At 38.0% G+C, this 57,671-nt stretch carries 53 protein-coding genes, 1 pseudogene and 1 riboswitch (1 of these 55 only partly in view); of the genes and pseudogenes, 22 read left to right on the top strand and 32 right to left on the bottom strand.

The window, feature by feature from the left end; genetic code table 11:
- Nucleotides 1–100: the 5' end (the start) of an FAD:protein FMN transferase gene (locus RG565_RS02205; RefSeq protein WP_247936717.1), read on the bottom strand. It extends 830 nt beyond the left edge of the window; 100 of the gene's 930 nt are visible here — the first part of the coding sequence; its start codon is at nucleotides 98–100; its stop codon lies off the left edge, out of view.
- A 285-nt stretch (nucleotides 101–385) separates the two neighbouring features.
- On the opposite strand from RG565_RS02205, the gene nox reads away from it, so the two are divergent.
- Complete coding sequence (gene nox, locus RG565_RS02200) at nucleotides 386–1,759, top strand: H2O-forming NADH oxidase (RefSeq protein ID WP_247936608.1); 1,374 nt, start codon at nucleotides 386–388, stop codon at nucleotides 1,757–1,759.
- Between the two features lie 296 nt (nucleotides 1,760–2,055).
- On the opposite strand, the gene RG565_RS02195 is transcribed toward nox, so the two are convergent.
- Both RG565_RS02195 and RG565_RS02190 read right to left on the bottom strand, forming a co-directional pair.
- A complete protein-coding gene (locus RG565_RS02195) occupies nucleotides 2,056–3,366 on the bottom strand; it encodes a sensor histidine kinase KdpD (protein WP_021001669.1) in 1,311 nt (436 codons plus the stop codon).
- A complete protein-coding gene (locus RG565_RS02190) occupies nucleotides 3,367–4,056 on the bottom strand; it encodes a response regulator transcription factor (protein WP_003024592.1) in 690 nt (229 codons plus the stop codon). It lies immediately after the preceding gene.
- A 171-nt stretch (nucleotides 4,057–4,227) separates the two neighbouring features.
- Between RG565_RS02190 and RG565_RS02185 the strand changes: the two genes are divergently transcribed.
- The 8 genes from RG565_RS02185 to RG565_RS02150 all read left to right on the top strand — a co-directional run bounded on the left by RG565_RS02185 (nucleotide 4,228) and on the right by RG565_RS02150 (nucleotide 13,080).
- Nucleotides 4,228–5,136: an ABC transporter ATP-binding protein gene (locus RG565_RS02185; protein ID WP_247936607.1), complete on the top strand. Its 909-nt coding sequence runs from the start codon at nucleotides 4,228–4,230 to the stop codon at nucleotides 5,134–5,136.
- Nucleotides 5,136–5,876 carry an ABC transporter permease gene (locus RG565_RS02180; RefSeq protein ID WP_003024586.1) on the top strand — a complete coding sequence of 247 codons (741 nt, stop codon included), beginning with the start codon at nucleotides 5,136–5,138 and terminating at the stop codon, nucleotides 5,874–5,876. Before RG565_RS02185 ends, RG565_RS02180 begins: the two co-directional genes overlap by 1 nt.
- Nucleotides 5,873–6,601 (top strand): ABC transporter permease, encoded by a 729-nt coding sequence (locus RG565_RS02175; protein WP_003024584.1) that lies wholly within the window; start codon nucleotides 5,873–5,875, stop codon nucleotides 6,599–6,601. The genes RG565_RS02180 and RG565_RS02175 overlap by 4 nt, the downstream gene beginning before the upstream one ends.
- Before the next feature lie 227 nt (nucleotides 6,602–6,828).
- A complete protein-coding gene (locus tag RG565_RS02170; protein ID WP_247936716.1) occupies nucleotides 6,829–8,385 on the top strand; it encodes a ClC family H(+)/Cl(-) exchange transporter in 1,557 nt (518 codons plus the stop codon).
- Nucleotides 8,386–8,579: 194 nt separating this feature from the next.
- The gene (gene guaC, locus RG565_RS02165; RefSeq protein WP_003029743.1) at nucleotides 8,580–9,563 is read left to right on the top strand and encodes a GMP reductase; all 984 of its coding nucleotides are present in this window, start codon (nucleotides 8,580–8,582) and stop codon (nucleotides 9,561–9,563) included.
- Nucleotides 9,559–9,654, top strand: a riboswitch (purine riboswitch). Its footprint overlaps the gene before it by 5 nt.
- Before the next feature lie 100 nt (nucleotides 9,655–9,754).
- The gene (locus RG565_RS02160; RefSeq protein WP_247936606.1) at nucleotides 9,755–10,336 is read left to right on the top strand and encodes a xanthine phosphoribosyltransferase; all 582 of its coding nucleotides are present in this window, start codon (nucleotides 9,755–9,757) and stop codon (nucleotides 10,334–10,336) included.
- The gene (locus RG565_RS02155; RefSeq protein ID WP_003042613.1) at nucleotides 10,336–11,601 is read left to right on the top strand and encodes a nucleobase:cation symporter-2 family protein; all 1,266 of its coding nucleotides are present in this window, start codon (nucleotides 10,336–10,338) and stop codon (nucleotides 11,599–11,601) included. The genes RG565_RS02160 and RG565_RS02155 overlap by 1 nt, the downstream gene beginning before the upstream one ends.
- 99 nt (nucleotides 11,602–11,700) lie before the next feature.
- Nucleotides 11,701–13,080 (top strand): MATE family efflux transporter, encoded by a 1,380-nt coding sequence (locus tag RG565_RS02150; RefSeq protein WP_247936605.1) that lies wholly within the window; start codon nucleotides 11,701–11,703, stop codon nucleotides 13,078–13,080.
- 38 nt (nucleotides 13,081–13,118) lie between these two features.
- Here RG565_RS02150 and RG565_RS02145 read toward each other — a convergent pair whose 3' ends face one another.
- Nucleotides 13,119–13,319 (bottom strand): 4-oxalocrotonate tautomerase, encoded by a 201-nt coding sequence (locus RG565_RS02145; protein ID WP_224785091.1) that lies wholly within the window; start codon nucleotides 13,317–13,319, stop codon nucleotides 13,119–13,121.
- A 103-nt stretch (nucleotides 13,320–13,422) separates the two neighbouring features.
- Here RG565_RS02145 and RG565_RS02140 point away from each other — a divergent pair, with 103 nt between their 5' ends.
- The 8 genes from RG565_RS02140 to RG565_RS02105 all read left to right on the top strand — a co-directional run bounded on the left by RG565_RS02140 (nucleotide 13,423) and on the right by RG565_RS02105 (nucleotide 20,361).
- Complete coding sequence (locus RG565_RS02140; protein WP_003029730.1) at nucleotides 13,423–14,007, top strand: thymidine kinase; 585 nt, start codon at nucleotides 13,423–13,425, stop codon at nucleotides 14,005–14,007.
- 18 nt (nucleotides 14,008–14,025) lie between these two features.
- Nucleotides 14,026–15,105 (top strand): peptide chain release factor 1, encoded by a 1,080-nt coding sequence (gene prfA, locus RG565_RS02135; protein WP_126407063.1) that lies wholly within the window; start codon nucleotides 14,026–14,028, stop codon nucleotides 15,103–15,105.
- A complete protein-coding gene (gene prmC / locus RG565_RS02130) occupies nucleotides 15,105–15,935 on the top strand; it encodes a peptide chain release factor N(5)-glutamine methyltransferase (protein ID WP_247936604.1) in 831 nt (276 codons plus the stop codon). Before prfA ends, prmC begins: the two co-directional genes overlap by 1 nt.
- On the top strand, nucleotides 15,928–16,518 hold the full coding sequence (locus RG565_RS02125) for an L-threonylcarbamoyladenylate synthase (RefSeq protein WP_247936603.1): 591 nt from the start codon (nucleotides 15,928–15,930) through the stop codon (nucleotides 16,516–16,518). The genes prmC and RG565_RS02125 overlap by 8 nt, the downstream gene beginning before the upstream one ends.
- Before the next feature lie 49 nt (nucleotides 16,519–16,567).
- Entirely contained in the window at nucleotides 16,568–17,824 is a 1,257-nt protein-coding gene (gene glyA / locus RG565_RS02120; protein ID WP_247936602.1) for a serine hydroxymethyltransferase, read from the top strand.
- A gap of 1 nt (nucleotide 17,825) precedes the next feature.
- Complete coding sequence (locus RG565_RS02115) at nucleotides 17,826–18,800, top strand: nucleoid-associated protein (RefSeq protein WP_247936601.1); 975 nt, start codon at nucleotides 17,826–17,828, stop codon at nucleotides 18,798–18,800.
- A complete protein-coding gene (locus RG565_RS02110; RefSeq protein WP_247936600.1) occupies nucleotides 18,800–19,402 on the top strand; it encodes a lysozyme family protein in 603 nt (200 codons plus the stop codon). Before RG565_RS02115 ends, RG565_RS02110 begins: the two co-directional genes overlap by 1 nt.
- A 113-nt stretch (nucleotides 19,403–19,515) precedes the next feature.
- A complete protein-coding gene (locus RG565_RS02105; protein ID WP_247936599.1) occupies nucleotides 19,516–20,361 on the top strand; it encodes an alpha/beta hydrolase in 846 nt (281 codons plus the stop codon).
- Nucleotides 20,362–20,416: 55 nt separating this feature from the next.
- Here RG565_RS02105 and guaA read toward each other — a convergent pair whose 3' ends face one another.
- Nucleotides 20,417–21,976, bottom strand: coding sequence for a glutamine-hydrolyzing GMP synthase (guaA, locus tag RG565_RS02100; RefSeq protein ID WP_247936598.1), 1,560 nt, complete (start codon nucleotides 21,974–21,976; stop codon nucleotides 20,417–20,419).
- 141 nt (nucleotides 21,977–22,117) lie between these two features.
- Here guaA and RG565_RS02095 point away from each other — a divergent pair, with 141 nt between their 5' ends.
- The 4 genes from RG565_RS02095 (at nucleotide 22,118) to xerS (ending at nucleotide 26,143) form a co-directional block, all read left to right on the top strand.
- Nucleotides 22,118–22,816: a GntR family transcriptional regulator gene (locus RG565_RS02095; RefSeq protein WP_003043005.1), complete on the top strand. Its 699-nt coding sequence runs from the start codon at nucleotides 22,118–22,120 to the stop codon at nucleotides 22,814–22,816.
- Between the two features lie 115 nt (nucleotides 22,817–22,931).
- The gene (locus RG565_RS02090) at nucleotides 22,932–23,264 is read left to right on the top strand and encodes a putative DNA-binding protein (protein WP_003024506.1); all 333 of its coding nucleotides are present in this window, start codon (nucleotides 22,932–22,934) and stop codon (nucleotides 23,262–23,264) included.
- A gap of 71 nt (nucleotides 23,265–23,335) precedes the next feature.
- Entirely contained in the window at nucleotides 23,336–24,886 is a 1,551-nt protein-coding gene (ffh, locus tag RG565_RS02085; protein ID WP_247936597.1) for a signal recognition particle protein, read from the top strand.
- Between the two features lie 186 nt (nucleotides 24,887–25,072).
- Entirely contained in the window at nucleotides 25,073–26,143 is a 1,071-nt protein-coding gene (gene xerS / locus RG565_RS02080) for a tyrosine recombinase XerS (protein ID WP_247936596.1), read from the top strand.
- Nucleotides 26,144–26,238: 95 nt separating this feature from the next.
- Here xerS and RG565_RS02075 read toward each other — a convergent pair whose 3' ends face one another.
- The 25 genes and pseudogenes from RG565_RS02075 to RG565_RS01955 all read right to left on the bottom strand — a co-directional run bounded on the left by RG565_RS02075 (nucleotide 26,239) and on the right by RG565_RS01955 (nucleotide 52,444).
- A complete protein-coding gene (locus tag RG565_RS02075; RefSeq protein WP_247936595.1) occupies nucleotides 26,239–27,228 on the bottom strand; it encodes a lipoate--protein ligase in 990 nt (329 codons plus the stop codon).
- 14 nt (nucleotides 27,229–27,242) lie between these two features.
- Complete coding sequence (lpdA, locus tag RG565_RS02070; protein WP_247936594.1) at nucleotides 27,243–28,946, bottom strand: dihydrolipoyl dehydrogenase; 1,704 nt, start codon at nucleotides 28,944–28,946, stop codon at nucleotides 27,243–27,245.
- A gap of 31 nt (nucleotides 28,947–28,977) precedes the next feature.
- Nucleotides 28,978–30,021 carry a dihydrolipoamide acetyltransferase gene (locus RG565_RS02065; RefSeq protein WP_195673759.1) on the bottom strand — a complete coding sequence of 348 codons (1,044 nt, stop codon included), beginning with the start codon at nucleotides 30,019–30,021 and terminating at the stop codon, nucleotides 28,978–28,980.
- Between the two features lie 108 nt (nucleotides 30,022–30,129).
- The gene (locus RG565_RS02060; protein WP_247936593.1) at nucleotides 30,130–31,122 is read right to left on the bottom strand and encodes an alpha-ketoacid dehydrogenase subunit beta; all 993 of its coding nucleotides are present in this window, start codon (nucleotides 31,120–31,122) and stop codon (nucleotides 30,130–30,132) included.
- A gap of 19 nt (nucleotides 31,123–31,141) precedes the next feature.
- Complete coding sequence (locus RG565_RS02055) at nucleotides 31,142–32,110, bottom strand: thiamine pyrophosphate-dependent dehydrogenase E1 component subunit alpha (protein ID WP_247936592.1); 969 nt, start codon at nucleotides 32,108–32,110, stop codon at nucleotides 31,142–31,144.
- Between the two features lie 161 nt (nucleotides 32,111–32,271).
- Entirely contained in the window at nucleotides 32,272–33,432 is a 1,161-nt protein-coding gene (locus RG565_RS02050; protein WP_247936591.1) for an acetyl-CoA carboxylase biotin carboxylase subunit family protein, read from the bottom strand.
- 19 nt (nucleotides 33,433–33,451) lie between these two features.
- Nucleotides 33,452–34,192, bottom strand: coding sequence for an esterase family protein (locus RG565_RS02045; RefSeq protein WP_195673762.1), 741 nt, complete (start codon nucleotides 34,190–34,192; stop codon nucleotides 33,452–33,454).
- 34 nt (nucleotides 34,193–34,226) lie between these two features.
- Nucleotides 34,227–35,051 carry an alpha/beta hydrolase gene (locus RG565_RS02040; protein WP_003029685.1) on the bottom strand — a complete coding sequence of 275 codons (825 nt, stop codon included), beginning with the start codon at nucleotides 35,049–35,051 and terminating at the stop codon, nucleotides 34,227–34,229.
- Nucleotides 35,052–35,183: 132 nt separating this feature from the next.
- Nucleotides 35,184–36,518, bottom strand: a complete 1,335-nt coding sequence (trmFO, locus tag RG565_RS02035) for a methylenetetrahydrofolate--tRNA-(uracil(54)-C(5))-methyltransferase (FADH(2)-oxidizing) TrmFO (RefSeq protein ID WP_247936589.1) — start codon at nucleotides 36,516–36,518, stop codon at nucleotides 35,184–35,186.
- Between the two features lie 174 nt (nucleotides 36,519–36,692).
- On the bottom strand, nucleotides 36,693–37,190 hold the full coding sequence (locus RG565_RS02030) for a hypothetical protein (protein ID WP_003042903.1): 498 nt from the start codon (nucleotides 37,188–37,190) through the stop codon (nucleotides 36,693–36,695).
- 63 nt (nucleotides 37,191–37,253) lie between these two features.
- On the bottom strand, nucleotides 37,254–39,347 hold the full coding sequence (topA, locus tag RG565_RS02025) for a type I DNA topoisomerase (protein ID WP_247936588.1): 2,094 nt from the start codon (nucleotides 39,345–39,347) through the stop codon (nucleotides 37,254–37,256).
- A gap of 85 nt (nucleotides 39,348–39,432) precedes the next feature.
- Nucleotides 39,433–40,275 carry a DNA-processing protein DprA gene (gene dprA / locus RG565_RS02020; RefSeq protein ID WP_247936587.1) on the bottom strand — a complete coding sequence of 281 codons (843 nt, stop codon included), beginning with the start codon at nucleotides 40,273–40,275 and terminating at the stop codon, nucleotides 39,433–39,435.
- Nucleotides 40,276–40,357: 82 nt separating this feature from the next.
- On the bottom strand, nucleotides 40,358–40,915 hold the full coding sequence (locus RG565_RS02015; protein ID WP_247936586.1) for a sugar O-acetyltransferase: 558 nt from the start codon (nucleotides 40,913–40,915) through the stop codon (nucleotides 40,358–40,360).
- Nucleotides 40,905–41,733, bottom strand: a pseudogene (locus RG565_RS02010) (PRD domain-containing protein). Before RG565_RS02010 ends, RG565_RS02015 begins: the two are co-directional and overlap by 11 nt.
- A complete protein-coding gene (locus RG565_RS02005) occupies nucleotides 41,730–42,512 on the bottom strand; it encodes a ribonuclease HII (RefSeq protein ID WP_247936585.1) in 783 nt (260 codons plus the stop codon). The pseudogene RG565_RS02010 and the gene RG565_RS02005 overlap by 4 nt, the downstream one beginning before the upstream one ends.
- Nucleotides 42,499–43,350, bottom strand: a complete 852-nt coding sequence (ylqF, locus tag RG565_RS02000; protein ID WP_049534055.1) for a ribosome biogenesis GTPase YlqF — start codon at nucleotides 43,348–43,350, stop codon at nucleotides 42,499–42,501. Before ylqF ends, RG565_RS02005 begins: the two co-directional genes overlap by 14 nt.
- Before the next feature lie 119 nt (nucleotides 43,351–43,469).
- Nucleotides 43,470–44,387 carry an MBL fold metallo-hydrolase gene (locus tag RG565_RS01995; RefSeq protein WP_247936584.1) on the bottom strand — a complete coding sequence of 306 codons (918 nt, stop codon included), beginning with the start codon at nucleotides 44,385–44,387 and terminating at the stop codon, nucleotides 43,470–43,472.
- Between the two features lie 3 nt (nucleotides 44,388–44,390).
- Complete coding sequence (locus RG565_RS01990; RefSeq protein ID WP_003024452.1) at nucleotides 44,391–45,503, bottom strand: acyl-CoA dehydrogenase family protein; 1,113 nt, start codon at nucleotides 45,501–45,503, stop codon at nucleotides 44,391–44,393.
- A gap of 15 nt (nucleotides 45,504–45,518) precedes the next feature.
- On the bottom strand, nucleotides 45,519–46,433 hold the full coding sequence (locus RG565_RS01985) for a LysR family transcriptional regulator (protein ID WP_247936583.1): 915 nt from the start codon (nucleotides 46,431–46,433) through the stop codon (nucleotides 45,519–45,521).
- A gap of 188 nt (nucleotides 46,434–46,621) precedes the next feature.
- Nucleotides 46,622–47,275, bottom strand: a complete 654-nt coding sequence (locus RG565_RS01980; RefSeq protein ID WP_021001701.1) for a 3-oxoacid CoA-transferase subunit B — start codon at nucleotides 47,273–47,275, stop codon at nucleotides 46,622–46,624.
- A 1-nt stretch (nucleotide 47,276) separates the two neighbouring features.
- The gene (locus RG565_RS01975) at nucleotides 47,277–47,999 is read right to left on the bottom strand and encodes a CoA transferase subunit A (protein ID WP_106083547.1); all 723 of its coding nucleotides are present in this window, start codon (nucleotides 47,997–47,999) and stop codon (nucleotides 47,277–47,279) included.
- 17 nt (nucleotides 48,000–48,016) lie between these two features.
- Nucleotides 48,017–48,796, bottom strand: coding sequence for an enoyl-CoA hydratase/isomerase family protein (locus tag RG565_RS01970; protein ID WP_003042664.1), 780 nt, complete (start codon nucleotides 48,794–48,796; stop codon nucleotides 48,017–48,019).
- Nucleotides 48,797–49,096: 300 nt separating this feature from the next.
- Complete coding sequence (locus RG565_RS01965) at nucleotides 49,097–50,275, bottom strand: acetyl-CoA C-acetyltransferase (RefSeq protein WP_247936582.1); 1,179 nt, start codon at nucleotides 50,273–50,275, stop codon at nucleotides 49,097–49,099.
- 15 nt (nucleotides 50,276–50,290) lie between these two features.
- Complete coding sequence (locus tag RG565_RS01960) at nucleotides 50,291–51,139, bottom strand: 3-hydroxybutyryl-CoA dehydrogenase (RefSeq protein ID WP_106083544.1); 849 nt, start codon at nucleotides 51,137–51,139, stop codon at nucleotides 50,291–50,293.
- Nucleotides 51,140–51,235: 96 nt separating this feature from the next.
- Nucleotides 51,236–52,444, bottom strand: a complete 1,209-nt coding sequence (locus RG565_RS01955) for an acyl-CoA dehydrogenase family protein (RefSeq protein ID WP_003029666.1) — start codon at nucleotides 52,442–52,444, stop codon at nucleotides 51,236–51,238.
- A 350-nt stretch (nucleotides 52,445–52,794) separates the two neighbouring features.
- Between RG565_RS01955 and RG565_RS01950 the strand changes: the two genes are divergently transcribed.
- Nucleotides 52,795–54,111, top strand: coding sequence for an FAD-containing oxidoreductase (locus RG565_RS01950; protein ID WP_247936581.1), 1,317 nt, complete (start codon nucleotides 52,795–52,797; stop codon nucleotides 54,109–54,111).
- Nucleotides 54,112–54,314: 203 nt separating this feature from the next.
- Here the strand turns inward: RG565_RS01950 and RG565_RS01945 are convergent, their stop codons facing one another.
- On the bottom strand, nucleotides 54,315–55,058 hold the full coding sequence (locus RG565_RS01945; RefSeq protein WP_247936580.1) for a class A sortase: 744 nt from the start codon (nucleotides 55,056–55,058) through the stop codon (nucleotides 54,315–54,317).
- Nucleotides 55,059–55,078: 20 nt separating this feature from the next.
- Nucleotides 55,079–57,526, bottom strand: a complete 2,448-nt coding sequence (gene gyrA / locus RG565_RS01940) for a DNA gyrase subunit A (protein WP_247936579.1) — start codon at nucleotides 57,524–57,526, stop codon at nucleotides 55,079–55,081.
- Between the last annotated feature and the right edge of the window lie 145 nt (nucleotides 57,527–57,671).

The following is a 57,671-nucleotide window of genomic DNA, read 5'->3' as shown; positions in this document are numbered from 1 at the left end:
GCTGAATAACTTCGTCAAGTAGCAGATCTGCTTGCGGATGCAGAATTGAAATCGTAATCGTCGTTCCCATTAAGTGAATGGAACGAGAGCTGAAGTCCACCATATCACATCCTTTCTACAAATAAAAAATACATACCTATTATAACAGATAGATAACGTTTTCACAATTTTTTTCTATAATTTTCTGACAATTTCAACAAAGCTGTCTGTCTACAAGATGAGATAAAAACTACATTGAGATTAGAAATGAAAGCATTCATGAAAAGTTCTCTTAAATTGATAGAAAATGTAATATTTTTCAGTTTTATGAGCAAATATATTGTAAACGCTAACACGTAATGTTATAATGTTTTAGTAAATTAAAAATTAAGGTAGGAATTGCTCTATGAGTAAAATTGTTGTTATTGGTGCCAACCATGCTGGTACAGCTTGTATCAATACGATGTTAGACAACTTAGGAAATGAAAATGAAGTTGTGGTGTTTGACCAAAATTCAAACATTTCTTTTTTAGGATGTGGAATGGCGCTTTGGATTGGTAAGCAAATTGACGGTCCAGAAGGATTGTTCTATTCAGATAAGGAAAAACTTGAAGCAAAAGGTGCTAAAGTTTACATGGAAAGTCCTGTTTTGTCAGTTGATTATGACAAAAAAGAAGTGACCGCACTTGTAAATGGTCAAGAACACCTTGAATCTTATGACAAATTGATTTTTGCGACTGGTTCACAACCAATCATTCCGCCGATTAAAGGTGTTGAAATTGTTGAAGGAAATCGTGAATTTAAAGCGACTCTGGAAAACGTTCAGTTTGTAAAATTGTATCAAAATTCCGCAGAAGTCATTGAAAAGCTGAAAAACAATAAAGGAATCAATCGCGTTGCTGTTGTTGGAGCCGGCTACATTGGTGTTGAACTCGCAGAAGCTTTTGAACGCCTTGGAAAAGAAGTAATCTTGATTGACATTGCAGATACTTGCCTTGCTGGTTACTACGACCGTGAATTGTCTGACTTGATGAGTAAAAACTTGGCAGATCATGGTATTAAACTTGCCTACGGTCAAACTGTGCAAGCAGTTGAAGGCGAAGGTAAAGTTGAACGTATTGTAACAGATAAAGAAACGTTTGACGTAGATATGGTCATTATGGCTGTTGGCTTCCGACCAAACACTGCCCTTGGCGCTGGCAAGATTGAACTTTTCCGTAATGGCGCCTTCCTTGTTGATAAAAAACAAGAAACAAGCATTCCAGGAGTTTACGCAGTTGGTGACTGTGCAACGATTTATGACAATTCCCTTGGTAAAATGAGCTACATTGCACTTGCTTCAAACGCTGTCCGTTCAGGTATCGTTGGAGCTTACAATGCAACCGGTCATGAATTAGAAGGTATTGGTGTGCAAGGCTCAAACGGTATCAACATCTACGACCTTAAAATGGTTTCAACTGGCTTGACCTTGGAAAAAGCAAAATCTGCTGGCTACAATGCGGTTGAAACTGGCTTTAACGACCTTCAAAAGCCAGAATTTATCAAACACGATAACCATGAAGTAGCCATTCGTATCGTATTTGATAAAGATACACGTGTCATCCTTGGAGCACAAATGGCTTCACACGAAGATATTTCAATGGGCATTCATCTCTTCTCACTTGCAATCCAAGAAAAAGTGACCATTGATAAACTAGCTTTGACAGATATTTTCTTCCTGCCACACTTTAATAAACCTTATAACTACATTACAATGGCAGCATTGACGGCTGAAAAATAAAGATAAGATATTGAGTTTATAAAGCGTTTTTAGTGTAATTCGTATATAGTTGTTGACAAAACATTTTAACAGTAAAAGAGTGCAACTTTATTTGTTCACTCTTTTTTTGCGTATAACAGAAAAATTTTTGATAAATAGAATAGTATTGCTACTTATTTATCAAAAATTTACGATGATTAGACGAAAGAATACTTTGCCCCAAAAATAGCATTTAGAAATATTTAGAAGATAAATAATGTGTTGCGATGCTCCAAATGGTTAGTTTTCTGAGTGTAAGCTTGTTCTTAGGTAGGTCATCAGTCCTTTACTAAAGGTAAAGAAATGATGACTTTTAAGCCTGGCTGATTGTCTAAAAAAACAATTTCACCTTGATGTAATTTAATAATTTGTTTAGTGATAACCGTTCCCATACCATGTGATTCATAATTAGTCGATTTTTGATTTAGCTCAGTAATTTTTTGAGCTGTAATATCTCCTTGATCCGCAATGATGATGAGCACTTTATTATCAGATAATTGATAAGTCAGATCAATCTGGTTAGAACCGCTGTGTATGATACTATTAAGCAAGAGATTTCTAAAAGCTCTTTCTAGTAAAGTTACCTCTCCTTTTACCAACACTGCCTCGGTAGGCAAATCAAAATGAAGTGTAATTGTTTCATAATTATTCAATATATCGGCAATTACTGTTCGTAGGACTGCAACCAAATCAAGACTCGAAAATTCGGAGTGATGCTTTTGATTATCCAATAAGTAGCTCATATTGAGATTAGAAATCATTTCTTTCATAGTTTGAATCTGATTTTCAATTTCCTCCGTCTGCTTTCCTTTACCATATTGCTGCTCTAGCTGACTGTTATAACCTGATATGAGCATAAGAGGATTGCGTAAATCATGACTGACCCCTCTAATCCATTGCTCTTTCATCGTGTTGCTTTCTTCCAAAATATGAGATGTTTCATTAAGGGCTGTCTTAATTTCTGAGAAATTTCCCTTTTCATTAAGAGCAATATTTTGACCCTGAGACAAAGAAGTGACAGCAGTAATAATCGGATCCATTTCCTTTTTAATGCGTAGCTTTGATCGGCTCAAAAGAATAAAAATAAGTAAAAGAATAATACCCAAGAAAACAAGTCCCAAACTGAGAAAATTCCTAATAAATTGTGTATTAGCATAGAAATTAAATTTTGCTAAGGAATGCTTTTTAGGATAGCCCAAAACTAAAATTTGCTGACCTCGTACATAGGAGAAAACAGGGTAATCTTCTAAATACCAACGTGAAAATTTAACCATATCAGCATTGGTATAATGTCTTTTGAGCTGTTGAGGTAAATGATAAGATTGGACAATATTGCCATCTTGATTCAGTACCATAGCCCAAGTATTTTGTTTATCCATTTCAATTTTGCTGCTTTTATCAAAATTAAAATTATTCTGTTGACTCGATTGAGCGATTTTAGTGTAAAGTAGTTCCGGTTTTTCCTTTCCATAGAAACTAAAATAGGATGAGAAAACCAAACCATAAACAAAAACAAGTCCTATGATTAAAGCCAAGAGTAATAGAACATACCTGGTTAATAACTTAGTAAAAAATTTAACGGTATCCATTTAATTCACCTTTAGTTTGTAACCCAAACCTTTAACCGTTATTAAGCTTTCTGGTTTAGATGGATTGGCTTCGATCTTTTGTCGAATCTTACGAATATGAGCCATTAGGGTATTATCATAGCCTTGGTATTGTAAGCCCCAGACTTTTTCTAAGAGTTGGTCAAAAGTAACAATGCGATTCTTATTATCATATAAGACCTTAAGAATACTGTATTCCTTAGCTGTCAGCTGAATCTCTAGTTTTCCTTTGGTAATCAAGGCTTGGCTAAAATGCACCTGGCAAGCAGGCAAAACAAGGGTATCTTCCTTTTCGGGATAGGCTCTTTTTAAGATGGAAAGAATACGCAACTCCAAATCTCTTGGGCGGAAAGGCTTGATAATATAGTCATCTGCCCCTAACTCAAAGCCCTGATATTGTTTTTCTATATCGGAGATTGCCGACAAAAACAAAACAGGAACCGTTGAAGTCTTACGGATACCTTTTAAAACTTCAAATCCTGATCCTTCAGGCAGCATAATGTCTAAAATAACTAAATCAAAAGATTTTTCTTCAAATTGCTCCAAAGCTTCTTTTTGTGATTGTACACTTGTTAGATTGCTAAAACCAGCAATGTTCAATGATTCTTGCACCATTTCTAAAATTTCTGGGTTATCGTCTAAAATTAAGATCTTCTTTTCTTTATAATTCATACTATTACCTCAATAAGACTAGTATAACACATTGCTTCCTTGGTCAAGGACTTTAAAGTAAAAATTAAGGAAGAATTAAGGTAATGAATAGGTTAAAATAAAGGAGTTTCATTATAATAAAAATAGCGAAAGGATATAACATCACTCTAAGATTTTTAAAGGAGAAAACAAATGAACAATTATATCGTTGAAACCAACCAATTAAGTAAGGATTTTTCAGGTGAAGTAGCCGTTAATCAGCTCTCTATTCATATTAGAAAAAATGAAATTTATGGTTTTTTAGGACCAAATGGTGCTGGTAAGAGCACTGCTATGAAAATGCTTTTGGGATTGTTGCAACCAACCCATGGTTCCATTAAGCTCTTTGGCAAAACCTTTAATAGCAATCAAATATCACTCCTCTCAAATGTAGGTTCCCTTATTGAGGAGCCCTCTTACTATGCTAATTTGACCGGCTATGAAAATCTTGAAATTATCCAAAAATTACTTAAATTACCAAAAAGAAATATTGATGAAGTCTTAAAGATTGTCAAACTTTTCGATCAAAAAGACAAGCTAGTTAAAAACTATTCACTAGGCATGAAACAACGTCTAGGAATTGCGCTAGCCATTGTTAAATTTCCTAAATTACTGATTCTGGATGAGCCAACTAATGGTTTAGATCCTGCTGGTATTCAAGAAATTCGTGAGCTCATCAAGTCATTACCACAAAAATACGATATGACTATCATCGTTTCTAGCCATATTCTTTCAGAAATTGAACAGATGGCTACGACTGTCGGTATTATTAATCATGGTCAATTACTTTTTGAAGGTCACCTATCTGACCTTAAAGAAGATGAAAAATATCTGTTTGAGACCAGTGATGATGTAACTGCTAAAAGAATACTAATGTTCAATGGTTTTAATTTGGATGATGACAAAAAATTGATTGTCAACGATAACGATAAAGTTAATATAGCCACTGCTATTCGACTCTTAGTTGAAAATGATGTTGATATTTATCAAGTTTGTATGATTCGTCGATCGCTGGAAGATGTTTTCCTTGATATGACAGGACGGGAAGGAAGTGTTTTGTAATGCTAAATTTACAATTAGAATTTATCAAATTAAAAAGACGTTCTTTCTTGCTATCTTTGATTGCTATTGTAGCAGTGGGCTTGATTTGGAGTGGCGTTGTTATCAAATATGAATTACCTAAAACGCATGAGGCCTATAATGCCATTTATACCATGACTTACTTGAATGATTGTATTTTGCCACTTTTCATTGCAGTTTTAGCGTCTAGACTACTGGAATTGGAACATCTAGGCAAAACTTTTAAACTCTTGCAAACCAGTAACGAAAGTCCTTGGCAACTTTTTAAGGCTAAATTGACTGTGATGGCTATTTTTGCTTTTGTTGTCAGTTTGATTCAAACGCTTTTTCTGAAATTTATTATTCAAGGCATGCAGGTCAGTGTGACACCTGTTTCATTGAGTCTCTTTTTGTTCACAACTTTTTTGGTTTGTCTCTTTCTGTCTTGTTTACATCTTTGCTTAGCTTTTATCTATCCAAAGCCAAGTGTGACAGTGGTAACAGGCTTAATTGGTTCCTTCCTGTCATTTGTAGGTATCGGTGCGTTACCATTTCCTATTCGTATTTTCATTCCTTGGCAATATTTCTCTATGATGGGAATCGCTAAACGGGTGGCTGGAACTAACACTTATCTTTTTCAATATGATAATGCTTATCCCTTTAAATTAGTCACATTATTGCTTATCATTTTTTTAAGCATCTTTGTCAGTAAAAAACTCATTGGAAAGGCGGATCTATTATGATTATTTTTGAATTTAAAAAAATTAAAAAAAGTGCTATTCCGATAACGCTTATCTTCTTTAACCTTGTTGGGTCCTTATTGGGAGCAATGATTTACGCTCTCAATCGAAAGGTGCTCCTAGATGGTACACAAGCTCGCGTCCTTTGGGGACAAACAGTTTTCTATTCCTCGCAGATATTTACTCCTATTCTGATCGGGATTATCTGTTCCATCAGTTGTCAATTCGAGGAAAGTAATAAAAACTGGCAGCGCTTATTAAGTATTCCGGTTAAAGCCAATCGTATCATTTTATCAAAAATCACCAGCTTATCACTAGTCATGGCTATTAGTCAACTGATAGTTCTTCTCTTTTATATTATCAGCGCTTTGGTTTTGAAGGTACCTTTTGCAAATTATCTACTGGACTTTTTGCTTTGGTCTATCACAGGTTGGATAGCAACCATTACTATTGTCACCATTCAAATTTTTCTTAGTATTCGCTTAAAAAATTTCGCAGTGCCTATTCTTATATCAGCTATTTTGGCTATAGCAGGGCTTATGACCCTATTTATTGGACAAGGTCTTTTTAGCATTTTCCCTTATGCTCAGATTGCTGTTGGTGATCGAGCTCGTTCTTTAGTCCCTTTTACCTTATCTGAATTTATCCTTTTCTTAGTTGTCAATGGTGCTTATATTTTTGTCTTCTATACCTTAGCAGTTAGACAGCTTAAAAAGAGATTTATTTAATCTCATTTATAGTAAAAAACAAGAAGAAAGCGAAGATTTATCGTAATTGTTATACAATTAATGATCAGCAAATAAACAGTGTAGAGATTTAATAAGGATATTATCATAAACCAGTTTCGCATGAAGCTGGTTTGATTTTTTCTCTAGACTTCATTTTCTAAAATAATTTCTATAAGCAATAAGAAAAATTATGCTAAAATAGAAGGAGAACATATTGGGAGGTAATGATGTCTGTTCAGACAGAAAAGAGAACATCAAATACCAAGAAAGAATTTGCGTTTACATCTAGCTCGATTATTCTGCAAGTTTCAAGAGGAATTTTAGTCGGGATTATCGTGGGTGCAATTGTTGGTTCTTTTCGTTTTTTGATTGAAAAGGGATTTCATATCATTCAACATTTCTATCAGCAAGGTCATGATAGTATGATTTGGTTTGCTTTTATTTTGTTATTTTATGCTTGCGTGATTTGGATAAGTGCAAAGTTAACGCTCTCGGAAAAGGATATTAAAGGTTCTGGAATTCCGCAAGTAGAAGCAGAGCTGAAAGGTCTGATGAGCTTATCATGGTGGAGCGTTCTCTGGAAAAAGTATATTCTAGGTGTTTTAGCCATTGCAAGCGGCTTGATGCTAGGACGTGAGGGACCCAGTATTCAACTTGGAGCAATGGGTGGAAAGGGAATTGCCAAACATCTTCATTTAAGCCCTGTGGAAGAGCGTTCTTTGATTGCTAGTGGAGCGGCAGCAGGGCTGGCAGCAGCTTTTAATGCTCCGATTGCGGGTTTACTGTTTGTTATTGAGGAAGTCTATCATCATTTTTCGCGTTTCTTTTGGGTCTCGTCTTTGGCGGCAAGTTTAACGGCGAATTTTGTTTCGCTTATGATTTTTGGAATGACCCCTGTATTAAATATGCCAGATAATATTCCTCTGATGGGGCTAGGGCAATACTGGCTTTATTTGTTGTTAGGAATTTTTCTTGGTTTTTCAGGATTTTTATATGAAAAAGTTGTTCTAGCTATGCCTCGTATTTATGATATGATTGGTGAAATGTTGCATCTTTCTCCGCAATATTATCCTATTATAGCCTTTATTTTCATTTTACCAGTAGGATATTTCCTTCCACAGCTTTTAGGCGGTGGCAATCAACTGGTTCTCTCTTTAACCAGTCAACATTATCTGCTATTAACATTAGTGATGTTTTTTGTTATTCGCTTTATCTGGAGTATGATTAGTTATGGTAGTGGGCTTCCTGGTGGTATTTTTCTCCCCATTTTAGCTCTTGGCTCTCTTTTGGGAGCAATTGTTGGTGTCGTTTGTGTGCGATTAGGCTTTGCAACTCAAGAGCAATTTCCCATTTTTATTATTTTAGGTATGAGTGGCTACTTTGGTGCCATTTCAAAGGCTCCGCTAACTGGCATCATTTTGGTGACTGAGATGGTTGGTGATATACGAAACCTCATGCCTCTTGGTCTAGTGACTTTAGTGGCATACGTTGTAATGGATTTACTGGGTGGAGCACCTGTGTATGAGGCTATGCTAGAGCGATTGCTTCCAGATAGCATGGCAGATGATAGTGAGACAACGCTTATCGAAATTCCTGTTTCTGAGAAAATAGCCGGCAAGCAAGTTCATGAATTGGAATTACCAAAAGATATTCTAATTACCATGCAACGTCACAACGGAAGAAATCAAACAGTGAATGGTAGCACGCGCCTGTATCTAGGAGATATGATTTATGTAGTCTTGAAAAAATCAGATATTGGACGCATTAAAGATTTGCTATTGTAAAAGAGGGAAATCTCTTTTTTAGAACCTAAAAGAACAATCTATAATTTCCGAACGATAAAAAATATTATACGTCATTATATTGTAATTTCTGTACCTTATGTTATAATACTAAAGGAAACGTCAGGAAAAACGTAGCGATGTGAAAGCATAGGTAGGTCATTTTTGCATACAATTTACTATTTAAGGAGAGTGACATGCTGAACGAATTTCCTATTTTTGATTATGAAGACATTCAATTGATTCCTAATAAATGTATCCTCAAAAGTCGGTCAGAAGCTGATACGACAGTTACTTTTGGAAATCACACCTTCAAACTTCCTGTTGTTCCAGCTAATATGCAAACAATTCTGGATGAAGATGTAGCAGAAAAATTGGCGAAAAGTGGCTATTTCTACATCATGCACCGTTTTGACGAATCTGACCGTATTCCTTTCATCAAGCGCATGCATGAGCAAGGACTGATTGCTTCCATTTCGGTTGGTGTGAAAGATTATGAATATAATTTCGTTAGCCAGTTGAAAGAAGATGCACCAGAATATATCACGATTGATATTGCGCATGGACATTCAGATAGTGTGATTGATATGATTCAGCACATCAAAAAAGAACTCCCTGATACTTTCGTGATTGCAGGAAATGTCGGGACACCAGAAGCTGTTCGTGAGCTGGAAAACGCTGGAGCAGATGCAACAAAAGTTGGCATTGGACCAGGAAAAGTTTGTATCACAAAAGTAAAAACTGGCTTTGGTACAGGAGGTTGGCAATTAGCTGCTCTTCGTTGGTGTGCAAAAGCTGCTCGCAAACCGATTATTGCGGACGGTGGCATTCGTACGCACGGCGACATTGCCAAATCCATTCGCTTTGGTGCTACTATGGTGATGATTGGTTCCCTATTTGCAGGTCATATCGAAAGCCCAGGTCAAACGGTCGAAGTAGATGGTGAACAATTTAAAGAGTATTATGGTTCAGCTTCAGAGTACCAAAAGGGTGCTTATAAGAATGTGGAAGGAAAGAAAATTCTTTTACCAGTTAAAGGACATTTAGCTGACACTTTAGTTGAAATGGAGCAGGACTTGCAAAGTGCTATTTCCTATGCCGGCGGAAGAGATTTAGCTGGTCTTAAGCACGTAGATTACGTCATTGTGAAAAATTCCATTTGGAATGGTGACGCTCATTAACAATAAAATAATTACTTATTTATATTACGAATTTGGCGTAATGTTTCTACAAGGCACCTAATGTCTAACAATAAGTAAGTCTTCAACTTTCCTGCTATGTTTTTTAGCAAGGAATTTTGTATTCAGTTGGTTAACCAATTGTTTTAGGCTTGCTTTTGGCAAGTCTTTTGTTTTTTCTAAAAGGAGATTTTATGAAATTATTAGAAGAATGCATCCTAAAAGACGGAAATGTTTTAGGAGAAAATATTTTAAAAGTGGATTCATTTCTGACTCACCAAGTCGATTTCAACTTGATGAAAGAAATTGGTAAAGTGTTTGCAACATATTTTCGCTCGGCTGGTATTACAAAAGTTGTGACAATTGAAGCATCTGGCATCGCACCTGCTATTTATACAGCAGAAGCATTGGGCGTTCAAATGATTTTTGCGAAAAAGTCAAAAAACATCACTATGACGGAAGGTATTTTAACGACCGAGGTCTATTCTTTTACCAAACAAGTGACAAGTACGGTCTCAATTGCAGGGAAATTTTTAAATCATTATGATAAAGTACTTATTGTCGATGATTTTCTAGCAAATGGGCAAGCAGCTAAAGGGCTGGTTAATATCATTGAACAATCAGGTGCCCATGTGGAAGCGATTGGCATTGTGATTGAAAAATCATTCCAAGAAGGAAGAAAGTTACTAGAAGAAGATAAGCGAAAAGTCGTTTCTTTGGCTCGTATTCAAAAATTTGAAAATGGAAAAGTTGTATTTATGGAGGCTGATGCATAATGGAACTGAAAGAAGAAAAACATTCACAGGCGGCTGTCTTAGGTTTGCAGCACTTATTAGCAATGTACTCAGGGTCAATCCTTGTACCCATTATGATTGCTGGTGCGCTAGGTTATTCGAGCCAACAGCTGACCTATCTCATCTCTACAGATATTTTTATGTGTGGTGTGGCAACATTTTTGCAATTGCAACTCAATAAATATTTCGGAATTGGCTTGCCAGTCGTACTTGGCGTTGCTTTTCAATCGGTTGCACCTCTGATTATGATTGGTCAAAAACATGGAAGTGGAGCTATGTTTGGAGCGCTCATCATTTCCGGTATCTACGTTCTTTTGATTGCAGGAATTTTTTCTAAAATTGCTAATTTCTTCCCACCGATTGTGACGGGCTCAGTCATTACAACCATTGGTTTGACACTTATTCCTGTTGCGATTGGCAATATGGGAAATAATAGTGAAAAGCCCACTGCACAAAGTTTGCTGTTAGCTACTGTCACGATTTTGATTATACTGTTAGTAAATATCTTTGCGAAAGGCTTTCTTAAATCCATTTCCATTCTGATTGGCTTAATTATTGGAACGATTATTGCTAGCTTTATGGGCTTAGTAGATTTTGCGCCAGTAACTCAAGCCCCTCTTGTACATGTTCCAACACCGTTTTATTTTGGAATACCTAAGTTTGAACTTTCATCCATCATCATGATGTGTATTATTGCAACAGTTTCTTTGGTAGAATCAACAGGTGTTTATTTTGCACTTTCAGATATTACAAACGAAAAGTTAGACAGCATTCGTCTGCGAAATGGTTATCGTGCAGAAGGACTTGCAGTGCTTCTTGGCGGTATTTTTAACACTTTCCCTTATACAGGATTTTCACAAAATGTTGGTTTAGTCAAACTTTCTGGAATTAAAACACGTCTACCAATCTATTATGCAGCAGGATTCTTAGTCTTGTTAGGATTATTACCAAAATTCGGAGCTTTGGCACAAATTATTCCAAGTCCTGTACTCGGTGGTGCCATGCTTGTCATGTTTGGTTTTGTTTCTGTTCAGGGAATGCAAATGCTAGCACGAGTTGATTTTGAACACAATGAGCACCATTTCTTGATTGCCGCTGTATCTATTTCCGCAGGAGTCGGCCTAAATGGAAGCAATCTTTTTAACAGCCTACCAACTGGCTTGCAAATGTTTTTCTCAAACGGGATTGTTATGGCGAGTGTCATTGCGATTGTATTGAATCTTATTTTAAATCGTGAGAAGAAATAGAGTTTGAAAAGAGGCTGGGAGGATTTCCTCCTAGCTTTTTTGACTATTCTGAGTGCTTATAGTATAGTTAAGAGAGAAGGAATAATTTTAGGAGATTTTATGTACCAAGCTCGCAATTTAAAAGAACGAATGACCCTATTTATCTCGATTTTTTTGCCAATTTTGATTTATCAACTGGCTAATTTTTCGGCCTCTTTTGTGGACACAACCATGACAGGGCAATACCATACTTTGCATTTAGCGGGAGTGTCAATGGCGACTAGCTTATGGAGTCCGTTTTTTACTTTTTTGACTGGTATTGTCTCAGCCTTGGTTCCGATTATTGGACACCATCTGGGACGAAAACAAGAAGAAAAAATCGCTTCTGATTTTTATCAGTTTATTTATTTATCTCTCGTTTTGTCTCTTCTCTTGTTTGGACTCGTTTTTTTAGGTGCACCGCTTGTTTTGTCCAATATTGGCTTAGAACCACTAGTAGCAGAAGTCTCTATACATTATCTCTGGTATTTGGCATTTGGTATTATCCCTTTGCTTTTATTTAGTGTTGTACGCTCTTTATTAGACGCATTAGGATTGACAAGATTATCCATGTACCTTATGTTGCTCTTACTACCATTGAATGCCAGCTTTAATTACATTTTAATTTATGGGGCATTTGGTTTCCCAGAAATGGGCGGAGCAGGAGCGGGGCTGGGGACTTCGTTGGCTTACTGGGTGCTGTTAATCCTTTCGGTAGTAGTTGCCAAAAGACATCCTAGAATTAAAAAATATCAATTATGGAAAATTCGACCTTTGGACAAAGAAGGATTGCAGGAAGGGATTCGTCTCGGTTTTCCTATTGGTGGGACTGTCTTTGCAGAAGTTGTGATATTTTCAGTCGTAGGTTTGCTCATGGCTAAGTTTTCTTCGTTAATCATTGCCAGTCACCAATCGGCTATCAGCTTTTCCAATCTTATGTATGCTTTTCCTATGAGCATTTCTAATGCTATGGCGATTATCGTTTCTTACGAAATTGGCGCAAAGCGCCTAGACTATGTCAGAAAATATTGTGTTTTGGGAAGATTGACTGCACTTGGGTTCGCTGTTTTCACGCTGACATTTTTATATCTTTTCCGTTATCAAGTTGCTTCACTGTATGGAACCAACAAAGAATTTATACGTTTGACGTCTATTTTCTTAACTTACAGTTTATTTTTTCAATTAGCAGATACTTTTGCAGCACCACTTCAAGGGATTTTACGCGGATACAAGGATACAAAAGTTCCATTTTATTTGGGCTTGATTGGCTATTGGGGTGTGTCGTTACCAGTTGGATTACTATTGGATTACATGACAAATTTAGGCCCCTTCGCTTATTGGATTGGTTTAATTTCTAGTCTGGTTGTTAGTGGCATTTTATACCAACTTCGTCTTAATCATATTCAAAAAAAAGAAATTAGCTTAAATGTTGCATCTACATCATTTATCATTCTGAATTAAAAAAGAATCTCAGATTTTTATCCAAGATTCTTTTTTTGTTATTTTGTACGCATTTCACCTTGTGGGAAATAAGTCCCTTCTGGCATGTCGTTGATGATGACATGAACAGCAGATTGTGGCGCGCCAGTATTTTTTACGACAGCGGCAGTAACTTCTTTTGCAAGAGCTTTCTTTTGTTCTAACGTGCGTCCTTCAAATAAATCAATTCTGACAAATGGCATAGTGTTTCTCCTTTTTATCTTTGATATTTTTATTTTATCATAAATTAGGTTTTAAAGCGTGTCAGAATATGGTAAAATAAGAAGTATTAAAAATTGGAGAATTTGGAACGAATTAAAGAAAATGGCTCAGTTGTATTATAAATATGGCACGATGAATTCGGGCAAAACAATCGAAATTTTAAAAGTAGCACACAACTATGAAGAACAGGGCAAAGGTGTTGTTATCATGACGAGCGCACTTGATACACGTGACGGTTTCGGCGTTGTTTCTAGTCGTATTGGCATGAAGCGAAAAGCAGTTGCAATAGCAGAAGATACTGATATTTTCCGCTTTATTCAAGAAATGCCTGAAAAGCCTTATTGCGTATTGATTGATGAAGCGCAGTTTCTATCTCGTCATCATGTCTATGATTTGGCAAGAGTAGTTGATGAATTAAATGTACCAGTTATGGCTTTTGGTTTGAAAAATGATTTTCGCAATGAGTTATTTGAAGGCTCCAAATATCTCCTGCTTCTAGCAGATAAAATTGATGAGATTAAAACGATTTGTCAGTTTTGCTCCAAAAAAGCAACCATGGTATTAAGAACAACGAATGGTAAGCCGGTCTATGAAGGGGAGCAGATTCAAATCGGTGGGAATGAAACATATATTCCTGTCTGTCGGAAGCATTATTTTCAGCCAGAAATTGACGAAATGAAGAGTTAAGGAGAGGTGTAGCAAACGATGAATATTTATGAACAACTACAAGCCGTTGAAGATCGTTACGAAGAGCTGGGGGAACTTCTGAGTGACCCAGATGTTGTTAGTGACACCAAGCGTTTTATGGAATTGTCCAAAGAAGAAGCAAGTACACGCGATACGGTAGCAACTTATCGTGAATATAAAAGGGTGCTCCAAAACATCACAGATGCCGAGGAAATGATCAAAGACGCTTCTGGCGATGCTGATTTGGAAGAAATGGCAAAGCAAGAGCTCAAAGATGCAAAAGCTGAAAAAGAAGAATACGAGGAAAAATTGAAAATTCTTCTCTTACCAAAAGATCCAAATGATGATAAAAACATCATCTTAGAAATCCGTGGTGCAGCAGGAGGTGATGAAGCCTCGCTCTTTGCCGGTGATCTTCTGACAATGTATCAAAAATACGCTGAATCACAAGGTTGGAAATTCGAGGTTATGGAAGCTTCTATGAATGGAGTCGGTGGCTTCAAAGAAGTAGTAGCTATGGTTTCTGGTCAATCCGTGTATTCTAAATTAAAATACGAATCAGGTGCTCATCGCGTACAACGTGTCCCAGTAACAGAAAGTCAAGGACGAGTTCACACTTCGACAGCAACCGTCTTAGTTATGCCTGAAGTTGAAGAAGTGGAATACGATATTGATCCAAAAGATCTTCGGATTGACATTTATCACGCTTCTGGTGCTGGCGGTCAGAATGTCAACAAAGTTGCAACAGCCGTTCGGATTGTTCACTTGCCGACAAATATTAAGGTTGAAATGCAGGAAGAACGAACCCAGCAAAAGAATCGCGACAAAGCTATGAAGATTATCCGTGCGCGTGTAGCGGATTATTTTGCGCAAATTGCGCAAGACGAGCAAGATGCTGAGCGAAAATCAACTATTGGTACTGGAGACCGATCGGAGCGGATTCGTACCTATAATTTTCCACAAAATCGTGTGACAGATCACCGTATTGGTTTAACGCTACAAAAGCTAGATACGATTTTAGCTGGAAAATTAGATGAAATCGTGGACGCCTTGGTATTGTATGACCAAACACAAAAACTAGAAGAATTGAATAAATAATGAAATTAGCTCAAATTCTTGCTGAAATGGAAAAACAGCTTGAAGCAGTTGGCGAAGAAGCTGAAAGCCTCTCCTTTACCTTTCGGTCTTTGAGAAACTTATCTTTTACCCAATTTGTGTTGAAAATGCAGGCAGAAGCAACAGAAGATGATATAGAATTACTGGAAAAGATTCAATCTCAATTATTAGTTCATAGACCTGCCCAATACATTATTGGGAACGCAGCATTTCATGGACATTCGTTCAAAGTAGATGAACGAGTGCTAATCCCCCGACCAGAAACCGAGGAATTGGTCAACCTTATCTTGTCTGAAAATCCTAATACCAATATAAAGGTTTTGGATATCGGCACTGGAAGCGGAGCAATTGCTCTCTCTTTGGCTACCGAGCGTTCGAATTGGCAGGTCACGGCTTCCGACATTTCCCAAGATGCTCTGGATTTGGCGCAAGAAAATGCAGAAGCAATTGATGTAGCGATTGATTTTGTTCAGTCTGATTGTTTTCAGGCAATTACAGGAAAGTATGATATTATTGTATCCAATCCGCCCTATATTTCAGAGACGGACAGAGAAGAAGTAGGACTAAATGTCCTTGCTTCAGAACCTCATCTTGCTCTTTTTGCTGAAGAAGACGGTTATGCTATTTATCGAAAAATTGCTGAGAACGCCCAAAAACATTTGACAGAAAAAGGTAAAATCTATCTCGAAATTGGCTACAAACAAGGGGAACATGTAAAAGAACTATTTCAGTCTGCATTTCCCAAAATGAGAATTCGCGTCTTGCAAGATCAATTCGGAAAAGATAGAATGGTAGTGGTAGATAATGGATAAAATTGAAGAAATGCTGAGCAGCGGAGGAGCAGTCGTGCTGCCAACGGAGACTGTATATGGTTTATTTTGTAAGGCACTGGATGAACAGGCTGTCAGTCATGTCTATGACTTAAAAGGCAGACCTCGCGAAAAGGCTTTGAATTTAAATGTTTCAAGTTTAGAAGAAATTTATCAATTTTCCAAACATCAGCCTCAGTATTTAAAAAAACTTTATCAAGCCTTTCTACCAGGTCCTTTGACCATTATTTTACAAGCTAATGAACAAGTCCCAGTTTGGGTAAATTCAGGTATGAAAACAATTGGTTTTCGTGTCCCTAGTCATCCTAAAACATTGGACTTGATTAGAAAATTTGGACCTCTCATTGGTCCGTCCGCAAATTTATCTGGAAAGAGTAGCGGAGTAAACTTCCAGCAAATTAGGACCGATTTCAATCACGAAGTTCTTGGTATAGAAGATGATGCTTTTCTAACAGGACAGGATTCAACTATTTTGGATTTATCTGGTGAAACAGCATTTATTCTACGTCAAGGTGCTGTCACTTGCGAAGAAATTCTCGCCAAAATTCCAGAAATTCACTTCTAAACCTTGACTAAATAGGTTTTAGACCCGCTTTAAGAGAAGGGAGACTCTTATGATTTTTGACCATAAAGACTATAAAGAATATGACGCTGAGCTTTGGGAAGCCATTGCTGCAGAAGAAAAACGTCAGCAAAACAATATTGAATTGATTGCTTCAGAAAATGTTGTTTCAAAAGCTGTTATGGCAGCACAAGGTTCTATTTTAACCAATAAATATGCCGAAGGTTATCCAGGCCGTCGTTATTATGGTGGTACGGACGTTGTGGATGTGATTGAAACTTTAGCGATTGAACGTGCTAAAGAAATCTTTGGAGCAAAATTTGCTAATGTTCAACCCCACTCAGGCAGTCAGGCGAATTGTGCGGCTTATATGGCCTTAATTGAGCCAGGCGACACAGTAATGGGAATGGATCTTGCAGCAGGCGGACATTTGACACATGGCGCAGCTGTTAGCTTCTCTGGAAAAACCTATAACTTTGTGCCTTATAATGTCGATCCTGAAACGGAACTTTTAGATTTTGATGCTATTTTGGCGCAGGCTAAAGAAGTCAAACCTAAATTGATTGTTGCAGGTGCTTCTGCCTATTCACATATTATTGATTTTGCTAAATTCCGTGAAATTGCAGATATTGTCGGAGCCAAACTCATGGTAGACATGGCTCATATTGCCGGTTTAGTTGCCGCTGGTTTGCATCCAAGTCCAGTACCGTATGCACATATTACGACAACTACTACTCATAAAACCCTTCGAGGACCTCGTGGTGGCTTAATTTTGACCAATGATGAAGAGTTGGCGAAAAAGATCAATTCCGCAATCTTCCCAGGAATTCAAGGAGGACCGCTAGAGCATGTCGTGGCGGCTAAAGCAGCTGCTTTTAAAGAAGTGTTGGATCCAGATTTCAAAGTTTATGCTCAGCAGATTTTGGATAACGCTAAGGCAATGGTTCAAGTATTCCAACAACATGGTAATTTCCGTGTTATTTCAGGTGGTACGGAGAATCATCTTTTCCTTGTGGATGTGACCAAAGTCGTTGAAAATGGGAAAGTCGCTCAAAACCTTTTGGATGATGTTCATATCACTCTTAATAAAAACTCTATCCCTTATGAAACCTTATCTCCATTTAAAACAAGTGGCATTCGTATTGGAACTGCAGCTATTGCAGCTCGTGGTTTTGGGGTAGCTGAAAGTACTAAAGTAGCAGAATTGATCATCAAGACTTTAGAGAATGCAAACAACGAAGCTGTTTTAGAGCAGGTCCGTGCAGAAGTTAAAGAATTGACCGATGCCTTTCCGCTATATGAGGACTAAAATGGACATTTACGTAAAAAAAGCTATTATTCATCAATTTAGTCCGTCAGACACCGACCTTCTTTTAGCAGATAAATATCTCAATATTACTCCTAAGATCGAAGAATATCTTCGCAAGAAGATTGAACGTGTCTATTCAGATGAGGCCAAAACAGGTATTTTTACCGAAGATAGTGTCTTTTTATCACATATGACAAAAGACCTTTTAGAAACCTCTGTCAGTATTGCCAATCTCTGGAAAGAGGAGTTTTCGGTGAGCGAAAATCAGAAAACCAATGATTTGATTTTTGTTCAATTTGATAAGGAAGGCGTGGAGCATTTTGCTTTTTTGCGGATTGCTCTGCGAGAAACACTCACTCACTTGGGTGGAGAAGTAGACAATCCTATCAAGATTACCCAGAACAATTTGCCGGGATTTGGTACAGGTGCCGATGAAGCCTTGGTTATCAATCTTCAATCACGTAAATACCATTTGATTGAAAAACGAATTAAATACAATGGTGCTTTTCTCAATTATTTTTCTGATAATCTGTTACAAGTCGATCCTAAAATTTCTCCTAAAAAATCTATCAAAGCCTTGGAAAAAACAGCTCAAAAAGTTGCAGAGAGCTTTCATCAGGATGATTTTCAATTTCAATCCAAGGTTAAATCGTCTATTTTCAAAAATTTAGAAGAAAATGATGAATTATCACCAGAAAAATTAGCAGATGACTTGTTCGATAACAATCTGACAGCTCGTTTGACTTTTATTGATCAGGTTAAGGAAACAATTTCGGAAACAGTTAAATTTGATGAAATTGATAGTAGTCGTCAGAAGAAAAAATTTGAAAACCAAAAGCTCTCTCTTTCAAATGGAATTGAGCTTATTGTCCCCAATAACATCTATCAAGATGCGGAATCCGTAGAATTCATACAAAATGAGAATGGAACCTATTCCATTCTTATCAAAAACATAGAAGATATCCAAAGTAAATAATGTTTAAAATTCTTAGAAAATTGATCCTTCTCATTCTTTTAATTCTTGTTGCTTACAAGTTGGTTCAAGTTCATCATGATGTCAAACAGGTGATGACCTACCGTAGCTTAGTGAGAGAAGTGCTAGACGAGCGAGATACTGCAGCCAATGAGGAACTAGTCCTTGCTATGATTTATACTGAAACAAAGGGAAAAGTTTCTGATGTCATGCAATCTAGTGAAAGTGCGACGGGTCAGAAAAACTCTATTTTAGATAATAAAGAAAGTATTCGACAAGGAGTTCAGACTTTATCCACCAATTTAAATCTAGCGCAAAAAAAGAAAGTAGATGTTTGGACCGCTGTACAAGCCTATAACTTTGGTCGAGCTTACATTGATTATATTGCAAAACACGGTGGCGAAAATACCCTTGATTTGGCAAAAAAATACTCCAAAAATGTTGTCGCACCAAGTTTAGGAAATGTGACCGGCAAAACCTATTCTTATTACCACCCCATCGCCCTCCTACATGGCTCTAAACTCTATATCAATGGTGGAAATTATTATTACTCCCGACAAGTCCAGATGAATATGCACATCATGAAAGTGATGAATTGGTTTTAATAACATCCCCCCTAGTAGCTTATTTCTACTAGGGGTTTTCAAACAAATCAATTGTCATTTAGATTGTTGCATGTTATACTTAAAAATATATCTCGTAGAAAGAAATGCTAAACATGATGAAGAAAATAGCCCTAATTATAGGAATTTTAACAATTTTGATTGCTATTTCTACTTTTTTATTTTACCGTGTCAATGCTGAAGGGAAATTAGACAGACAGAAGTATGTGCAATCAACTACTCCAACCCTATTCTTTCATGGTTACGGAAGTAGTGCCAATGCGGAGCGGCACATGACGAATGCAGCAAAAAAAGCAGGAGTAACGAAAACAGTTATTCGAGCAAATGTTGATAGAAATGGTGCAGTTACGTTGGGGGGAGACATTCCCAAAGGCGCTATCAATCCAATCGTAGAAGTGAATTACGAAGACAATCGCAATCCTATTGATGTTGGACGATATGCAAAAGCTGTCGTCAGCAAGCTACAGGAAAAGTATGGCTTTACAAAAATGAATATGGTAGGTCATTCTTTAGGGAATATGTCGATTTTGTATTATCTTTTAGAACATGCTCAAGATGAGAAATTACCACAATTACAAAAGCAAGTCAATATTGCTAATTTTGCTGCCGGTTTAGAAGCTATGGGCTTACCAGCTGATGTAAAAGTAGATAAAACGACAGGGAAACCAAATCAAGTCACACAAACTTTCCAAAGATTATTGCCATTACGTGAAGTTTTTCCACAAAATCAAATTGACGTTTTGAATATCTACGGTGATTACAAAAATGGCTCAGATGGTTCCGTTTTAAATGCTTCATCTCGCAGCTTGAAATACTTGGTTGCCGATAATGCAAAATCTTATCAAGAAAAGAAAATCATAGGTAAATTAGCACAACATAGCCAATTACATGAAAATCCGGAAGTAGATAAAATACTAATTCAATTTTTGTGGGGAAAATAAGCTGATAAATTTAAAAGCCAAACTTCTTATTTCTTGAGGTTTGACTTTTTTGTTTTTACTCCCACTCGACCGTTGCTGGTGGTTTGCTGGTGATATCGTAGACAATGCGGTTGACATGGTCTACTTCATTGACGATACGAACAGAGATTTTTTGTAGTACTTCCCAAGGGACTTTAGCAAAATCTGCTGTCATTCCATCAATAGAAGTAATAGCACGAATAGCAATGGTATAATCATAAGTTCGACCATCACCCATAACACCTACTGAACGAACACCAGTATTTACAGTGAAGTATTGCCAGATATCACGATCGAGTCCAGCTTTCACGATTTCTTCACGGAGAATGACGTCGGATTCACGTACAGTTGTGAGTTTTTCTTCTGTAATTTCACCCATAATGCGAATAGCAAGCCCTGGACCTGGGAATGGCTGACGCCAAACGATTTCATCCGGCATACCAAGTTCTGTACCAAGTGCACGAACTTCGTCTTTATAAAGTGTATTGAGTGGTTCAATCAGTTTGAACTGCATGTCTTCGGGAAGTCCACCGACGTTATGGTGCGATTTGATTGTTTGGGCAGTATCAGTACCAGACTCAATCACATCAGTATAAAGTGTTCCTTGTGCGAGGAATTTTACATCTTTCAGTTTGCTGGCTTCATCATCAAAGACATAGACAAATTCATTGCCGATGATTTTACGCTTTTGCTCTGGATCAGAAACACCAGCTAATTTATCAAGGAAACGTTTAGCAGCGTCTGCTTTGATGATATTAAGACCGAATTTCCCGCCAAGAGAATCCATGACTTGATCTGCTTCGCCCTTACGGAGCAATCCATGATCTACAAAGATACAGATAAGCTGGTCTCCGATAGCTTTTTGAAGGAGAACGCCAACAACTGATGAATCAACGCCGCCTGAGAGCCCAAGAAGAACACGTTTATCGCCAACCGTTTCTCGAATTCGCTTGATTTGCATTTCAATAAAGTTATCCATTGACCAGTCGCCTTTGGCGCCACAAATATTCAAAGCAAAATTGCGTAGAATGTCATACCCATAAACAGAATGACGTACTTCAGGGTGGAATTGGATACCATAGATTTTCTTAGCTAGATTTTCAATAGCTGCAAATGGACAGTCAGCAGAAGTTCCAGTTCGTACGAATCCTTGAGGAATTTCGGTAACAGCATCTCCGTGACTCATAAGAACGATTTGTTTTTCAGGAGTGCTTGCAAAAAGATGTGAATCAGTATGAATAAGCTCTGATTGCCCATACTCACGGTTTCCGGCATTTCCAGCAGGTACAACTTTCCCACCTAATTTGTGAGTCAAAAGCTGCATTCCATAACAAATTCCTAGAATTGGAATACCCAATTCTAAAATTTCAGGGTCAAGATCAAATGAGCCTTCTTCATAGACAGAATTTGGTCCACCAGACAGGATAATTCCGATCGGATTTATCTCGCGAACTTCAGCGGCTGTGATTTTATTGCTTTTTAGCTCAGAAAAAACACCAATCTCCCGAATACGGCGTGAGATGAGCTGATTATATTGGCTGCCATAATCCAATACAATGATTCTTTCAATATCTTGCAATTCAGTTGTAGTTGCCATTTCTTTCCTTTCTCAAATGAAACTTCTTTGTTTATTCTAACACAAAATAGAGACTTTTTCCAATAACATTAAGTAGCGATTGACTTTTATTTCAATTGATAATACAATGAAGAGAGGAAACCATTCTTGAAAGGGGTTACTATGCTTCCAGCCTATATTAAAATTCACGATCAAATAAAAAAAGAAATTGACGAGGAAATTTGGAAAATCGGGCAACGTCTGCCAAGCGAGCGCGATTTAGCTGAACAATTTGAAGTTAGTCGCATGACACTTCGTCAGGCAATCACTCTTTTAGTAGAAGAAGGAGTGCTGGAACGTCGTATGGGAAGTGGTACATTTGTAGCCAGTACGCGAGTTCAAGAAAAGATGCGTGGCACAACCAGCTTTACAGAAATCATCAAATCCCAAGGCAAGACACCTTCAAGCCAACTGATTTCTTACCGTCGAACACTGCCAAATAAAGAAGAGGTCGAAAAATTAGGAATTGAAAAGACGGAAAATGTTGTCCGAATGGAGCGGGTACGGTATGCAGATAATATTCCCGTAGTTTATGAAGTCGCTTCCATTCCAGAGAAATTCATCAAAAACTTTAATAAAGAAGAAATTACGAAGCATTTTTTCCAAACCTTGCAAGAGCACGGCTATAAAATCGGAAAATCTCAACAGACCATTTATGCTCGTCTTGCAAAAGAAAAGATTGCACATTATCTAGAAATCCCTAGAGGACATGCCATTCTTGGTTTGACACAGATTTCTTATTTTGATAACGGTACCGCTTTTGAATATGTTAAAAGTCAATATGTGGGAGAACGGTTTGAATTTTATTTGGAAAATAATTGATTTGTTTTACATAATTTTATATACGTAAACACCCTTGCTAATTTAAGAGTGTTTTTTAGTGAGTAAAACTCTTCGCTAGTAGAGTTTATCTGTATTTTTTGATATAATATTTCTTATGGAAATTGAAAAAACCAATCGAATGAATGCTCTTTTTGAGTTTTATGCAGCGCTTTTAACAGATAAACAAATGAATTATATCGAGCTTTACTATGCGGATGATTATAGTCTAGCTGAGATTGCTGAAGAATTTCAAGTTAGTCGTCAGGCTGTTTATGACAATATCAAACGAACAGAAAAGATTCTCGAAGACTACGAAATGAAACTGCACATGTATTCAGATTATATCGTCAGAAGTCAGATTTTTGATCAAATAATGGAAAAGTATGCAGATGACACCTATTTACAAGAGCAAATTTCGATTTTATCCAGTATTGACAATCGAGAATAGTGAATTGTCGACTCAAAAATACCAAAAATCAATAACCAATACATAGAAATTAACTAGGAGAAATAAAATTTATGGCATTTGAAAGTTTAACTGAACGTTTACAGAACGTTTTTAAAAATCTGCGTCGCAAGGGCAAAATTTCAGAGAGTGATGTTCAAGAAGCGACCAAAGAGATTCGTTTGGCACTCTTGGAAGCCGATGTAGCTTTGCCAGTTGTTAAAGACTTTATCAAGAAAGTTCGTGAGCGCGCTGTCGGACACGAAGTCATTGATACACTAAATCCTGCTCAACAAATCATCAAGATTGTTGATGAAGAATTGACCGCTGTATTAGGCTCTGATACGGCAGAAATTATCAAATCTCCAAAAATCCCGACTATTATCATGATGGTCGGTCTTCAAGGTGCTGGTAAGACTACGTTTGCCGGAAAGTTGGCTAATAAACTCAAGAAGGAAGAAGGCGCTCGTCCTTTGATGATAGCTGCTGATATTTATCGTCCGGCGGCCATTGACCAGCTTACAACTCTCGGTCAGCAAATCGATGTACCAGTCTTTTCACTGGGCACAGAAGTACCAGCAGTAGAGATTGTTCGTCAAGGTCTGGAGCAAGCCAAAGCTAATCACAACGACTATGTCTTGATTGATACGGCAGGTCGTTTACAAATTGACGAAAAACTCATGAATGAGCTGCGCGATATCAAAGCGCTGGCTCAACCAAATGAAATCCTCTTGGTCGTAGATGCTATGATTGGTCAAGAAGCCGCCAATGTAGCTCGCGAATTCAACGCTCAGTTGGAAGTGACTGGGGTTATTCTGACTAAGATTGATGGCGATACACGTGGCGGTGCAGCTTTATCTGTCCGTCAAATTACTGGTAAACCAATCAAGTTCACTGGTACTGGTGAAAAGATTACCGATATTGAAACTTTCCACCCAGATCGGATGTCTAGCCGTATTTTGGGCATGGGAGATATGTTGACCTTGATTGAAAAAGCTTCTCAGGAGTATGATGAGCAAAAATCGCTTGAGATGGCTGAAAAAATGCGAGAAAACACCTTTGATTTCAACGATTTCATTGACCAGCTGGATCAAGTACAAAATATGGGACCAATGGAAGATTTGTTAAAGATGATTCCTGGCATGGCTAACAATCCTGCTATGAAGAATTTTAAGGTAGATGAAAACGAAATCGCCCGCAAACGTGCCATTGTTTCATCTATGACACCTACCGAACGGGAAAATCCCGACCTCCTTAATCCAAGTCGTCGCCGTCGGATTGCTGCAGGTTCTGGTAATAGCTTTGTCGAAGTCAACAAATTTATCAAAGACTTTAACCAAGCGAAACAAGTCATGCAAGGTGTCATGTCTGGTGATATGAATAAAATGATGAAGCAAATGGGCCTCAATCCTAACAATTTACCGAAAAATATGCCAAATATGAACGGTATGGATATGTCAGCCCTTCAAAATATGGACATGTCCGCTTTAGGAGGAGCTGGGAATCCTGATATGAGCCAGATGTTTGGTGGCGGACTTAAAGGAAAAATTGGTGAATTTGCAACCAAACAAGCCATGAAACGCATGGCAAATAAAATGAAAAAGGCTAAGAAAAAACGGAAATAAACAAACGCAAAAAAACAAGTCGCTTAATTTAAAGGAACGGCTTGTTTTTTTGTATAATTGCAATCATTGAATAGGAGATATTGTATAAAACTTTCTCTAACATCTTTCCGAAAAACTGTAATTTTCTTGAAAAAAATATAGGAGTGTGCTATACTTCTATTATAGAAAATAATGGAGAATATCTTAGTGAAACGCGAAATACTATTAGAAAGAATTGAAAAACTAAAGGCCATCATGCCTTGGTACGTTTTGGAATACTATCAATCTAAATTGACTGTTCCATACAGTTTTACAACCTTATATGAATACCTCAAAGAATATGATCGTTTTTTTCATTGGATTTTAGACTCTGGAATGGCTGATGTGTCACAGATTGCAGAAATTCCTCTGTCAGTATTGGAAAATATGGCTAAAAAAGATATGGAAGCGTTTATTCTTTACTTACGGGAGCGTCCATTGCTTAATGCTAATACTACGCAAAACGGAGTATCGCAAACCACCATTAATCGCACCCTTTCTGCTCTCTCTAGCCTTTATAAATATTTGACTGAAGAGGTGGAAAACGAGAATGGGGAACCTTATTTCTATCGTAATGTCATGAAAAAAGTGTCTACTAAGAAAAAGAGAGAGACTTTAGCTGCGCGCGCTGAAAACATCAAACAAAAACTATTTTTAGGTGAAGAAACTGAGCAATTTTTGAATTATATAGATGAAGAATATCCTAAAAAGTTATCAAATCGTGCTCTCTCCTCTTTTGACAAAAATAAAGAGAGAGATTTAGCCATCATAGCACTGCTTCTTGCGTCTGGTGTTCGTCTATCCGAGGCAGTAAATCTTGATTTGAAAGATCTGAACCTCAAAATGATGGTCATCGAAGTTACTCGTAAGGGCGGAAAAAGAGATTCTGTCAATGTTGCAGCCTTTGCCAAAGCTTATTTAGAAAGGTATCTGGAGGTTCGCTCCAAACGCTATAAAGCTGAAAATTCAGACACTGCCCTCTTTTTGACAGAATATAGAGGTGTTCCAAATCGGATCGATGCTTCTAGCGTAGAAAAGATGGTTGCTAAGTATTCTGAAGATTTCAAAGTTCGAGTGACACCTCACAAACTCCGCCATACACTGGCTACTCGACTTTATGATGCTACTAAATCTCAAGTTTTGGTCAGTCATCAGCTAGGACATGCCAGTACTCAAGTTACAGACCTCTACACCCATATTGTTAATGACGAACAAAAAAATGCATTGGATAACTTATGATTTTTACATATTTAAACTTATGTAAAATATTCTCCTTGAAAATAAACCAAAAACAACTGACTCTAATTAATAATGTAAGAGAGTCAGTTGTTTTTTTATCCCACAATCGCTTCTGCAATTTCTTCTTGGCTAATTCCAGCGAAATAGCGAGCAATATCCAGGTTTTCAAGAGCTTTTAAAACGTCCTCGCGCTCATACTTGACGCCTTTCAAAGCTTTTTCTACTGCTACTACGTCCTCGATACCAAAGAAGTCGCCGTAAATTTTAATATTTTCAATCTTCGACTCAACAACATTGGCAAAGATTTCGACCTTACCACTAGTAAACTTGGTACCACGATGAACATTGTACTCTGGCGATTTGCCATAATTCCAATCCCAAGTAGCAAATTTAGTTTCCTTGATATGGTTGATTTCATCTAGTTCATCATCGGAGAAGACATATTCTGTCATTTCTGGATATTCTTTCTTCATATAGTCTAGCAGGAGATCACGAAATTGCTCGACGGTAATCTTTTCAGGCAATTCATCAACGATATTGGTTACACGAGCTCGAACAGATTTGACTCCTTTGGACTCAAACTTATCTTTGGAAACTTTTAAGGCATTCGCTAAGACGGATAATTCTACGTCAAAAAGCAGGCAGCCATGGTGCATGATTCGACCATTGATGTAGGCTTGTGCATTCCCACAGAACTTTTTACTGTCAATTTCCAAATCGTTGCGCCCTGTAAATTCGGCTTTTACACCTAATGCTTCCAAGGTCTTGATGACCGGAATAGAGAAGCTCTTAAAATCAAAGGCTTTGTTCTCAGATTCTTTGGAAATGATGGTGTAGTTGAGATTGTTATAGTCGTGATAGACGGCTCCACCTCCACTGATACGACGAACAACCTCAATGCCATGCTCTCGGACATAGTCACGATTGATTTCTTCAATAGTATTCTGATGACGTCCAACAATGATAGAGGGTTTATTGATCCAAAGCAAGAAAATCATATCTTCGTCAAGAAGATGCTTGAAGGCATACTCCTCAAGAGCGATATTAAAAGCTGTATCATTACTGTTGTTAATAATGTATTTCATCTCAATAGTGCCTCTTATCTTTTCTTTGGAGCATGAATAGCCATGCCGAGTACGTCTGCAAATGCTTCATACATAACTTCAGAGAATGTCGGGTGACCGTGAATGGTTTTGAGCATTTCTTCCACCGTGATTTCCATTTCCATAATGGTAGAAGCTTCGTTGATTAACTCAGCTGCTGCAGGACCAATAATGTGAACACCTAATACTTCTCCGTACTTCTGATCTGCAATGACCTTGACAAAGCCTTGAGCAGCATCCGATGCAATAGCTCGTCCGTTTGCTGCGAAGTTGAATTTGCCGATAGCTACATCGTATTTTTCGCGAGCTTGTTCTTCTGTCAGACCGACTGCCGCAACTTCTGGTAAAGTGTAGATGGCTGCTGGAGTTAGATTTAATTTAGCAACTACATGATTGCCTTTGAGAGCATTCTCTGCAGCTACTTCTCCCATACGAAAAGCTGCATGCGCCAACATCTTGGTACCGTTAATGTCTCCGGGCGCGTAAATTCCTGAAACAGAAGTTTCCATATATTCATTGACCTTGATACGACCGCAGTCTAGTTCAAAGTCAACCTCGCCAATGCCTTCCAAATCAGGCACGCGTCCGATAGAAAGCAAAGCTTTATCAGCTATGATATCTTCCTTTCCTGCAACTTTGATGCAGAGTTTGCCATTTTTTTCGACAATTTCTTCCAGCTTGGTCTCTGTCAAAATGGTCATGCCCTTGCGCTCAAGAATGAGCCGAAGGTTTTTAGAGACTTCTGCATCCATAGCTGGAACAATCCGATTCATCATCTCAATGACCGTTACTTTGGAGCCAAAGGTCATGAAAGCCTGTCCTAGCTCAATACCAACAACGCCACCACCAATGATTACTAAACTTTCTGGAACTTCCTTCATATCCAGGATATCATCGCTAGTCATAACAAGTGGTGATTCCATACCTGGAACGTTAATCTTGCTGACTTTGGATCCACCAGCTAAGATAATCTTCTTGGTCTCAAGAAGTTCAGCACCATTCACCAAGATATTCTTATCTTTGGTAATGATACCAATTCCTTTGTGAACATCAACACCGTAGCTGCGAAGCAGACCTGCAACGCCTCCGACAAGTGTATTGACAACCTTGTTTTTGGTTTCCAGAACTTTATCCATATTGACGGTAAAGTTTGGATTTTCAATGATAATACCGCGGTTTGCTGCATGGTCCAGGCTTTCAATAATTTCTGCATTGTGAAGATAGGTCTTGGTTGGAATACAGCCACGATTGAGGCAAGTTCCACCTAGTTCAGATTTTTCAACAAGAGCAATCTTGCCTCCTAATTGAGCTGCTTTAATCGCTGCTACATAGCCAGCTGGTCCGCCACCAATAACCACAATATCATAAGCGTCATCACTCTTATTATCGTCGTTAGAAGCTGGGGCTGCAGTTGGTGTTGAACTAGCATCTGAAGCAGCCACAGCAGTCGGAATATTTTCTCCTTCTTCGCCCAGATAACCGATAACTTCCGTTACAGGAACAGTCTCACCGTCCCCTTTTAAGATAGCAATCAGATAGCCGTCTTCTTCTGCTTCTAATTCCATACTGACTTTATCTGTCATGATTTCCAGAAGGATTTCTCCTTCTTTTACAAATTCGCCAACTTTTTTATTCCATTGAACAATCTGTCCTTCTGTCATATCGACGCCGGCTTTTGGCATAATTACTTCTAAGGCCATATTTTTATTTTCCTCTCATTTAAACTTTCTCTTATACCAACATTGAAATCGGGTCTTCAATCAGTGCTTTCAGGTCTTTCATGAATTTAGCACCTGCCATACCGTCCACGACTCGGTGGTCAATAGTTAATCCAAGACTCATGATTGGTCGAATAACAATCTCTCCGTTCACTACGACTGGTTTTTCAACGGTTGAACTAACACCCAAAATCGCTGAATTGGGTTGATTGATAATTGGGCCAAACGATTGAACACCAAACATTCCTAGATTACTAATCGTAAAAGTTGAGTTTTGCAATTCGCTTGGTGCTAATTTTCCATTTAAAGTCCGTTCAATCACATCCTTAAAGGCAACGACTAACTCAGACAGACTCATTTTTTCAGCATTGTAAACCACTGGTGTCATAAGCCCATTGTCCATCCCAACAGCCATAGCCAGATTGACATAATTGTGCATAATAACAGTCTGCCCGTCTTCTGTCAGAGACGAATTGAGATAAGGGTGCTTCATTAAGATTTTAACAACTGCCATAGAAAGTAAATCCGTAACCGTCATTTTCTTTCCTGTCGCTTCCATAATTGTCTCTAAAACCCTCTTGCGCAGCGCCAGCAACTCTGTCATATCTACATCATAATTGAGAGTGAAAGTTGGTGCTGTCAGATAAGAATCCACCATTCGTTTAGCAATGACCTTCCGCATTGGCGTCATTGGAAGGCGCTTAATTTCTCCATAAGGAGTGGTGTTGTCAGGTATTTCTTCCGCTTTCTCAATTTGAGCCGGAGACTTGATACTGTCTGAGTCAACATTTTCAGGCAGCAAAGCCAGAATATCCTTTTTCATAATCTTGCCGTGCACGCCTGTCCCTTGGATTTCCTGCCAAGCGATGTTATTTTCTTCTGCAATACGTTTTGCAAGGGGCGTAATTTTCACAATATTGAATTCTCGATAACTTTCAATATCTTCTTTGTGAATGCGTCCCTTTGCGCCAGTACCAGATACGTCATAGAGATTGATACCCAAATCATCTGCTAATTTTCTAGCAGCAGGGGTCGCTCTTAACTTATCATCAGTCATAGCTTCTCCTATTTCTTTTTTTATTGATTGTTCTTTAATCTTGGACTGTTTTTGTTTTTACATAATTTTAGTTATGTAAAAACGTTGTAGCCAATATCAATTTCAGTTTTATTCTTTATTGTAAGTCTTACGGATAACCTCTTTGATACTTTCAACTGTCGGAATCATAGCATTTTCAAGATTCTGAGCATAGGGCATAGGAACATCTTCGCCAGCACAACGGCGAATTGGTGCATCCAAATAGTCAAATGCTTCTGATTCAGAAATAATAGCGGAAATTTCACCGATATAACCACTAGTTTTATGGGCATCATTGACTAGAACGACTTTTCCTGTTTTTTTGACTGAGTTGATAATGATATCCTTGTCCAGAGGCACCAAAGTACGTGGATCCACCACTTCTACCGAAATGCCTTCTTCTGTCAATTCTTCAGCTGCTTGCATAACCCTGCGGAGCATTTTTCCATAGGTCACAACTGTCACATCCGTCCCCTCTTTTTTGATGTCACCAACACCGAGAGGGATTGTATAATCAGGATCAAGCGGAACTTCGCCTTTTTGGTTGAATTCTGACTTGTACTCAAGAATAATAACAGGATTGTTGTCGCGGATTGAGGATTTCAACAAGCCTTTCATATCTGCAGGAGTTCCAGGTGCAACAACCTTTAAACCCGGAATGTGTGTGAACCAAGATTCCAAAGATTGTGAGTGTTGAGCAGCTGATCCGACACCATTTCCAGCTGCGCAGCGAATTGTCATCGGAACTTGACCTTTGCCACCAAACATATAACGAGTCTTAGCGGCTTGGTTGACAATTGCATCCATGGCAATGACAGAAAAATCCATAAAAGTCATATCTACAATTGGGCGTAGCCCAGTCATGGCCGCTCCTGCTGCAGCTCCTGAAATAGCTGCTTCAGAAATTGGACAATCACGTACTCGTTCTGGACCGAATTCTTCTAACATTCCGACGGATGTTCCGAAATCTCCTCCGAAAATACCGACATCTTCTCCCATTAACAACACATTTTCATCAAGACGCATTTCCTCAGACATGGCAAGGATAATGGTGTCACGGAAGGACATTGTTTTTGTTTCCATTATTGTTCAATCTCCTCTCTTAGTCCGCGTAAATATCTTCAAAAGCTGATTCAAGCGGTGGAAATGGACTTTCCTCTGCAAATTTTACAGATGCTTCCACTGCTTCTTTAACCTCTGCTTGGATAGCTTCTAACTCTTCATTGCTTGCAATCTGATTTGCGAGTAAATATTTACGAAGATTTTCAATTGGGTCTTTTTTCTTCCACTCCTCAACTTCTTCACGTGTTCGATATTTACCAGGGTCAGATGAAGAATGCCCCAACCAGCGATAAGTAACACTTTCAATCAAAACAGGTCCTTTACCACTTCGAACATATTTAATAGCTTTTTGAAAGCCCTCATAGACCTCAATGACGTTATTCCCGTCTGGGATAAACATGCCAGGAATACCATAAGCGGCACTCCGCTCGTGAATGTGCTCTATATTGGTCATTTTCTTAATATCCGCAGAAATACCATAGCCATTATTGATACAATAAAAAATCACTGGTAACTTCCAAATAGAAGCCATATTAACCGCTTCATGAAAAACACCTTCGTTCGTTGCTCCGTCACCAAAGAAACAGACAACAATCTTTCCTGTATGATGCATTTGCTGAGTAAGGGCAGCACCTACCGCAATCCCCATGCCTCCGCCAACGATACCATTTGCTCCTAAGTTTCCAGCATCCAAATCAGCAATGTGCATGGAGCCACCTTTTCCTTTGCAGGTGCCGTTGTATTTGCCCATGATTTCTGCCATCATGCCGTTCAGGTCAATTCCTTTGGCAATCGCCTGACCATGACCACGGTGATTAGAAGTAATCAAATCATCAGGATTGAGGGCCAGCATAGCTCCAACGCTAGCTGCTTCTTCTCCGACAGAAAAGTGAGTCATGCCTGGCACTTTCCCCTTTTTTACGAGTTGAGCAATTTTTAAGTCCATCCGACGGATCTCTTCCATCTTACGAAGCATCTCTAGTAAAAGATTTTTATCTAAAGTTGACATAGTCAAGCCTTTCTATGAGTGTAATTCTATAATTTCATTCTATCCAAACTAAAAAATACTGTCAAAATTTATGCTTGAACAATTTCACAAAGAAAAATCAGCTAACCTTGCTGGCAAGCTGATTTGAATTGACTAAATAAAAATTTCACAAATGGGTATTTCTACTTTTTCCCAAAATCCTCTATCATTTGATCGATTTCCGAACGACTTGATGTTGTCAAAATATAATGAACATCTCCTTGTAAGTCTGCAAATGCCTTTGGCATGATTTTGACTGCTTTTAATTTATCGCCGTACTTTGCACGCAATTCTTCTTCTGAATACACATAATTTGATGTTGAACGGCGTGAAGTAACCAAGCCATATTGTGCTTCGACTTGAGGTTGTGGGAAGAGGTCCCCATTCACAATATCTGCATATCCACGATAAAGGTCAATGGAGTGAGCAAAGTTATACAAATCAATCGTAAAAGCACCTGCTGGACGATTATTGTATTCTATGGCAATATAATCATCTCCGTCACGGAATAATTCAATATGGAAGAAACGTTCTTTCATGCCAAACGCTTTAATAATAGCTTCCCCATATTGACGTAACTTGGGATCCATGTCTTTTATAATATAATATGAGTTTTCATAATGATTCAGAACTAAGTCTAAAGGAGTATAAGCATAGTCGAAAGTTGTTGAAAACACAATATTTCCCTTTGAATCCAGTAATCCGTCAAACGTACAAATTTGTCCAGAGTCAACGAATTTTTCAAAGAAATAAACGGTTTGCTTATCCCACTCTTGTTTAAATTGTTCAACATCTTCAGTAGTTTCAAGTTTATAAGTTCCTGCTGCGCCAACTCCATTGTCTGGCTTCGCAATCATCGGAAGTCCAATTTTACTGACAGCCATGTCAACTGCCTGCAAGGTTTTTACAATTTGACCAGGAACGACAGGAACTCCAGCCTTTTTAAAGAGTTTCTTCATTTCAGACTTAAATTTTGTCTTTTTCAAGTCTTTTGGCTTTGGTCCTACAACATTAAATTGTTCACGCAATTTTGCGTCTTGGTCCAACCAATATTCATTGTGTGACTCAATGCGGTCAATTGGTCCGTGCTTGTAAAAAAGGAAGGCTACAGCACGTTTCACTTCATCAAGATTTTCTAAATTTTCCACACGAAAATATTCTGTTAAAGCATTTTTCAACGGTTGATCTAGTTGATCATAAGGTTCTTGCCCGATGCCCAAAACAGTAATTCCTTTATTTGCAAGTTCAACAGTAAATTGTTGAAAATTTTGCGGATAATAAGGTGAAATAACGATATAGTTCATAATAGTGTTTCCTTTCTAATCATAGGTTTAATTGATTGAGAAAATAAGGCATTTGCTTGCGCCACCAAATCCAGTCATGCGAAACATCATATCCCCATTCAGCAAACCATGCTGGAATGTTCTTATGTTCAAAGGCTTCTTTTAAGGTGTAGAAAGAAGGTAGTCCGTCCTGTTCCCATGCACCAAGTCCTGTACAGACAATGATATCAGCATTGCGATAGCGGTCAATAAACCAACCATCGTTTTGATTCCAAATGTAATCTGCTGGTGAATTTTGATAAATTGCTTCATCATCTAAACAATCACCGACAAAGAAGCGGGCATCGTAAACTCCGCTGAGGGCGATGACCTTGTTAAAGACATCGGGGTGCTGGAGAAAGAAATTAACAGCGTGATAGGCTCCCATAGAACAACCTGTCGTCATCATTGGATCAAACCAACCTGTTTTATGCTTGATAAAAGGAATGGCTTCCTCAATGACATAGCGCTCATAAGCTCGGTGCATTTCCGCGCGGTCGTGAGGAGCTTTCCAATCAGCCAGCCAGCTTTCACTATCTACACTACTCAAAGTGAAGAATTGAATTTTTCCTGTTTCGATAAACCATGAACAAGCCTCAATCATACCAAAATCTGCATATTCATTGTGACTGCCACCAGACGAAGCAAAAACGACTACAGGTATTCCAGCGTGCCCATAACGATTCACATACATTTCACGGTTTAAATGACCGCTCCAATGACTTAAAAACTCAACATGCATATAAATTCTCTCCTCATATTCTTAATTAATTTATTTACCATTTTTCGCTAAAGAAGCGAAGGCAATCAGGTAAATGCTCAGCCCAAGCCATTTCATTGTGTTCTGCCCCAGCTTGGATATGAAACAACAGATTTTCCAAATCCAAACCGCCCGCTATTAACTGACGGAAGTAGGTTACTGACGAATCAATATAAGCTTGCTTGATATTACCAGCCATCAAGGTTTTATCCGTATCATCGGCTTCTTCCGTTCCGACATAAATATAAATCCGCTGATCTGCTAATAAGTTATGGCGTTCTATATAACGATTGAACGCTTCCTGATGCAGCCAGTTTGCAGATGAGAAAACACCCAAGCAGCCAATTTGCTCTTGGTATTCAATTCCCATAAACTGCGTAATGTTTCCGCCTAAAGAAGAACCAACCATAGCCGTGTGCGCTCGGTCTGATTTGGTACGATAATGCTCGTCAACAAAGGGTTTAACAACTTCCATGACAAACTCCGCATACTCTGTCCCCTTGCCGCCAAATTGCATACCTGGAATAGTTGATTCTTGATATTTCCATGCAGAATACTCATTCATTCGATTAAAACCGTCATTGTCAATCGCCACCACAATCATTTTTTCAATGTCGGGATTTCTCTTAATCGTTGGAATGATTTTCCAAGAATGACCACTAAAAGACTCTTTGCTATAAAGGACATTTTGACCGTCATGAAAATAAACTACAGGATAGTATTTCTGAGTATCTTGCTCATAATTTCTAGGGAGTAGCACTCGAACACGGCGCTTTTGTTTGCTATAAGGCACTTCTAATGCATGTTCTCTTACTTCAAGGTAAAAATAGGATTGATTCATTATCAGAAAACTTTCTATTTTCAAAATTTTTATCTATTATATCATAAAAGTATTAAAAAAGTTAGGAATTTCCTAACTTTTTTAATACTTTTATAACAAATTATCATTATTTCTATCCTTTCCAAAAGAAAACTAGAGATTTTGATAATTTTCGATAGCTTGTAGCGCTCGTTCTGCTATTTTTTCATAGCGTTCTTTTTTGTCTCGAATGCGTGGACCGTCCAACTCCTTGATAATTCCAAAATTGACATTCATTGGCTGGAAATGCTTGCTATCAGCACGCGTGATATAATGAGGTAAGCTTCCAATAGCAGTTGCTTCTGGAAAGACCAGGGCTTCTTCTCCATTGAAAAGTCTAGCTGCATTGATACCGGCTACCAGCCCGGACGCGGCAGATTCTACATACCCTTCTACACCGGTTATCTGACCTGCAAAAAAGATATTCTCTTGTTTTTTAGACTGGAACGTCTGTGTCAGGAGATTTGGTGAATCCATGTAAGAATTGCGGTGCATAACTCCATAGCGGACAAATTCTGCATTTTCCAATCCCGGAATCATCCGAAAAACGCGCTTCTGTTCACCCCATTTTAGGTGTGTTTGGAAACCAACAATATTATAAAGGCTTCCAGCTGCATTGTCTTGACGAAGCTGAACGACTGCATAGGGTGTCTTAAATTCACCGTCACGAGGTCCTTTATAGTCATCTGGGTATTCCAAACCAACTGGCTTCATAGGACCGTAGAGCATGGTTTTTATTCCTCTTTTTGCCATCACCTCAATCGGCATACAGCCTTCAAAGTATTTTTCTTTTTCAAAGCTATTTAACGGTGCTTCCTCGGCATTTACCAAAGCGTCATGAAAAGCCATAAACTCACTCTTAGTCATAGGAGCATTGAGATAAGCAGCCTCTCCCTTGTCATAGCGAGATTTGAGGTAAACTTTCTCCATGTCAATTGTATTGACATCTACAATCGGTGCTGCTGCATCATAAAAGTAAAATCCAGCTCCACCATTTAGCTCGTGAATCTTTTCAGCGAGTGTATCACTTGTCAAAGGTCCCGTCGCAATAACAGTAATCGTATCATCAGGAATTTTGGTGATTTCCTCACGAATAACTTCGATTAAAGGGTGGTTTGTCACCTCATCAGTCACCATTTGTGAAAAGCCGTCACGGTCAACTGCTAATGCTCCTCCAGCAGGAACACGCGTAGCTTCTGCTGCTCGCATAATGATGGAATCCAAACGGCGCATTTCTTCTTTTAACAAACCAACTGCATTCGTTAGCGAATCCCCCCGTAGAGAATTCGAGCAGACTAGCTCTGCAAAATCACTAGTCTTATGTTGCGGAGTAGATTTTACTCCTCGCATTTCATACAGCTTAACAGGAATACCACGTTTAGCAATTTGATAAGCTGCCTCGCTACCTGCAAGACCAGCTCCAATAACATTAATATAAGATTGAAACAATAGACCAATACCTCTTCGGGAGTAAACTCCCACAAATCTTTCTAATTATTCTTTACCATTATAACAGAAAAAGCCCCTACTGACGAGCGAGACTTTCTACAATGATTATGCTAGTCACTAGATAAAAACAGTTTTATCAACTGACAGTTCTTAATCAAAGAACACTTCTTCTATCTATTGATTTAAAAAGTTTTCTAAATAGGCAATTTTAGCAAAATCTTTATCATTATTTTGTTCATTTCGATAAGAATCTTGCGAAGAAGCCTGATAAATCTTGAGATACTGCTCCGCATTTGGCAAAAAATAAATTGCTCCTGCCGTTTGATGTTTCTCTAATTCATCTAAAGGAATCCCAGCAAAGTCTTCCAAAGTATTCATCCCACCGAATTCGACTGATAAATCGTCCTTTTGAAATTCATGCTCGTGCAGATCTACTAAGTGAAAACCCAATCGGTTCATAATCATTTCAATCTTTTCAAAATCATAAATTCGCTCCTCATCAGGAGCCCCCCAACCTCTTGGGTCTCCCGGCACATGAATATCAATATCTCGCGCTTGCCAATCTCGACCAGTTACCTGTTCAAGTCCTAATGAGCCCATAAGAAGAGGAGTGATTTCGATTTTATTCAACTCTCTTGTAATTTTTAAAAATTCATCAAATTTCTCTTTCATACAGTTCCCTTTGCTATATGTAAAGAAAGTTTACATAAAATAAATTATGCAAACACCTTTAATTTATTTTACTTTTTCTTCTTCATAGTCGCCATTACTGCAGACAACTTGTTTGCCGCCACCGCGAACCTTCTTTTCTACAAGATACTGACCACATTTCGGACAAGAGCGACCGACTGGTTTATCCCAAGAAGTAAAGTCACAATCTGGGTAGCGATTGCAGCCATAGAAAAGGCGATTGCGTTTGGTTTTACGCTCAATGATTTGCCCTTTGTGACACTTAGGACACTCTACACCGATTTCTTTGACAATCGCTTGAGTATGACGACAGTCAGGAAAATTGCTACATGCATAGAATTTACCATAGCGACCCAATTTGATAACCATAGGACTTCCACAGACTTCACAGTCAAATCCAGCAGGTTCATCTTTGATTTGAATTTTTTCCATTTCAGTTTCTGCTTTTGCAACTTCTTTTTCAAACGGCTTATAAAATTCATCAATGACCTTTTGCCATTGCTCTTTTCCTACTTCTACATCATCTAGCTTAGCTTCCATATCAGCGGTAAATTTCACATTGACAATATCTGGGAAAAATTCAACAATCAGAGAGTTCACGATTTCTCCCAGTTCAGTTGGCTCAAAGCGCTTAGAAACTAATTTGACATAGTAGCGTTTTTGAATAGTTTCAATTGTTGGTGCATAAGTTGACGGACGACCGACACCATTTTCTTCCAATGTCTTAATCAAGGTCGCTTCAGAATAACGAGCAGGTGGTTGTGTGAAATGCTGTTCAGGATTGGTATTGACCCGTTTCACTATGTCACCCTTTTCCATATCAGGCAACATTTTATTCTTATCAGAATCGTTGTAAATAGCTAGATAACCGTCAAATTTAACTTGACTACCATTTGCAGCAAATTGAACACCGTTTTGCTCCAATTTCACACTCATAGTGTCAAATACTGCTGCAGTCATTTGACTAGCTACAAAACGATTCCAAATCAGCGTGTATAGCTTTAATTGATCTTTATCTAGATATTTCGCGATATTTTCAGGTGTGTTAAACACACTTGACGGACGAATCGCTTCATGGGCGTCTTGTGCACCAGAAGCATTTCGGACTCTACTGCCGTGTTTAGAATATTTCTCACCAAAACGATCTGTAATGAAGGTTGCAGCTTCGTTTTGAGCTACCGGACTAATACGAGTGGAGTCTGTACGCATATAGGTAATCAAACCTTGCACACCAGATCCGATGTTAATTCCTTCGTAGAGCTGCTGAGCAACCATCATCGTCTTACGAGTTCGGAAATTAATTTTATTGGCAGCGTCCTGCTGCATAGATGATGTGGTATAAGGTAGCGGAGCATTGCGCTTGCGTTCCTTTTTCTCAACGCTTTCGACAGTAAATTCATCACCTTCGATATGAGAAAGAACGTTTTTTACATCATCGTTGGTAGCAAGCTTCATTTTCTTGCCATTCATGCCGTAAAAGCTTGCTTGAAATTGACGAGGTCCTTTTTTGAAAGTTCCGTCAATCGTCCAATACTCTTCTGGCTTAAAAGCATTGATTTCATTTTCACGGTCAATGATGAGCTTCAAGGCAACAGATTGCACACGTCCAGCTGACAATCCCTTTTTGACTTTTTTCCAGAGAATTGGAGAGATAGAGTACCCCACAATACGGTCAAGGACACGACGCGCTTGTTGAGCATCTACCAAATCCATGTCAATCTGGCGCGGTTCTTTAAAAGCATTTTTAACTGCATCTTTCGTGATTTCGTTGAAAACAACACGGTTTTTATCTGTCTCGTCCAAATTTAGAATATGTGCCAAATGCCAAGAAATGGCTTCTCCTTCACGGTCCGGGTCACTTGCAAGATAGACTTGTTTCGCTTTTTTAGCTTCTTTTTTCAAATCATTGATAAGAGGCCCTTTTCCGCGAATATTGATATATTCTGGCTCATAGTTGTTTTCAAAATTGATGGACATGTTAGACTTTTTCAAATCGCGAATATGTCCAACGCTGGCTAAAACTTTGTAGTTCCGCCCTAAATATTTTTCAATTGTTTTTGCTTTAGCTGGCGACTCTACAATCACCAGATTTTTTTTCATTGCTATTTTTTTCTTTGTTTTTGTTACCAATGTAAACACCTTCTAAAAGTAATAAACCTCATAGAGTTTAAACTATTTTTTTTAAGATGTCAACTAGTAACATTCTCTTATAGGAGAACTTGTTTTAAAATTGGAATTCAGAAAGTACGTCAGCGCCTGATGTGACGCACTTTGCACCCTCTTGAATCAAATGATGACAGCCATCACTTCTGCCGTCTAAAATTGACCCTGGAATAGCAAACACATCTCGCCCTTCTTCCATTGCGCGCTCACAAGTAATTAGACTTCCTGAGCGCATTTTGGCTTCAGCGACAATAACGGCCCTACACAAACCTGCAATAATGCGATTCCGCTCTGGAAAATGAAATTTCAATGGTTCTGCTTCAGGACCATATTCACTAAGCACAAGGTGATGTTCTCCCAAATAAGATTGAAGTTTTTTATTTGCTCTTGGATAAAAAACATCTAAACCGGTTCCAATAACGGCAATCGTTCGACCGCCATTTTGCAACGCTGCCATGTGAGCTGATGTATCAATTCCGCGCGCTAAGCCGCTTACGATAACTAGCTCATTGTTTAGCTCTTTAACAATTTTTTGAACAGATTGACTGCCTGTACGGCTACTATTGCGACTTCCCACAACAGCTACTTTCGGTAATTTTAACAAATCCAAGTTTCCTTTGTAGAAAAGGAGAACGGGTGGATTGTAAATTTCACTCAAATCCCAAGGATACACATCATCCAAGATAGAAAAAGACGGAAATTTTTCAAATTCTTGACATAATAAATCATCATCTAGCTGCAGATATTTTTCAATGAAAAGAGCTGGATTACGGCATTCCGACACAACTGCCATATCTTTTACTGATAATTCTTTTTCTTGTATCTCAGCATACGAAAGAACATTGATGACCTGTTGGTTGGTCAAACCAGCTGTTTTTAGTTTATAAATATCAAAATTATCCATTTTATCATTCCTTTTACTTTCATTAATATCTTTCAAAGATACTATTCGTAAAAGAAATGAAAAAACGAGAAATTCTCGTTTTTTACATTTTATCTAATTCTTTAATAATCCGAGCTGGGTTTCCTGCTAAAACAACATTATCACCATAAGATTTAGTAACAACTGATCCCGCACCAACGACAACATTGTTACCTAATGTTACTCCTGGTAAAATCGTTACACCACCACCTGCCCAGAAATTATCGCCAATGGTAATTGGTGCACCGTATTCTATACCTGATATGCGTTCTTGTGCATCTAAAGGGTGGAGAGGGGTCAGAAGTTGACAATTTGGCCCAAACAATGCATTTTTTCCAATAGTAATCGGACAAACATCAAGCATGGTCATGTTCCAATTAGAATAAAAATTTTCTCCTAAGTGAATGTTGATACCATAATCGCAGACAAAGTTTGGTTTCATCGAAATGTTCTCACCAGTTGAACCGAACCATTCTTTTACGAGTTTACTTCTTTTTTTACCATCCTGTTCTGCATTAAATGCGTATTGAAATTGACGAGAACGTGTTACCAATTTTCGTAATTCGGAATCTTGCGGATTGTATAATTCTCCCGCAATCATTTTTTCATATTCAGTTTTCATTGACTTTCCTTTTCATTCTTGATAAGTGAATGGTTAGATACATTTGTTCGTCATCAGACGTCTGATAATTGCGCGTTTGCTTAAGATATTGGGTAATCTTTGTTGTCGTTTCATAAGCTGACGGATACTTAATTTTCAGTAAATCAAACATATCGTTGTCGTCTAACTCCTGATGTCCGGTGTCCGTTAAAACACATTCGCAAAAAAATTTCAGATGCGTAATAAAGCGCTGAACATAAATATCCTCGTCATCTAATGAGATCTCTAAGCTGTATTTGACGATTGTCATGATTTCTTCCATTAGCTGTGTCAAATCTTGAGCGGCTACATTGCCATTATCTAATTCAGCATTGACAAATGGTCAAAGCCATAAAGCTTGTTTCATCCAAAGGTAAATCTTGTCCTAAATAGTCACCCAACAATTGATTGGCATACTTGCCAACTTCAAATTCGTCAGGGAAAAATCACTTAATATCCCACATGAGGAAATTTTTCATAAAGAAATGATCTTGGACACGTAAAACCACACCATACAGGTGATCAGCCATCGCTAAAAAGGCACCATCTTGCAATTTTTTATTTATTTTTGCATGTGCGTAAGTGATAATTTTATCAGCCATTTCTATGATGTCAGCAGGTAATTCTAACAATAATTCACGCTTGTTTTCTGACAAGACATACTTTTTCTCAATCAGATTATCCCGAACATCCTCTCCTGCTTTACATCCAAAAGCCAGTCCGCATCCCATCAACACTACTTCTTGGTGATTTTCTTCAGAAATGACCACATTATTATTTAAAACTTTAGAAATAATCATCCCTTGTCCTCGACTTCTTCAAGCATGGATTTAATTGGTTCAAAAGTTTTGCGATGAATAGGAGTGATTCCTTTTCGTTTCAATCCATCTAAATGATGCTGGGTTCCATAACCAACATTGTGTGCAAAGTCATAGCCTGGATAAGTTAGCTCATAATCAGTCATCATGCGATCTCTCGTCACCTTGGCTACGATCGAAGCGGCCGCAATAGACAGTGAATTAGCATCTCCTTTGATGATAGACGTTTGCGAAACTTGAACATCTAACTGCATGGCATCAATCAAGAGATGTTGCGGAGAGATTTCAAGATTTCCCACAGCTTCTAACATGGCTAATTTCGTCGCTTCATAGATATTCACCTTATCAATCACTTGATTATCCTTGACACCAATACCAACTGCAACGGCTTGTTTTAGCACTTCTTGATAGATTTCTTCATGCTTTTTCTTGGGAATTTTCTTGCTATCGTTGAGACCTTTGATTTTACAGTTTTTAGGTAAAATAACTGCTGCTGCCACAACAGGACCTGCTAAGGGACCACGACCAACCTCATCAATCCCAGCGATATATTGGAAACCAGTAGCATAAAGCTCCTTTTCATATCGTAGCATTTGCTCCAAACGACAGTCTTCGTCCAATTCAGCTTGGATTTGTTTTTTACGCTTCATAATGAGCTTGTGGACACCAGCCCGACTATCATCTCGAAATTGCTCAAAAACAGGACTCTCTATGTCTGTTATTTCAGATAAGATTTCTTGAATCTCTTTAATTGTCGCCATGTATCTCACCTAAAGTATCCAAAGTATAACGTCCTAACTTGCCATCGCGAATATCTTTTATGAAAAGACGATAAAAGCGGTCATAGTCATCTCGAAATCCTAATTTTTGTGTCATATCCATAATGATTTCAGGTGCTTCTTCTTCCAAGTTCATTTGCTTGAACCGTTCTTGAAGCTCCTTTGGATAATGTTCTTTGAAATAATTGATTCCAAAAATAGTAACCTCATCCATTGGAAGCAAATCGTCTTTAATCGCTCCTGTTAAAGCGAGTTTCAAAGCAACTTTTTCATCTTCAAACTTAGGCCAGAGAATCCCTGGAGTATCTAAAATTTCCAAGTCCTTATTCGACTTGAGCCACTGCTGCCCTTTGGTAACACCTGGTTTATTTCCAGTCACAGCAATTTTTTTTCCGGCTAAACGATTCATCAGTGTGGATTTTCCCGCATTAGGAATCCCGATAATCATGGTTCGCAATGTTTCAATTTGGATTCCGCGCTCTTTTTGCCGAGCGATTTTCTCTTTCATCAAAGACTGAGCTGCTTCCGTGACTTTTTTTACAGTTGATTGCTCCTTAGAATTGATTGGCAAAGTCTTGACGCCTTGCTTTTCAAAATAATTTCTCCACTCCTTCGTCAAAGTCGGGTCAGCCAAATCTGCTTTATTCAAAATGAGGAGCTTAGGCTTCTCTCCCACGATTTTAGTCAGCATGGGATTTTGACTGGACAATGGTAAACGCGCGTCTACTAAAATTGTCACAAAATCCACAAATTTGATATTTTCTTGTACTTGTCTCCGAGCCTTGGACATGTGTCCCGGAAACCATTGAATAGTAGCCATGAAAACCTCTTTCTTACACTAGTTTAACATCTTCATTATACCAGAATTTTAGCTAATCCGCATTGATAAATCATGCAACAAAAAATCACCTTTCAAAAACAAAAGGCAATTTTTGAATCTTAATGATACAAAACAGGCTTTCTATCCTGCTTATCGGTAAACGGAAGTCTTGGTTCGCGAATCCGTTTCACATAATCAACAATTTCTTTTCCTTCATGGTCAAATTCCACAACAGCAAAAAATTGATCGTGGTAAAAGAAAAATTTATAATGATTTTCAAATGCTTCCTTGAGCCATTTTTCTTTTGCAATAATGGAACGCATGGGGTAATCATCTACAGCAGCGACCCATACAGGCTTGCGATGCGCGTGAGTTAAGAGCAAGTCCGCCATATGAATCATGGTTTCATTTCCTTGTTTCAGCAAAATGATACTATGACCATTGCTATGACCACCAGTATGAACCATTTGAATTTCTGGTATGACATTTAAGTATTCCGTAAATGTCTCAACTTGATGTTGAATAGGTTCCCAATTTTCTCTGAGATAAGTCCCTTTAGTCCGATTATTTGGGTTCATCATCTCGTACCATTCAATATCATTTACAAAAATCTTAGCATTGGGAAAAGTTGAAACCAACTGATGATTTTCATTTAATTTTGTCAATCCACCAGAGTGATCGTGATGCATGTGAGTCATTAACACATAAGAAATATCTTCAGGAGTCAAACCTAAAAGTTCCAAGCTCTCTTCAATTCTGCTTTCAGATAAAATCCCTAAATTTCGTCTTTGTTTATCAGATAGTTTCGCAGTGTTAAAACTTGCATCAATTAAATAATTTTTATTTTTGTATTGAATCAATATTGGATCGGTTAATTCAACCATCATGTTTTCTTCAGTTGTTGGATAATAGCGTGACCAAACAACTTTTGGTACAGGACCAAATAAAGTGCCTGCATCTGTCATTTTGTCAACTCCACGTAACCAAGTTAATTTCATGTCTCCAAATTGATACTCTTGTAGAGCGAGTTCTGCCATTTCTTACTCCTTTAGCCACCTTTCGGCAATTTCTCTTCTGATAGAATTTCCAGATCTTCCATAGTTTTCAATAGTTTCTGCATCCTTTAAATAACGTTTGATATTAACCTTGTCGAATTTTTGTAAAGGACCAATCAGTCGAAGGATTTCATCGGATATCTCAATGGCAACTTTCGTCGTGTACAGTTTTATTCGAGAAACAAATTTTGCATCTTCTTCAATTTGACTAGGATAAGAATCAAAATAAGCTTCTGCAGAGCATAATTTATTGTATAAATCAGCAAATTTATTTTGATGAATTTCCACATCAATCAAACGCTTTCCAAATCCTCTCTTCACCTTTGCAAATTCAATACCTTTATTGAAAGCCCCCTCAGCAACACCTAATGCAATAGCACTTAAGCCAAGTTGCATATTTTTAATGATGTTAGCAAATTGGACATCCCCAGCTAATTCGTCTCCCAATAAGGCGTTTTCCGGGAGCAAGACATTTTTTAGCGTGACTGAACTCAAAGGAAGACCTATCAAGCCCGGTTTTTCAATCTGTTCACCAATTAGCACATCCGAATCTTTTGGATCAACAATAAAGAGTCCGTACTTCTCAACCTTACCTTGTTCTTTTACTTTTGCCAAAACCAGTAGTATATCTGCAACGCTGCTATTGGAAATCATCGCCTTTTTCCCTGAGAGACACCATCCCTGCTCAGTCTTTGTTGCATACGTTTCAAGATCTTCTAGCCCCTTTAGATGTTTATACTCGCAAAATCCTAATCCTCCTATGTACTGACCTTTTAGTAACTTTTCAAGATATAATTCCTTTTGCTCTGCTGTCCCAAAATTCAAAATAGAATAAATTCCATAGCAACCTTGTGTTAATAAAATAGCTGAAAGAGCAGCAAATTCATTAGCAATTTTTCGGATAAAGGTGATGAAATCAGAACTTAAGGTGTGATTCTCTTCAGATAAAATGGGCAAAAATATATCCATTTCGTTCGTCAATTCATCCCACATTTCCTTTGGAAAATAAGTTGATTCATCATGTGATTTTACATAGTTTTTGATTGCTGTATTCGTATATGAATCAATCATAGCTGCTGTAGTGCTAATTTTTGACATCAATTTGCTCCTTTATTAGGTATCAAGGCTCGAAATAGGCTGATAGTAACCTTTCAAAAGTTCTTCATAAACGTATGCTTCAACTTCATTATAATTTGCTTTATATGGTCTGCAGAACCAGATATTAAATGGAACCGGATCTTTAAAACGAACAGCTTTAAACTTATTTTTATCCACAAAATATTCTACTGGACGAGGTAAAATAGCAATCATATCATTCTTATACGTAGACTCTGTTAAAAAATCCCATGCTGATGATAAATATGTAAAATTTGTCTCTATCTTCTTATTTTTTAATTTTTCAGCTACTAATTCATAAGTGGTAAATGATTTATTAAATGTTGCTAAATCATAAGCGGCGATGTCTTTCCATTCAAGAAGTTCTTTATCTGCTAAAGGATGATTTTTATCCATATAAGCTGCATATTCATCGGCTTGTATAATATATTGCTCGTACTTTTTAGCATCTAAATTAGTCGGCTCAATCAATAAAACAAAATTTAAATCACCTTCAAGAAATTTTTGACGTAAATCCTTGCTTCCTCCCTCCACAACTTGAATATTAATGTGCGGATTATCCTTTAAAAATTTAGGAAGAGCACTGGCAAAATAAACACGCAAAATCAGAGAAGGAATGCCTAAATTAATGGTTCCTTTTTGTTTTTGCACTTCCATATGAATCATGGATTGCATTTCTTCATGGCGATTGACAATTTCCGTAGCAAAACGATAAATTTTCCCACCAGCTTCTGTCAGACTTTCTAATCTTCCATTTCTACGATTAAAAAGCTGCAGTCCTTCAGTCGCTTCAAAATTTGTGACAAATTGACTCAAAGCAGATTGACTAATATGAATTTTTTTAGCAGCAATCGAAAGATTACATCCGCATTCGACGATATTGATAAAGTAAGTCATTTGAATAATATCCATGTTCATCGTCTCCTATCTTTCAATATTTGTAATATAATTTGTCAGGAATAAAATAGCAACTGATCTTTTTAATATAGATGATCAGTTGCTAATAAGTTGATTAAAAACTTATCATCGATAAAGTTCGTTATAAGCATATAGTAACACACTTTATGGCAAACAGTAGCTATATTTGCTTGATAATTTAACTAGATAGACATTGTTTTTAAGTCATCTGACACGATTACTTCTCCCTCTGTCTTTTCAAGAACTTCTTCCAAAGAGACACCGGGAGCTAATTCTTTCAAAAGGAATTTCCCATCTTGAAAACCAAATACTGCTAGCTCTGTGATGACCAAATCCAAAACTCCTTTAGCTGATAAGGGTAGTGTGCATTCTTTCAGCAGTTTTGATTTGCCGTCAACGGTAGTATGTTGAATGGCCGCGATAACCCTTTTAGCACCAACCAGAAGGTCCATAGCGCCTCCCATCCCTGGAGCAAACTTGTCTGGGATAATCCAATTCGCAATACTGCCATCTTGACTAACTTCTAACGCTCCTAAAACCGTAGCATCAACGTGGCCTCCACGAATAATGGCAAACGACGTTTGTAGATCAAACAACGATGCTCCTGGTAAAAGAGTGATGGGTGCTCCACCAGAGTTAGCCAGATTCGCATTGTAGTTTTCTTTTGTTGGTGTCTCACCAAAACGAAGAGCACCATTTTCTGCTTGAAGGATAACATTCACGCCTTCAGGAATATAATCAGCAGAGGCATTCGGAATACCAAATCCAAGGTTGATGACATCTCCATCTTTAAATTCAAGAGCTACACGTCTTGCTATAATTTCTTTTGATTTCATATTAATTTACCCCTGCCAATTTTTTAGTCTCTATCCAGAGGTCGCCCATCATTTTATGATGTTCTTTAGAAGTCAAGCTTTCAACAACATAGTCTACAAGAATTCCGGGAATATATACATCGTTAGGATCAATTTCACCAACTTCAACAATTTCATTGGCTTCAACAATCACTGTATCAGCTGCAAGAGCCAGCTGCAATGAAATATTTTTAGTTGTCCCATCAATGTATAAATTGCCATATTTATCTGACTTGGTAGCCTTAATCAAAGCAACATCAATTTTCAAAGGGTCATAAACAAGATATTCTCTGCCGTTGCGAGCTACTTTTTCATAATCTTTTTCCAAAATAGTCCCAACGCCAGTCGGAGTCAAAACAGCTCCCAAACCAGCACCCGCAGCATGAAGTCGTTCAACCACGGTTCCCATTGGTGTGAATTCAACTTCCATATCACCGCTAAAATATTCATGTTGTACGGCAGCGGAAGTACCCACGTGAGCTGCAATATATTTTTTAACTTGGTGATTTTCACACAAGCGACCAACGCCAATCTCTTTACCCGGTTGTGAGGTAACAACAGATACTATTGTTAAGTTCTGTTGATTTTGTCGAACCAATTCTTCAATGAGTTCAAATGGCTCACCCACTCCAAGAAAACCTGAGATACCTACAATATCTTCAGATTTAATGTTAGAAATTGCTTCTGATAATGTTACAATTTGCATGCCAATATCTCCAATTATTACTTACGATTAAAAACCGCCTTGCGTTTTTCTACAAAAGCACGCATCCCTTCTACTTTGTCCTCTGTAGAGAACAACAATGCTTCAGCTTCCGTTTCAAGTCTGATAGCATTTTTTAGTGGGAGTTCCGAACCAACTTGAATGACATGCTTAGCTTTTTCCACAGCTAATGGTGCATTCTTTATCATGGCTGCAGCCAATTCTTCAGCTGAGCTTAATAGTTCTTCGACGGAAACCAGCTTGTTAAGAATGCCTAGTTCATAGGCTTCTTGACCTTTCACCGTACGAGCAGTGAAAATCAATTCTTTCGTACGGCTTGTTCCAATTAAACGAGACATACGTTGAGTACCAGCGAATCCTGGGATAATACCCAAGCCGACTTCTGGAAAGCCTACAACTGTTTTTTCATATCCAATACGAATATCCGTTGAAAGTGCCAGTTCCATTCCACCTCCGAGTGCATAGCCATTGAGTACCGCAATCGTTGGCTGACGTAAATCTGAAAGGCGAGTAAAGGTATTGTTTGCAAATGTCATGTATTCAAAAGCTTGAATTGGTGACATTAAGTCCATTTCCTTAATATCAGCCCCAGCTACAAATGCTTTTTCTCCTGATCCTGTCACAATGACAACACGAATGTCTTCACTGTTTTCAACTTGATCAAGAACTTCATTCAAATCAGCCAAAACCTGAGAACTCAAAGCATTTAAAGCTTCAGGACGGTTGATCGTGATGTAGCCGATTCTGTTTTTAACTTCTAATAAAACAGTTTTACTCATTTTACTGCTCCTACTTATAAAATTTGAGTTATAAAGTATATAGTGTCAACAAATACTTGAACCAAAAATGTAAGAGCTTACAATGCTATGATATCTCATTTTTCCACTCTCGTCTACTTAATCCTAATTTATAACTCTATAAGTTAAACTTATAGAGTTATAAAAAATACTAAGACTTTTTGATTTTCAAAATAAAAAACAAATTCTACTAAGAATCATTTAAGATAAACGTCTTAGATAGAATTTGTTTTACAGAGTAAAAAAATCAAATGGTAAATTAAATTTAGTAGGTAATTATTTTTAACGTTCTACAATGACTGCTGTGCCCATTCCTCCTCCGATACAAAGAGTTGCAAGACCACGTTTAGCATCGCGTTTTTCCATTTCATGCAGCAACGTAACCAGAATACGGCAGCCTGATGCCCCGATTGGATGGCCAAGTGCAATGGCTCCGCCATTGACATTTACTTTTTCTGGGTCAAAATTCAACTCTTTTCCAACAGCACACGCTTGAGCTGCAAAGGCTTCATTGGATTCAATCAAATCGAGATCTTCAACTAATAATCCACCTTTTTCAAGCGCTTTGCGAGAAGCATAAATTGGTCCACAACCCATGATTTTTGGATCTAAGCCCGCACTAGCATATGATTTAATAGTTGCTAAAACGGGGATGCCTAATTCTTTTGCTTTTTCTGAACTCATGACAACAACTGCTGCTGCTCCGTCATTGATACCAGAAGCATTACCAGCCGTGACAGTTCCACCTTCTTTAAAGACAGGACGCAATTTAGCCAAACCTTCTAATGAGGCATCTTTTCTTGGAAATTCATCCGTATCAAAAATAATTGGCTCACCTTTTCTTTGTGGAATAACCACTGGAACAATTTCTTCTTTGAAACGTCCAGCTTCAATAGCTGCCACAGCACGTTGTTGAGATTGCACAGCAAAAGCATCTTGAACTTCACGAGAAATATCATACTGCTCTGCTACATTTTCAGCAGTAATTCCCATATGGAAATCACCAAAAGCGTCAGTCAGACCGTCGCGCAACATAGTATCAACAACTTTAGAGTCTCCCATACGAGAGCCCCAACGTTGATTTTGCAGCACGTATGGTGCTTGGCTCATATTTTCTGCACCACCCGCTACGATGATATCAGCATCTCCACAAAGGATAGCTTGTGCGGCCAACTGAACAGTTTTAAGCCCTGAACCACATACTTTATTGACTGTGAATGCTGGAGAAGATACAGGGATACCTGCATTGACACTCATTTGACGTGCCACATTCTGACCAAGTCCTGCCCCTAAAACATTTCCCATAATCACTTCATCAACTTGTTCAGTCTTCAAATTTGCTCGTTCCAGCGCGCTTTTGATAACCAAACTTCCCAAATCAACAGCTGAAATATTTTTCAAACTTCCACCAAAAGAACCTAATGGTGTACGAACTGCTGATACAATAACTGCTTCTTTCATTTCTTGCTCCTTACCTTAGTATTTAAAGAAACCTTCCTTGGTCTTACGACCAAGTTTATTAGCTTCAACCATTTTTTTCAACAATGGAGCAGGACGATATTTTGGATCACCAAACCCATTATTCAATACGCCCATAATAGCTAAGCAAACATCCAAACCAATTAAATCTGCTAAAGCCAAAGGACCAATTGGATGATTAGCTCCTAGCTTCATCGCTTCATCAATTTCTTCAGCTGATGCTACTCCTTCTCCAAGAATGAAAATTGCTTCATTAATCATCGGAATCAACACTCGATTTACAACAAAACCATAAGAATCTCTAACATCAACTGCTGTTTTACCGATTTTGTCAGTCAATTCACGAACAGTTTTGACTACTTCTTCTGATGTTTGAAGTGCCTTAATGACTTCGACCAATTTCATAACAGGAGCAGGATTAAAGAAATGCATACCAATAACTCGTTCTTGATGCACTGTTGCTGCTGCAATGTCAGTAATTGACAAAGATGATGTATTGGACGCTAAAATTGTTTCTGGTGTTGTTAATTCATCTAATTGTTTAAAAATACTCAACTTAATGTCTCGGTTTTCAGTAGCAGCTTCAATAACTAACTGAACATTTTTTGCATCTTCGTATGAGGTTGAGGGAATCAACTTACTCAAAATACTATTTTTATCAGTTTCTGATAGACGACCTTTCTCTACAGAGCGTGTCAATTGCTTGGTAATATTCCCGATTCCTCTTTCAACGAATTCGTCTTTAATATCATTCAAATACACTGTAAAGCCTGATTGGGCAAAGACTTGTGCAATACCACTTCCCATCTGACCTGACCCAATGATCATCACTTTTGAAATATTCAATTTTCTCTCCTATCTAATATTAACATTATAAAGTTTAAAATGAAAGAATAGGAACGATTGAATGATGAATACTCTTCAACCGTTCCTGCTTTGTCATTATACAAATGCACCTAAGCCAGTAATTTCACGACCAACAATCAAAGCGTTGACTTCATGAGAACCTTCATAAGTATAAACAGCCTCAGCGTCTGCAAAGAAACGGGCAACATCTGTTTCAAGAGTGATTCCATCCCCTCCGCCTACTTCACGAGCAAGGGCAACAGTTTCGCGCATAACGAGTGAATTATGCATTTTAGCAAGGGCAGAATTTAACATTAATTCATTGCCAGCTTCTTGCATTTCAGCAAGACGAACTGAGTAAGCAATAGCTGCCACGGCGTTTGCTTGCATTCTAGCCAATTTTTCTTGAATGATTTGGAATTTAGCAACTGGACGTTTAAATTGTTGACGGTTTGTAGTATATTTTAATGCTGCAACAAATGAACCACAAGTTATTCCCATAGCAATATGAGCCACATCAGCACGAGTAAATGTAAGAATGCGAGCTACATCTTCAAAACCATTGATGTTTACCAAACGGTCTGAGTCTGGAACTTCAACATTTGTCATTGTGATATGACCATTTCGAACACAACGAAGTGCAATTTTATGTTGAATAACTTCTACATCGTAACCAGGAGCTCCTTTGCGAACGATAAAGCATTTAATTTTGCCATCTGCAACGTCACGAGCAAATACTGGAATAACATCAGCTGTATCTGAACCACCAATCCAACGTTTTTCACCGTTAATAATCCACTTGTCTCCTACACGTTCAGCAGTTGTTGCAAGCCCACCTGCGATGTCTGAACCAGAAAGTGGTTCTGTCAAAGCAAAACATCCTTGCCAATCAAACGCTGCTAATTTAGGAAGAAATTCTTTTTGTTGGCGTTCGTCTCCACCGAGTAAAATTGTGTTATAGCAAAGTCCACCATGCACAGTATAGAATGTAGCCATTGATGTATCAAAGCGAGCCAATTCCAAATAAAGGAACGCAATATAAAGTTCTGACGGTTTATAACTGCCTTCACGTCCTTCGAACAATTTAGGATTGTTCATAATTTGAGCGCCTTTGGCAACTGCGTAAAATTGTTCAAATGGAAAATCAGGTTTTTCCCAATGTTCATTGATCACAGGACGAAGATGTTTTTCAATCAAACGACGAGTTTCTTGCAAAACTTCTGCTTCTCCCAGTGTCAGACCGTCTGCATAGTGAAAGAGATCTTCAGGATATAATTCACGTAAAATTTCTTCTTTGGTTGCCATAATATGGACTCCTTTATAATAATGTTATAAGAGCGCTTTCATTTCAAGGCTCAGTATTTGTTGACGCTTACATTTTATATCAGATATGGTCTTGTGTCTACTTAAGAAAAATTAATCGTCCCATAAGTTTCTATTATACATATTGATTTTACTGACGTTTCAAAGGATAAAGGCAAGATTTTACAAATAAAATTTTTGCAAAATCTAAAAATTTATTTGTAAAAATAATTGAATTTCTAAAAATATTTTCTCTAATTCCAAAGAAATTCTTTTCCCCAATCCTCCAGAGCAAAATGCGAGCATTTGAAAAATGAATATGTTACAATGCTTATAAAAACGGAGGAAAAATCATGTTAACATACGATTTAATTGTTATTGGTTTTGGTAAAGCTGGAAAAACATTGGCAGCAAAAATGGCAACACAAGGAAAAAATGTTGCCTTAATTGAACGTAGCAAAGCCATGTACGGTGGAACTTGTATCAATATCGCTTGTATTCCAACCAAAACTTTATTAGTCGCCGCAGAAAAAGGACTATCATTTGAAGAAGTAATGGCTGAGAAAAATGAGGTTACTAGCAGACTTAATGGGAAAAATTACGCAGCCATTAGTAGTGCTGGAGTAGATATTATTGATGCAGAAGCTCATTTTCTGTCTAACAAAATAATTGAAATTGTAGCAGGCGACGAAAAGCAAGAGCTAACAGCCGAAAATATCGTCATCAATACGGGCGCTATCTCAAATATTTTACCAATTCCAGGACTTACTACAACAAAAAATGTTTATGATTCAACAGGCATTCAAAATCTTTCTACATTACCTAAACGTCTTGGCATCCTTGGTGGTGGAAATATCGGTCTTGAATTTGCAGGACTTTTCAATAAGCTAGGAAGCAAGGTTACTGTCCTTGATGCTGCTGATACTTTTTTACCACGTGTAGAGCCTTCAATTGCCACTTTGGCTAAACAATATATGACGGAAGATGGCATTGAAATTCTTCAAAATATTTACACTCAAGAAGTGAAAAATGACGGTGAAGAGGTGCTTGTCATTGCTAAAAACGAAATATTTCGCTTTGACGCTTTGCTTTATGCTACCGGTCGTAAACCAAATATCGAACCATTAAAACTTGAAAATACAGACATCCAAGTTACAGACCGCGGTGCTATCCAAGTGGATAAGCATTGCCAAACAACTGTTCCTGGTGTCTTTGCTGTTGGTGATGTCAACGGTGGACTACAATTTACTTATGTTTCGCTAGATGATTTTCGTGTCGTTTTCCATTACTTAGCCGGTGATGGCTCCTACACACTTGAAAATCGCAAATATGTACCGACTACCATGTTTATCACTCCCCCACTTGCACAAATTGGTTTGACAGAAGCCCAAGCTAAAGAACAAGGCCTGCCCTATGCTACTAAAGAAATTCCAGTTGCAACCATGCCACGTGGACATGTCAATGCAGATCTTAGGGGAGCGTTTAAAGCTGTTGTTAATACAGAAACTAAGGAAATTTTAGGGGCTACTATCTTCTCGCAAGGTGCTCAAGAAATCATTAACATTCTAACTGTAGCTATGGACAATAAGATTCCTTATACTTATTTCACAAAACAAATCTTTACTCATCCAACTTTGGCTGAAAATCTTAATGATTTATTTGCGATTTAGTCACGACTTCTGCACTTCGACAAATATGTTGTCATAAACCACTTTGATTTCATTCGACAAAAAAGCAAAAGTGGGATAAGGCTGAGAACTAAAAATTTTTAGCCCGTTCTCTCACTCTTACAAAGCTTGCTCAAGTATCGCGTGACTATTTATTTCCATCATAAAAACGAGGCTGAGATATTATCGTCCCAACCTCGTTTTTATTATAGCTGCATTTGATTATACGTTTTACTAAATGCATTTAAAATTTCTTTTGGAGCCCCTTTATAAGAAGTCTCTCCTTCTAGCGTTCCTTTAACAATCGTTCGTGACGTAGCCGCAGCATCTTCACAAGTCACCAAAGTCACTTCATTGACACCTTCGCGGTCATTAATCACATCTACTCTATCAGGTGCCACATTCTCAACTGAAGTAATGGAATAAGTATAAATTTTTTCCTTATCTGTCAGATAAATTTTCATTCCGGCTTTAGCACGATCTAAAGGAGAAAAGAGCATATTGCTTGCACCTGTAATCCCAAATACATGGTGACTAGCCAATGCATAATTCCCTTTCCCCATTTGCTGTGTTTCTTTCATCGTACCTGCGCCATAATAAAGACCCACATTGCCCAAGCCTTTAAAAATTGGCAAATTCATCGAAAGTTCAGGAATAGCAATTCCACCAATAACTGGTAATTGCTGTGCTTTCCATTGCGCATTAATCACATCTTCGGTAGACAGCGATTTAACTTTATCGAAATTAAAGCTAGTTTTGGCTTTTTTATTTTGAGTGATTTTATCTTTTGAAACATTGCTCACTTGATATCGATTGGTATGCCAAACCATGATCATATTCCGAATAGAAGAGTTGAAAATAAGTGCAAGTGCAACAATGATTAACAATGTCGCAATAATATTAATCAGAATATTTTTTCTTTTATTATGTTTTTTTCTTGTTGATGACATAACATTTCCTTTTATTTAGTTTATTCTTCATCCACTTCTTTTTCATTCTCTGCTGCAACGCTTGTAAAAGTAACAATCTGCGCTCCCTTATCTAGTCGCATTACTTTAACACCCAAAGTTGCACGTCCTGTTTGAGAAATATTAGCAACATTTGTCCGAATAATAACCCCTGTATTTGTGATAATCATCAAATCTTCATCACCATTCACAGCCATAAGCCCCGCTAATGGACCATTTTTCTCAGTAATATTAGCTGTTTTCATTCCTTTTCCGCCACGACCTTTCGTAGCGTATTCACTAGCTAAAGTACGCTTGCCATATCCTTTTTCAGTGATAACTAACACTTCTTGATCATTCGAAATGACACTTGCTCCTACAACATGGTCATCTGCACGCAAATTCACTCCGCGCACACCGGTCGCAGCCCGTCCCATGTTTCGGACTTGGTTTTCGTTAAATCGTACAGCATATCCCATTTTGGTTCCAATAATGATATCTGCTTGTCCATTTGTCAAAAAGACGTTGATGAGTTCATCCTCATCTTTTAAGTTCAAAGCTTTCAGACCATTTTGACGAATATTAGCAAACTCTGTTACGCTTGTCCGCTTCACAACACCATGGCGCGTTGTGAAGAAAAGGTAGGAATGATCATCATGCTCAGCTTGAACATTGATAATCGTCTGAATTGTTTCACCTTCGTCTAATTTCAACAAATTAACAATTGGCAAACCTTTCGCTGTACGGCCGTATTCAGGAATTTCATAACCTTTCAAGCGATAAACGCGACCTTTATTGGTAAAGAAGAGTAAGCGATCATGTGTGCTGGTAGAAACTAATTCACGGACAAAATCGTCATCCTTTACACCTGTTCCTTGAATACCACGACCACCACGTCTTTGCGCAGTGAATTCATCTTGGTTCAACCGTTTGATATAGCCTTTATTGGAAAGTGTAATCAAAACATCTGCTTCTTCGATGAGATCTTCATCTTCCAAAGACAGTACTTCACCAACCATTAGTTCTGTACGACGTTCGTCAGAAAACTTACGTTTAATCTCTTCTAATTCTTCCTTGATAATCGCAACAACTCGTTCTGGTTTAGCTAAAATATCTGCTAAATCTGCTATCAATTTCATCAAGTCGTCATATTCAGATTGAATCTTATCCCGTTCCAATCCCGTTAAACGGCGAAGACGCATATCCAGAATCGCCTGACTTTGACGTTCGGATAATTCATAGCGTGCCATCAACTCTGCTTGCGCTTCTGCATCTGTCTCACTGTTTCGGATGATGCGAATCACTTCATCAATGTGATCAAGTGCAATCAGCAAACCAGCTAAAATATGTGCACGAGCTTCCGCCTTTTCCTTATCAAAAACCGTCCGACGTGTCACCACTTCTTTTTGGTGTTCAATATAAGCAAGCAAAATCTCGCGTAAAGACAGAATCTTTGGCACTCCATTTTGGATCGCCAGCATATTGAAACTAAAATTCGTCTGCATTTGCGTTAATTTAAATAAATTGTTCAAAATAACATGCGCACTTGCATCCCGCTTCACATCAATGATAAAACGAACCCCTTCACGGTTAGATTCGTCACGAACCGCTGTAATTCCGTCAATACGTTTTTCTTGAACCAGTCGCACAATATGCTCATGAACTTTGGTTTTATTGACCATATACGGAAATTCAGTGACGACAATTCGTTCACGACCAGATTTAGTTTCTTCGATTTCTGTCCGAGCACGTAAAACAATGGAACCCTTCCCAGTTTCATAAGCGCGATGAATGCCTGATTTCCCCATAACCAAAGCGCCTGTCGGGAAGTCTGGACCAGGCAACACTTCCATAAGGTCACGTGTGGTCACATCTGGATTATCCATGACTAATTTTACAGCATCAATGGTCTCACCAAGATTGTGAGGAGGAATGTTTGTTGCCATTCCCACAGCAATACCTGTCGCCCCATTGACCAGCAAATTAGGAAAACGTGACGGTAAAACTAATGGCTCACGCTCACTGCTATCATAGTTATCTGCAAAATCAACTGTATTTTTGTTAATATCACGTAACATTTCAAGCGATATTTTGCTCATCCGAGCTTCTGTATACCGTTGTGCCGCAGGACCGTCTCCGTCCATAGAACCAAAGTTTCCGTGACCATCTACTAACATGTGACGGTAAGACCACCATTGCGCCATCCGCACCATTGCTTCATAGATAGAAGAATCTCCATGTGGGTGATATTTACCCATAACATCACCCGTGATACGAGCAGATTTCTTATGTGGTTTGTCAGGAGTCACCCCCAGCTCATTCATCCCATACAATATTCTTCGGTGAACAGGCTTTAAACCGTCTCGAACATCCGGAAGAGCACGAGCAACAATGACACTCATGGCGTAATCAATGAAACTCGTCTTCATTTCGCTCGTTAAATTCACATTTACTAAATTATTATCCTGCATTAAAAAATGCCTCTCTTCATTTATATGACCATATCATTATAACATAAATTGGGATTTTTTTCAGTAAACATCCCTTATTGTAAAAACGTTTACATAAGATGATATGTATTATATTCGTGACAAAATGTTACAAAAGTGATAGAAT

Origin of the sequence: Streptococcus sp. IsoGale021, assembly GCF_031142795.1 — a bacterium.
Taxonomy (GTDB): domain Bacteria; phylum Bacillota; class Bacilli; order Lactobacillales; family Streptococcaceae; genus Streptococcus; species Streptococcus hominis.
Note: the sequence above shows the minus strand (reverse complement) of the source record. Positions and strands in the feature narration are given on the sequence as shown.

What these genes read in the sequence shown, in the direction of transcription:
- nox (WP_247936608.1), top strand. Translation starts at nt 386, where the DNA reads ATGAGTAAAATTGTTGTTATTGGTGCCAACCATGCTGGTACAGCTTGT.
- RG565_RS02195 (WP_021001669.1), bottom strand. Translation starts at nt 3,366, where the DNA reads ATGGATACCGTTAAATTTTTTACTAAGTTATTAACCAGGTATGTTCTA.
- RG565_RS02190 (WP_003024592.1), bottom strand. Translation starts at nt 4,056, where the DNA reads ATGAATTATAAAGAAAAGAAGATCTTAATTTTAGACGATAACCCAGAA.
- RG565_RS02185 (WP_247936607.1), top strand. Translation starts at nt 4,228, where the DNA reads ATGAACAATTATATCGTTGAAACCAACCAATTAAGTAAGGATTTTTCA.
- RG565_RS02180 (WP_003024586.1), top strand. Translation starts at nt 5,136, where the DNA reads ATGCTAAATTTACAATTAGAATTTATCAAATTAAAAAGACGTTCTTTC.
- RG565_RS02175 (WP_003024584.1), top strand. Translation starts at nt 5,873, where the DNA reads ATGATTATTTTTGAATTTAAAAAAATTAAAAAAAGTGCTATTCCGATA.
- RG565_RS02170 (WP_247936716.1), top strand. Translation starts at nt 6,829, where the DNA reads ATGTCTGTTCAGACAGAAAAGAGAACATCAAATACCAAGAAAGAATTT.
- guaC (WP_003029743.1), top strand. Translation starts at nt 8,580, where the DNA reads ATGCTGAACGAATTTCCTATTTTTGATTATGAAGACATTCAATTGATT.
- RG565_RS02160 (WP_247936606.1), top strand. Translation starts at nt 9,755, where the DNA reads ATGAAATTATTAGAAGAATGCATCCTAAAAGACGGAAATGTTTTAGGA.
- RG565_RS02155 (WP_003042613.1), top strand. Translation starts at nt 10,336, where the DNA reads ATGGAACTGAAAGAAGAAAAACATTCACAGGCGGCTGTCTTAGGTTTG.
- RG565_RS02150 (WP_247936605.1), top strand. Translation starts at nt 11,701, where the DNA reads ATGTACCAAGCTCGCAATTTAAAAGAACGAATGACCCTATTTATCTCG.
- RG565_RS02140 (WP_003029730.1), top strand. Translation starts at nt 13,423, where the DNA reads ATGGCTCAGTTGTATTATAAATATGGCACGATGAATTCGGGCAAAACA.
- prfA (WP_126407063.1), top strand. Translation starts at nt 14,026, where the DNA reads ATGAATATTTATGAACAACTACAAGCCGTTGAAGATCGTTACGAAGAG.
- prmC (WP_247936604.1), top strand. Translation starts at nt 15,105, where the DNA reads ATGAAATTAGCTCAAATTCTTGCTGAAATGGAAAAACAGCTTGAAGCA.
- RG565_RS02125 (WP_247936603.1), top strand. Translation starts at nt 15,928, where the DNA reads ATGGATAAAATTGAAGAAATGCTGAGCAGCGGAGGAGCAGTCGTGCTG.
- glyA (WP_247936602.1), top strand. Translation starts at nt 16,568, where the DNA reads ATGATTTTTGACCATAAAGACTATAAAGAATATGACGCTGAGCTTTGG.
- RG565_RS02115 (WP_247936601.1), top strand. Translation starts at nt 17,826, where the DNA reads ATGGACATTTACGTAAAAAAAGCTATTATTCATCAATTTAGTCCGTCA.
- RG565_RS02110 (WP_247936600.1), top strand. Translation starts at nt 18,800, where the DNA reads ATGTTTAAAATTCTTAGAAAATTGATCCTTCTCATTCTTTTAATTCTT.
- RG565_RS02105 (WP_247936599.1), top strand. Translation starts at nt 19,516, where the DNA reads ATGATGAAGAAAATAGCCCTAATTATAGGAATTTTAACAATTTTGATT.
- guaA (WP_247936598.1), bottom strand. Translation starts at nt 21,976, where the DNA reads ATGGCAACTACAACTGAATTGCAAGATATTGAAAGAATCATTGTATTG.
- RG565_RS02095 (WP_003043005.1), top strand. Translation starts at nt 22,118, where the DNA reads ATGCTTCCAGCCTATATTAAAATTCACGATCAAATAAAAAAAGAAATT.
- RG565_RS02090 (WP_003024506.1), top strand. Translation starts at nt 22,932, where the DNA reads ATGGAAATTGAAAAAACCAATCGAATGAATGCTCTTTTTGAGTTTTAT.
- ffh (WP_247936597.1), top strand. Translation starts at nt 23,336, where the DNA reads ATGGCATTTGAAAGTTTAACTGAACGTTTACAGAACGTTTTTAAAAAT.
- RG565_RS02075 (WP_247936595.1), bottom strand. Translation starts at nt 27,228, where the DNA reads ATGAAATACATTATTAACAACAGTAATGATACAGCTTTTAATATCGCT.
- lpdA (WP_247936594.1), bottom strand. Translation starts at nt 28,946, where the DNA reads ATGGCCTTAGAAGTAATTATGCCAAAAGCCGGCGTCGATATGACAGAA.
- RG565_RS02065 (WP_195673759.1), bottom strand. Translation starts at nt 30,021, where the DNA reads ATGACTGATGATAAGTTAAGAGCGACCCCTGCTGCTAGAAAATTAGCA.
- RG565_RS02060 (WP_247936593.1), bottom strand. Translation starts at nt 31,122, where the DNA reads ATGGAAACAAAAACAATGTCCTTCCGTGACACCATTATCCTTGCCATG.
- RG565_RS02055 (WP_247936592.1), bottom strand. Translation starts at nt 32,110, where the DNA reads ATGTCAACTTTAGATAAAAATCTTTTACTAGAGATGCTTCGTAAGATG.
- RG565_RS02050 (WP_247936591.1), bottom strand. Translation starts at nt 33,432, where the DNA reads ATGAACTATATCGTTATTTCACCTTATTATCCGCAAAATTTTCAACAA.
- RG565_RS02045 (WP_195673762.1), bottom strand. Translation starts at nt 34,192, where the DNA reads ATGCATGTTGAGTTTTTAAGTCATTGGAGCGGTCATTTAAACCGTGAA.
- RG565_RS02040 (WP_003029685.1), bottom strand. Translation starts at nt 35,051, where the DNA reads ATGAATCAATCCTATTTTTACCTTGAAGTAAGAGAACATGCATTAGAA.
- RG565_RS02030 (WP_003042903.1), bottom strand. Translation starts at nt 37,190, where the DNA reads ATGAAAGAGAAATTTGATGAATTTTTAAAAATTACAAGAGAGTTGAAT.
- dprA (WP_247936587.1), bottom strand. Translation starts at nt 40,275, where the DNA reads ATGGATAATTTTGATATTTATAAACTAAAAACAGCTGGTTTGACCAAC.
- RG565_RS02015 (WP_247936586.1), bottom strand. Translation starts at nt 40,915, where the DNA reads ATGAAAACTGAATATGAAAAAATGATTGCGGGAGAATTATACAATCCG.
- RG565_RS02005 (WP_247936585.1), bottom strand. Translation starts at nt 42,512, where the DNA reads ATGGCGACAATTAAAGAGATTCAAGAAATCTTATCTGAAATAACAGAC.
- ylqF (WP_049534055.1), bottom strand. Translation starts at nt 43,350, where the DNA reads ATGGCTACTATTCAATGGTTTCCGGGACACATGTCCAAGGCTCGGAGA.
- RG565_RS01995 (WP_247936584.1), bottom strand. Translation starts at nt 44,387, where the DNA reads ATGGCAGAACTCGCTCTACAAGAGTATCAATTTGGAGACATGAAATTA.
- RG565_RS01990 (WP_003024452.1), bottom strand. Translation starts at nt 45,503, where the DNA reads ATGTCAAAAATTAGCACTACAGCAGCTATGATTGATTCATATACGAAT.
- RG565_RS01985 (WP_247936583.1), bottom strand. Translation starts at nt 46,433, where the DNA reads ATGGATATTATTCAAATGACTTACTTTATCAATATCGTCGAATGCGGA.
- RG565_RS01980 (WP_021001701.1), bottom strand. Translation starts at nt 47,275, where the DNA reads ATGAAATCAAAAGAAATTATAGCAAGACGTGTAGCTCTTGAATTTAAA.
- RG565_RS01975 (WP_106083547.1), bottom strand. Translation starts at nt 47,999, where the DNA reads ATGCAAATTGTAACATTATCAGAAGCAATTTCTAACATTAAATCTGAA.
- RG565_RS01970 (WP_003042664.1), bottom strand. Translation starts at nt 48,796, where the DNA reads ATGAGTAAAACTGTTTTATTAGAAGTTAAAAACAGAATCGGCTACATC.
- RG565_RS01965 (WP_247936582.1), bottom strand. Translation starts at nt 50,275, where the DNA reads ATGAAAGAAGCAGTTATTGTATCAGCAGTTCGTACACCATTAGGTTCT.
- RG565_RS01955 (WP_003029666.1), bottom strand. Translation starts at nt 52,444, where the DNA reads ATGGCAACCAAAGAAGAAATTTTACGTGAATTATATCCTGAAGATCTC.
- RG565_RS01950 (WP_247936581.1), top strand. Translation starts at nt 52,795, where the DNA reads ATGTTAACATACGATTTAATTGTTATTGGTTTTGGTAAAGCTGGAAAA.
- RG565_RS01945 (WP_247936580.1), bottom strand. Translation starts at nt 55,058, where the DNA reads ATGTCATCAACAAGAAAAAAACATAATAAAAGAAAAAATATTCTGATT.
- gyrA (WP_247936579.1), bottom strand. Translation starts at nt 57,526, where the DNA reads ATGCAGGATAATAATTTAGTAAATGTGAATTTAACGAGCGAAATGAAG.